The following is a 42,428-nucleotide window of genomic DNA, read 5'->3' as shown; positions in this document are numbered from 1 at the left end:
AGATGAGAGCCCAGGGAATTTGCCGTCCGTCCGAGTCCAGGATGTTTCCGTCGGTATCCTCTCGGCCGCTGGTCATCCACATGTCGAAGGGGCGTTGCGGTGTTGCGGCGTTCGAGAGGTCGCTGTGTTCGGCTGTGCAGCTTACGGTCTCCGGTCTTGCCTCTGGGTAGATGAGAGCCCAGGGAATTTGCCGTCCGTCCGAGTCCAGGATGTTTCCGTCGGTATCCTCTCGGCCGCTGGTCATCCACATGTCGAAGGGGCGTTCCGGTATTGCGGCGTTCGACAAGTCGCTGTGTTCGACGGTGCGAACTATCTCATCCAATCCGGCAGCGGACCCGTGCAGTGGCTGTCGCCCGGCGAGTGCGACTTTGCCGACGAATCTCTTTGTTGCCTGGATCATCTCGCCGAGCGCGTCAGACCATCCCGACAACCCACACCACCTACATCTCGGATGCTGGCACCATTCGCAACGCCGGAGATCCTCTCACTCTCGCGAAACGGCGCGATGATCGGCACTATCATGCGTTACCGCGAACGCCGGTCGGTGGCGTCACGTGTGGCCAGGCGGAATCCCGAGATCCGTTGCTGGACAGTTGATCACGGGGAGCTGATGCAGGTGGTCTCTCGCGAAACGCCAGCACCAGTTCCCGCTGATCGGTCGACCAACAACATTCGGTGTCGTACGGTGGTGGTCTCCTTGTTACCGCGGCCGTTGCCGGTGCGATTGTCGCCGAGGTGGCGCATTGCGCCGTCGGTGGAGATGAGGTTCGCGAGATAGACGGCGTCTAGCAGGGTGCGTTTCCGCCGCGACGTCGAGTTCGAATGCGCGGTGCCGGTAATGCGATGATTTCGGGCCGCGGTCTGCGCAATATGGCACGATCGGGCAGGTGACCAGCAGACCAACCGCGGCGCAGCACCTGAGCGACCTCGCACGGTTGCGCCGAGTCCGCGATCGCATCGACCGGGAATACGCCCAGCCGCTGGACGTGACGGCGCTCGCCCGCGATGCGCACATGTCCGCCGGGCACCTCAGCCGCCAGTTCCGGCTCGCCTACGGCGAATCGCCCTACGCCTACCTGATGACGCGCCGCATCGAGCGCGCGATGGCGCTGCTGCGCCGGGGCGACCTCAGCGTCACCGAGGTGTGTTTCGCCGTCGGCTGCTCGTCGCTCGGCACCTTCAGCACCCGCTTCACCGAGCTGGTCGGCGTGCCGCCGAGCACCTACAAACGCGAGGCGGAGCAGGCGACCGCCGGGATGCCCTCCTGCGTGGCGAAACAGGTCACCAGACCGATCAGGAATCGAGAAGCGCAGGTCACCGAGCAGAAATTATCGTGATCGCTATGAACATCACCATTGCTCAGGCTTACCTGCCGCAGGACGACCCGGACGCGGCCCTCGCCTTCTATCGCGACACCCTCGGCTTCGAGGTCCGCAGCGACGTCGGATACAACGGGTTGCGCTGGATCTCCGTCGGCCCCGCCGACCAGCCGGACGTCTCGATCGTGCTGCATCCGCCCGCCGTCGATCCCGGCATCACCGACGACGAGCGCCGCGTCATCACCGAGATGATGGCCAAGGGCACCTTCGCAGGCATCAACCTCGCCACCAAGGACCTGGACAGCGTCTTCGAACGACTGCAGGCCAGCGAAACGGCCGAGGTCGTGCAGGAGCCGACCGACCAGCCGTACGGGGTGCGCGACTGTGCCTTCCGCGATCCCGCGGGCAACATGATCCGCATCGCGGAAGTGCGCTGAATCCGCGCGTAGGCGTGCTGCCGGTTCGTTGCGCTGTGCGCAGACAACGCGCCGACGAATGACACCCGACGTCTCGCTCGATGCTGGTTGGATCGAGTGAGGCTTCGCCGACGGCGCCGCGCAGGCGGCCCGCGTGACAGATGGAGAGACGATCAGCATGGCCACGAGGACGAACAGGTCGCCTGCGCGACACGATGCCGACAGCCACGATCTGATCCGCGTGCACGGCGCGCGCGTGAACAACCTCAAAGACATCAGCGTCGAGCTGCCGAAGCGCAGGCTGACGGTGTTCACCGGGGTCTCCGGCTCCGGGAAGAGCTCGCTGGTGTTCAGCACGATCGCCGCCGAGTCGCAGCGGCTGATCAACGAGACCTACAGCGCGTTCGTGCAGGGGTTCATGCCCTCGCTGGCGCGCCCGGAGGTCGACGTGCTGGAGGGGCTGACGACGGCGATCATCGTCGATCAGGAACGGATGGGGTCCGATCCCCGCTCCACGGTCGGCACCGCCACCGACGCGAACGCGATGCTGCGCATCCTCTTCAGCAGGCTCGGCAAGCCGCATATCGGCTCGCCGCAGGCGTATTCGTTCAACGTCGCGTCGATCAGCGGGGCGGGCGCGGTCACGATCGAACGCGGCGGCACGCAGACGCGGGAGCGGCGCAGCTTCAGCATCACCGGCGGCATGTGCCCGCGCTGCGAGGGCAGGGGAGCGGTCAGCGATATCGACCTCACCCAGATCTACGACGAGAACAAGACCCTCAACGAGGGTGCGCTCACCGTTCCCGGCTACAGCATGGAGGGCTGGTTCGGCCGGATCTTCAGCGGCAGCGGCTATTTCAACATGGACAAGCCGATCAAGAAGTTCACCAAGCGCGAACTCAACGACCTGCTCTACAAGGAGCCGACCAAGATCAAGGTCGACGGCATCAACCTCACCTACGAGGGCGTGATCCCGAAGATCCGCAAGTCGATGCTGTCCAAGGACGTCGATTCGCTGCAATCGCATGTTCGCGCCTTCGTGGAGCGGGCGGTGACGTTCCAGACGTGCCCCGAGTGTGACGGCACCCGGCTCAGCGAGGCCGCGCGATCGTCGAAGATCGGCAAGGTCAATATCGCCGACGCCTGCGCGATGCAGATCAGCGATCTGGCGGAATGGGTTGGCGGGCTGAAGGAACCGTCGGTGGCGCCGTTGCTCGAGTCGCTGCGGCACACCCTCGACTCGTTCGTGGAGATCGGCCTCGGGTACCTCTCGCTCGACCGGCCGTCCGGCACGCTGTCCGGCGGTGAATCCCAGCGCGTCAAGATGATTCGGCACCTCGGGTCCTCTCTCACCGACGTCACCTACGTGTTCGACGAGCCGACCGCAGGCCTGCACCCGCACGATATCCAGCGGATGAACGAGCTGCTGCTTCGGTTGCGGGACAAGGGAAATACCGTCCTCGTTGTGGAGCACAAGCCGGAGACGATCGTCATCGCCGACCATGTCGTCGATCTCGGCCCCGGCGCCGGCTCGGGCGGCGGCACCGTCTGTTTCGAAGGAACGGTCGAGAAGCTGCGGACCAGCGGCACCATCACCGGCCGCCACTTCGACGACCGCACCGTCGTCAAGGATGCGGTGCGAAAGCCAAACGGCGCGTTGAAGATCCGTGGTGCGAAGGCGAACAATCTGCGCAACGTCAACGTCGACATCCCGCTCGGTGTGCTGGTCGTCGTCACCGGTGTCGCAGGCTCGGGCAAGAGTTCGCTCGTGCACGGCTCCGTCCCGGCGGGTGAGGGGGTCGTGTCGATCGACCAGAGCGCGATCCGCGGCTCCCGGCGCAGCAACCCCGCGACCTACACCGGCCTGCTCGAACCGATCCGCAAGGCGTTCGCCAAGGCCAACGGCGTCAAGCCCGCGCTGTTCAGCTCCAACTCCGAAGGGGCGTGCCCCACCTGCAACGGTGCGGGCGTCGTCTACACCGACCTCGGCATGATGGCGGGCGTCGCGAACCTCTGCGAGGAGTGCGAAGGTAAACGGTTCCAGGCCGCGGTCCTGGACTACAAGCTCGGCGGGCGCGATATCAGCGAAGTGCTCGCCATGCCGGTCGCCGAGGCCGAAGAGTTCTTCGGCGCAGGCGAAGCCGCCATCCCCGCCGCCCACGCCATCCTCCGTCGCCTCGCCGACGTCGGCCTCGGGTACCTCACCATCGGCCAGCCCCTCACTACGCTGTCGGGCGGTGAACGTCAACGCCTCAAGCTCGCCACCCACATGGCCGACAAGGGCGGCATCTACGTCCTCGACGAGCCGACAACCGGCCTGCACCTGGCCGACGTGGAACAGCTCCTCGCCCTGCTCGATCGCCTGGTCGACTCCGGCAAATCCGTCATCGTCGTCGAACACCACCAAGCGGTGATGGCGCACGCCGACTGGATCATCGACCTCGGCCCCGGCGCAGGGCACGACGGCGGCACCATCGTCTTCGAAGGAACCCCCGCCGACCTGATCGCCGCCCGCTCCACCCTCACCGGCCAACACCTCGCCACCTATGTCGGCGCCACCCCGAACGGCAAGCGCAAGACGAGCACTCGATCGAAATAGCTACCCATCCAACGCATTCCGCCGATGCGTGCAACCCGCGGGTACGGTCACGCCGGTTCGGGCAAGTAGCCGAGTCGATCGATCACGCGCTTGCGCAACAGCAGGTATTCGTCCCAGCGGAATCGCGTCGGACCCGGCGTGCGCTCGATGACACGTGTCGCGGTGATGGTCTGCCCGAGCTGGAATTGTTCGCGCGTGAGATCGAGCTCGATGCCGCTCGGCAATCGGTTCCACCAGTGAAAACCCTGCTGTTCCTCGTCGAGTCGCACCTCGCCGAGTATGAGCGCACCGCCGAAGATGTCGTTGACGATCAACGCCGTGATATCGCAATGACCCCACGCGGGGTTGCTCGGCTGCCAGCCTGCCCGCTCGATGTCGTCGGGCGAGCACGTGTCGGCAGCCCAACTCGCGCGCAGTGCCTGGTCGATGGTCAGCAGGTTCCACGGGATCATGTCGGCAGCATGCCACCGGGCACCGACAGTCCGTGCCGACCGGCGGGTGTGGGTTTCGGCGGGGACGGCCAAGTAGCCTCTGTTTCATCGCGATTGGAGGAGGGGCTGTGCATATTGTGATGCTGGGGCCGAACGGGTCGGGCAAGGGGACGCAGGCGAAGATGCTGCGGGACCGGCTCGGGATTCCGCACATCTCGACCGGTGATCTGTTGCGGGCTGCGGTGCAGGCGCGGACGGCGGCCGGTGTGCAGGCCGAGGCGATCATGGCGGCGGGCAAGCTGGTGCCCGATGAGCTCGTCCTTTCGGTGCTGGCCGAGCGGTTGGCGGACGCGGATGCGGCCAAAGGCTTTGTCTTGGATGGATATCCGCGCACGCTGTCACAGGCCACCGCCTTGGATGCGCTGCTCGCCGACAAGCAGCTGTCGCTGCGGCACGCCGTCGTGCTGCTGGTGCCCGACGAGGTGATCCTCGAACGGTGCCGCATCCGCTACGAGGCCGAACACCGCCCCGACGACGATCCCGACGTGGTTCGCGAGCGATTGGCGGTGTACCACAACCAGACTCAACCGGTGATCGACCGCTACGCCGCCCGCGGCATCGCCGCCATGGTCGAGGGCGTCGGCACGGTAGCCGAAGTCGCCGAACGCATCCTCGCGACCCTGCCCGGCTGAGGTCGTCTGACGCCCATCCTTGGGAAGGGCGCATGGCTCGACGCTGCGATAGGGTGCCAAGCCATGACGCATGACTGGTCAGATGTGCGGGAGCGGATTGCCCGCTTGGCCGCAGCTCCGGGGGCGGATCAGATCTTCGGCGCCAGCGGTCACGGGCACGGGTGGCGGCTCGAACCGCCGTTGCGCCCGGCCGAGTTGAGTGAGATCGAAGACCAGCTCGGGGTGGAATTGCCGGGGGAGTATCGGTCGTTTCTCTTGACGGTGGGTCGAGGCGGGGCGGGGCCTGCCTACGGAGTATTTCCCGTCCGTCAACTGGACGGGCGCTGGCAGTGGGACGGTGACGGCGCGGAAATCACTGCACTGGAGACACTTTCGCAACCCTTCCCGCACGTCGCCGCGTTCAACCCGGCTGACGGGCTCCCCGGTCCGCCGGTCAAGGAAGCCTTCGATTCGCCGGAGGCCTTCGGTGCGGCCGAGGACGCCTACTGGGACGACCGCTATCAGGTCATCGATCGACCCGAGCATTCGGTCGGGCTGGTCTACCTGTGCCATCTCGGCTGCGCCTATCGCGAGGCGCTCGTCGTCAGCGGCCAGGCGAGGGGGCAGATGTGGGCCGACGAGCGGGCCGGTGACGGCGGCTTTCTGCCGGTGATCGACGATGCGGGCACCCCGGTCGGCTTCGCCGCGTGGTACCGAAAGTGGTTGGATAACAGCGAAGCACAGCTCACGAAACGATAGTCGTTGGCCGCCAGTCTATTTCGTGAGCAGGCTGCTTGGCCTTTCAGCCGATCTCTTCGGCCAGCCCGACGATGATGCCCTCAGGGCCACGCACGTAGCAGAGCCGGAAGATCTGCTCGTACTGCTCGACCTCGCCGACGAGTTCGGCGCCGTGCGTGCGCAGGCGAGCGATGACATCGTCGATGTCGTCGACGGCGAACATGATGCGACGAATGCCGAGCGTGTTCACGGGCGCGACCTTCGGCTCGGGGGTGATTGCCTTCGGCGCGTGGAACATCGCCAGCTCGACCTTGCCGTGCCCGTCCGGGGTCCGCAGCATCGCGACCTCCTCTCGGACATCGTCGACGCCGATGATCCGTTCCACCCAACGTCCCTCGACGGGCCCCTTGTTCTCCAGCTCCATACCGAGCTCGACGAAGAACGCGATCACTCTGTCCAGGTCTTCGACAACGATCAGAACGTTGTCCATCCGCCGAATTGCCACAGTCCTACCTCCGTCGTCAGTGCGCCCGATGTGGGCTTCGACGAGGACGACCTTAGCGACTTACGCCTGCTATTCCCGCCCTCACCGGGGGCGGGTTCGGAAGACGAGATCCATCACTGCGGCGCCCACACCGCCCAAGAGGTACTCGGGTTGGTAGACCTCGTGCGATCGTGCTGCCAATTCGATTGCGCTGATGGAGATTTGGCCGATGCCGGAATTCCGGATCGTCTCGACCGAGCTGGCCCAGACCACGCGCGGGATGCCGGCCCAGGCGATCATGCCGGTACACATGGCGCAAGGCTCTCCGGTCGTGTACAGGGTCATGTGCTGCCAGCCGGAGTTGCCGTGCCGGCTGACGTAATCGTTGATGGCGACGACCTCACCGTGGAACCCCGGGTGCGCCGAGCCGTTGTTCACGCCCTCGGCGACAAGGGATCCGCTGCCGTCCACGATGACAGCGCCGAACGGGTACCGCGGGTTGGCTGCCGACTGCCGGATGGCGTGCGCCATCTGCAGCTCGTGGAATCGCCATTCCTCGGGGGTCGGTCGATAGTTGTTCAGCCGGTCCATGGCGATCCGGGTGGACTCGTCGATATCGGTCGGGTCGGTGGCCGAACTCGTCCCGGTAGCGGTTGTCGTCAGTGCTGCCACCGAGGCGGTCAGCGCCAGCGCGGCCGTGCGTCGGGAGATCGCGGAAGAGCGGGGGCTTGGCTCCATCGTCGTAGTGTGCCAGCTGTTCGACGTCGCTGTACCGGACCAAGACCATCGTTGCAAAGTCAGCGAACCCGATCTTCGCCTGCTGCGACGGTGGAAGAATTCGATGGGCGCGGTCCAGATCTGCTGGATGCGATTCGGAGGAGGCCGGTATGGCGAGAAAAGTGGCCGACTGCCGCAACTATCCCAGCGAAATGAACTGCAGCCTGGCGATCAGCGGCGAAGAGGACGAGGTGGTTCGGGCCGCCACCGAACATGCGGTGTCGGTGCATCAACATCAGGATTCGCCTGAGCTCCGCGACCAGATTCGCGGGATGCTCGAGGACGTCAAGGATTGAGTCAGCCGAAGATCACGAGCATCGCCGCCGAGGTCATACTCGGAGCATGAGTCAAAGCAATGCGGTGCCAATGGACTCCGTCATCAACGATCCGTTGCGGGTCCAGTTCGAGCACTTCATCGAGGAGCATCGCGCAAGCTTGCAGCGCTGCCTCGACGGGCTGACCGAGGAGCAGGCGCGCCGGTCCCTGGTCGCTTCGCGGACCACATTGCTCGGTCTGCTCAAGCACGTCACGTTCGTCGAGCGCGTGTGGTTCGACGAGGCGGTGACCGGTCGGCCGCGCAGCGAGATCGGCATCCCGGACACGCCCGACGAGTCGTTCGTGCTGACCGACGAGGACTCGATCGACACCGTGCGGCGTGCGCACCGCGAGGCGTGCGATGCGGCCCGTCGCGCGACCGCCGACCTGGACCTCGATGACCTGCTTCTCGGCAATCGGCGCGGACCGCTTCCGCTGCGCTGGATCTACCTGCATGTGCTGCGCGAAATGGCCCAGCACTGCGGGCACGCGGACATCCTGCGCGAGCAGATTCTCACGCCCCGGGATGCGTCGGTGGCTGGTTGATCATGGACTCGTAGTGGCGTCGGCGCGGGGTCCGAAAGCACCCCGCGCCGTCTGATCACACCGGTTGGCAGCGCGGGATGCGCTGCGGTGGAACGTCTTCAGCTCATGGTGTGGCGGGATTCGAGTAGATCCGGTTCGGCGTGACGAGGACTACGGTGCCGCGTTTGTCGTGCATCGCTTGGTCGTAGGCGTCCCAGTCTTGGGTGACACCAGCGCTGGCGAAGATTTCACGGATCAAGAGTCGTTGTCGCTCGCCGTCGATGTCGGGATGCGGGTCGTCGGGGCCGATCAGTTGGGCCGATCCTTCGACGGTGGTCCACTGCCATCCGCTTCGAACGGTAAGGGTGACCGTGGGGTTCGTGCGGAGGTTGGCGAGTTTCGCGGTGGCACTGGGGGATACGAATCCGATGGTGCTGATTCCGGTTTCCGGGTGTGGCAGCACACCTGCGTTCACCACGGTGGCTTGCGGTGTGCCGTTCGCGCGCAAGGTAACGGCGACGCACAGGCCGTAGTCGAGTGGCACCAGGTCGGCGAAGGGCTGCAGATCGGTCACGGACGCTCCTGTTCAGTGGTCGGTTTCGCAGAGCTCGAATGCCTTGCCAGGTAACGATTTACGAGGTTTCGGACGGAACAGCTGCGTCGATGATCAGTTTCGCGGCCACCGTCGCCCCGTCTGCACGGATCGTGCTCGCCACCTCCTTCGCGCGGCCTAGAGTCTGCGGAGTCAAAGCCGTTGCGAGCGCGACGGACAGCGAGTCGACGGTCGGGGCCGGACCGTCGTGCGCCGTGCCGATGCCGAGCTCGGCCACTCGCGCGGCCCACTGCGGCTGGTCCCCGATCTGCGGGACCACCACTTGGGGCGCGCCCGCCCGCGTCGCGGTCGTCGTGGTGCCCGCGCCGCCGTGGTGCACGACGGCCGCCACGCGCTGGAACAGCGCCTGCTGGTTGATCTCGCCGAGGACGAAGCAGTCGTCGGCGTCGTCGATCGGCACCAACCCCGCCCAGCCGCGGGCCAGCAGGATTCGACGGCCCTGCGCCCGCACCGCCTCGATGGCCACCCGGGCGATGTCCTTCGGCACGTAGGACGCCATGCTGCCGAAACCCACGTACACCGGCGGTTCGCCCGCGTTCAGGAACGCCTCCACCTCCGCGGGGAGCGGGCGGTCATCGGGCAGAATCCACGCCCCCGTCTGCAGCAGGTCGAACTCCGTCATGCCCTCCGCCGGACAGAGCACAGCGTCGGCCGCCAACCACGGCCGGTCGGTGTAGACGTGCTTGCGCACGTCGTCCACCGGCGGCAGGCCGAGCGCCGCCCGCCTGTTGTTGAGCGGCTCGCGGTACATGGTGTTGATCCGTTCGGCGTCTTTCGCCCACAACGCTGCAATCTCGGCCTCGCTCAGCTGAGAGGGCTTGCCCGGCACCGCCCCTGGCAGATAGTGCCGCGACGGCATTCCGTAGAGCTGGTAGGAGGCGAACACGTAGCGCAGGCCGAGCTGCTCGGCCACCTCACGCGCACCGGCGGGCATCAGGCCTGCCGCCACCAGCACGTCACATCCCTCGGCCGCCGCGGCGAGGGTCTCGAACCGCGCAGTCACCAGCTCGGCCGCGAACCGGAGCGCATCCTGCGCTGTCGGTGGCTTGGCGCCCGCGACAACCGAGTGCACCGTCGGGCCGAGCGGGATCAACGGCACGCCGACCCGCGCCAACAGCACCTCGAAATCCTCGTCGGGCGGCGCACAGATCCGCGCCTCCGCGCCGAGCGCCCGCAGCGCCACCGCGAGCCCGACCACCGGCTCCACATCCCCACGCGATCCAATCGACGTCAACAGCACACGCACTCCGCAACTCCTATCTCCGCAGGTCCTGGCGTTTCGAACGGCAAGTGTGCGGCATGCCCCCGGTCTTGCGGCAAGCCCCCATGTGCGCTATATGTTGTAGGGGGCGCAAGGGGGATCCATCGACATCACAGGATGTTCGTCATGTCCGGCGTCAACCGGGGGACCGGGGGCAAGGGTGAATGCGCCGGGGAGGCGCGAAATGCCTGGATGGCGAGCCTGGCGAAACGCCGTGAGGCGGCGCTGCGCGCGGGCATCGGTGCGGCGGCGATACCGCGGTGGGCCATGAGCACCAGGAACAGATCGTCGAGGACGAAGTCGGGGCGCAGGTCGCCGGATCTCTTTGCGCGACGGGCCAATTCGGCGACAGCCTGGAGCGCGTACTGACGCTCGGCCGCGAAATCGATGGCGTCGGGGAATGCCGACATGAAGGCTTCGGTGAAACCCCGGCAGCTGGCGTGCAGCTCGAAGGTCTTCTCGAGCATCAGGCAGAAGCCGCGCCACGGATCCGGTTCGGCCAGGCACTCGTCGACGATGGCGTGGCACTCGTGCGTCTGTTCCGCGAACGCCTCGGTGGCGAGGATCGTTTTGGTCGGGAAGCGGCGGTACAGGGTGGCGGGGCCGACCCCGGCGCGGCGCGCAATCTCCCGCATCGGCACGTTCACGCCCTCCTCGGCGAACAGGGTGCGTGCCGCGTCGAGGATGCGTTCGCGGTTGTCGCGGGCATCGGAGCGCAGCGAGTGAGGCAAATGGTTCGGCACCCCCGGTCGCGGTGAATTGCATGCCGTCGTGCACGAACTGCTGCCGCTGGAACACGCGGTGCTGGCACACCAGAAGATGGATAAGGGTGAGGTTTTCGGCAGAATCGTGTTGACACCGTAATCTCGCGATAAAGGCGTGATGGTGAGCCGGGATTACGGTTCGGCAACCGCACTTGGCGAGTTCGTGTCCCGCTCACCTGCGCGTTCACAAATATTCAATGCCGAAGGGCACCCGGACAGCCGACGGGCCCGTAGCGTTCAAATTGCCCGGTTACCGTTCAATGGGAGGGTGAACGGCGGAGGACTCCATGGTGAGCACGCGGCTTCGAGCAGTTTGGTTGGTCAACGTGACGATGGGAACCGCTGCGGTCGCAGCGGGAGCCCCGGTGCTAGCGCGTCCGACGGCGGCGCTGCGCCAATTCAACAGCGCTGGGGGGCAGCGTGATTCGATCGTTGCCTCGGATCTGGAAGTTGTCACCGTCACCGATCAGTCGGTGGTGCTGACCTGGACCACCCGGGCTCGGGACCGGGCCGGGCGCCTGCGAAATGCGCCCGCCGACACCGAAGTTCGGCTGACGCCTGCCGACAGTCGCGGCCCGACAAAAGTGCATTATCTCGACAGCAACCCAACGCCGTACCACTATGCGGAGATCGACGGGCTGGAGCCAGGGCGCACCTACCGGTTCGCGGCCTATTCCAACGGGCACCGCGCGGTACCAGCCAGGACTCTGGTCACCCGACGGCCCGGAACCCCGGAAAGCACAGGGGTTTTCACCACCTTGCGGCCACCGCCTGGACAACTGGTGTGCACCATCGCGCTCGCCAACGACGTGCACTACGGCGAACACACGAGCGGCCTGCTGGTGGCCGGACTACCCACCGGATTCCGCCACGACGCAGGCGTCTCGTACCCGGAGACCATGCTCGGCGCGATGCTCGACGAGCTGCGCCGACCGGACCGGGCCGTCGATCACCTGATCGTGTCCGGTGATCTCACCGACTCGGGCACGCTCGAACAGTCGCAGGGCATCCGGGCTCGCCTCGATGCCTGGGGCGAGCTCGGCCGCGACTATTTCGTCTGTCGCGGCAATCACGAAGCGCCACGTCGAAACGATTACTGGGGCAGTGTTTTCCATCCACACCAGCGGCTCACCGAGCAGGATCTCGGCGGTCTTCGGCTCATCGGGCTCGACACCACCCGGCGGTTCGGGTCGGGTGGCACGCTGGAAGGGCATCAGCTGCGTCATTTGCGGCATCTACTGATGGCCGAACCCGATCGCCCCACCCTGGTTTTCGGGCATCACCCGGTGACATCTGCTGCGGCCGTGAGCAATCCGGGTGGGCCCGGGTTCGTCCTCGACCGGATGAGTGCCGCTGCGCTGCAACACATCTATCGCGACGCGCCGGGGGTATTCCTGCATCATGCCGGGCACACCCACCGCACTCGCCGCACCATGGCCGACACCGAGATCGATGTCGAGTTCCTCGAAGTCGCTGCGGTCAAGGAGTATCCCGGCGGATATGTGCTGCTCCGCATCTATACCGGCGGCTACATGGCCAACTTCTACAAGACACGCTCAGAGCCTGCGCGGCAGTGGAGCACTCGCACTCGTCGCCAATACTTCGGACTGCAACCAGATCATGCGCTCGGATCGATCACTGATCGCAATCACGTTGTGCTGCGGGACTTTTCCGGAATGAAGCCGCTCCGATAGGTGGACGATCGGAACGGCTTCGATCTGTGCCGGACGTGCAGTCGCGCGTTGGTTACCTGGTGACGAGGGTGCCGGTGGCCTTGTTCATGGTGGGCAGGTAGCCGCGGGCCTGGCCTTCGATGGTGGGGTGGTAGGACTCGACGGGGTCGGCGACGTTGAGCTGGTTGATCCACGGGTCGCCGCCGCAGATGCCGTGTCCGGCGAAGGCTTGGCGCGGGTCGGCGAAGGTCAACCCGGCGTTCCGTGCGCGGGCGGCGGTGACCTTGGCGAGTTCATCGGCCGCGCGGTTGAGCGAGTCGCGTTTGTGCAGGCTGAAGCTGAGCGGACACACATCGCGCTCGAACAGGCGCGGGTAGCCCATGACGATGATCGTCGCCTTCGGCGCCTTGGCCTTGATGTCCTGGTAGAGCCCGTCGAGGCGGCCGGGCAACGTGTTGTTGGCATAGGTGATGGCAGTTGCTACCGCCCTGTCGCACTCGGCGTCACTGGCGGGGAACACGCACGAGCTCAAGGTGCGCGAGAAGCCAGCGTCGTTACCGCCCGCGGAAACGGAGACCAAGTCGGTGCGGTCGCTCAATGTGCCCAGCTGCTTGCTGCGCACATCCTGCGTGGTGGCGCCGCTGCAGGCGGTGAAGGAGAAGGACCCGACCGAGTGGGTGGCCGCCCATCGTGCCGGGTACGCGTAGTCACTGCGCAGGCAGTCGCCGCTGTCCGGCCGGTAGGTGCCGGTGCCGACACCCGAGGAGTAGGAATCGCCAAGCGCGACATAGTCGATCGGTGCTGGTGCGGGCGCGGCACCCGCGGCTGCGGTCGGCACCAGCACCGCCAGCAGACCGGTCATGAGCGCAGCAGAGGTCGCCAGTAGTGCACGGGCGCGAGTCATGGTTGCTCCAAGAAAGAGGACGACAGCCGCTAGAAAGTTAGCGAACCTCTCTCATTTTACCGTTACTCCGAGCAATATCTAAAGCGTAAAAACTCTGAAAGTTGTTGTCATACTTAGGTATTGGGCTGCCAACGAATGCCCGTGTCGCCAGCCTGCCGCAGGTTAACCAACGTCCTCGTGAGGCAACCCGAACAACTGATCACCGAGGTATCCGGCGAGCCAATCGCCGATGAACAATCCACCACCTTCCGTCGAGTCCCACTCGGCGAGATGCACTCTCACGAGCGGGACATGGTAGAGGCGTTTGCGGCGTGTCGCCTCCACCATGTCCCGCTCGCGACACCCGTCGTTTCAGGGTGGGCCATCTGGATCACCGAAATGGTGCGCTGCCAAGGCGAGTCGGGCGGTGCGACACGATCACTCGGCGAGGCGCAGCCAGGCGGCCGCTAGTGCGGCGTGGCCGGCCGGCGTTGGGTGCACGTCGACGGACTCCCGAACCATTGCTCTGCAACTCGCTCGAACGCCTCGCGATCGGCGTCACGATCGCCGACCCAAGCCACTACGCCGTCGGGCCGGACGAGCACGGCACCCACGCCGAGATCGTTTCTCGGCGCCCCTGCCGCGTACCGAATCTGGTTCTCCCACTTCATCGTCGCATCGTGCAGGTATCGGTCGGCGCTGAAATCGAGTGCGACGCCGCGTCCGTCGTGCATCAGGTCGCCGAGGCGGGTGCCGTCCTCGAGCCGGAAGTCGGGGGCGCTGCGGCCGACCAGCGGGTGCTCGCTGCCGAGGTCGTAGCGGATCCACAAGCCTGAGATCCGTCCGAACACATAGGTGGTTCCATCGCCGGTCGTGACCAGGTCCCGAATCACGCCTTGGATCGCTTGGGAGTGCGGGTCCGGCCGCATGACCGCAACCTGAGCGCGCGACCAGTCGAGCACCTTGGCGGCGATCGGATGACGCTCGCCGGTGTAGGTGTCGAGCAGCCCGTCCGGCGCGGTGCCGTGCACGGTCGCCGCGAGCTTCCAGCCCAGATTCGCGGCGTCGCCGAGGCCGGAGTTGAGTCCCTGCCCGCCGAGCGGGGAATGGATGTGCGCGGCGTCGCCTGCGAGCAGGACGCGTCCCTGTCGGTAGGTCGTCGTCTGCATCGCGCGATCAGTGAAGGTCGAGGCGAGATGGACCTCTTCCAGCGTCACATCGGTGCCGGACACCCGGCGCAGCACCGCCTGCAGATGTTCCAGTGACGGCTGCTGCGAGCGATCGAACGCGCCGCCGTCGAAATCCATCATGGCGACGTGTCCGTCCGTCTGCATCCGGATGTACAGCCCTGCCGGCGTCAGCGTGAACCCGTGGCTCAACTTGTCCGGATCGGCGATGGTGGCCAGCATGGTGTAGCCGGTGAATTGCGGTTCGGTGCCGACGAATTCGAAGTCGGCGAGTTTGCGCACCGTGCTGCGCCCGCCGTCGCAACCCACGACCCAGCGAGCCAGGTATTCCTGCTGGTCGGCCTGCACGACCACGCTCTCGTCGTGCTGTGTGACGGCAGCGACCGTTGCGCCGTATCTGATTTCGACGCCGAGCTTGGCTGCCCGCTCGGACAACACCGTCTCGATCGTGTCGAGGGTTGTCATCATCATTTCCGGTGCCGGGCTCGGCAGTCGGACCGGCAAGGCGGCCGGGTCGATATCGGCCGCATCGAGCATTATTCCCGCGAAGTGGCCTCCGAAACGCGGCGGTGCCGGTTCATCCGTGTCGGGAACGTCGTCGACGCCGGCCGCCGTCAACAGCGCGTTCAGCATCCCGCGGCGGTAAAACGCCTGCATGGACATGGCGGTCATGCCCCGGGCTCCGAGCGGTTCTGCCCGCCACGGGGAATGCGGCGCCGACTCCCGCTCGAGTACCAAGACGGAGCAGTCAGCAAGCGCGAGCTCACACGCAAGAAAAAGACCCACAGGCCCCGCACCCACGATCACTACATCGAATTCATCCATGCCCCCATCCTTTTCAACGACTCTTGCACCACCCTGACGCGATACTTGCGGCATACATGCGCGGTCACGCACGGGGCGCGGCGTGTGCAGGTGATCAGGCTGTTTCGGGCCTATCGTCAGAGATGGCAAGCCGGTCCGCGCCCAGGTCGGCGTACAGTCCGGGCTGAGCTCGTTACCGCGGGGCAATGGTGATGACGGTGATGGTCGGACTCTATGCCGGGTGGAGTGCACTGACAGGACCTAAAGACGTTGATATTCAGTAGAGCAGCGATCGACGCATGGGGGAGGTTCCTCGCACACCTGTCGGAAAGAATCGAAGCAGGTGGTACCGCTGCCTCCGGTCTACCTCGGAATTTCGGCAGCCACGCAGAACATAATGTGCACGCGGTCCGTGCGACTGACGAAAACTTCGATGTAGCCGCGACCGGGACAGGCGGGCATACTCCGACCGGCGCGTTCGGGACGCCGAGTAGAGCCGTATATGACGTGGCGGAACCTCGCCGGTCGGACAGGTCGACGGGAATTGACCTGTCGAAGTGGCGGGACAAGGTTATCCGCCCCCATTTCGACGGTTCGGGGCGGATGTTCGATCAGCACAATCAGCCCGTCAACTTCGAACCGGGCGGCTGGGGCGACTTCCTGATGGAAGGAGATGGTGAATTCATTACCGGAAAAAGTTGGCACGGCATTTTGTATGAACTACAGAAACGACCGGGATCTGCCGCCTTTGGTGTTTGGCGAGTTCAGGACGGCTGGCTGGACCGTGCCACCCCGCTCAGCGCTACGTTCCTCGAGCAGAGCTACGATCCTCGGTTCGCTGCGCAATTACGCTATCAGCTGAGCAATAACGGCGTCGATCTCACAAAAGTCGTTTTCGACAGCGAGACACAAGGGAAGCTGTGGAAGGGTGAAGCGCCCGTATTGAGCGTCGAACGAATGCGCAACGACGCTGAACCCATCTTCAAAGGCTATGGCGATGATTTCTGGGTGGACGTCACCAACGTAGCCCGTCGGACCGACCAAGTAGATGTGTCATTGTCGCTCAACCCAGTTCGTGGCGAGCCCGGACAAGTCACCGTGGCCGTGCAGCGAGTCGATGGCCTGACAACCGTGCGCTTCACGGATTTCGACATGGGCCCGGAACGAACACGAACCATGGCTGTACTGCACGAGCTCCGCGAAACGATGACGCCCTGGATAGCCGAGTCGGGCGCAATCTGGCACCACGCCGCCTAGCCATGAGCTCCCTTGGTATCGAAGGTCAGAAGACGAAACCGCGCAGTGCGAAGAAGCGCATGCCGCCGATTGCCGCCATGATGGCGAGCACGGCAAGCGCCTGCGCGGTTGCGCTGAGGCCGGGTGCCCAGAAATCGAGGGCGGCCAGGGCAACCGTGCTGATCAGCAGGCCGATCAGTGCGAGCCCGCCGCCTTCCCATTGTGCGGTGAACCAGCTGACCCGGCCGGCGGCCTGGAAGGTGAGTTGTCGGTGTAGTTCGTTGGCGATCACTGTGCTGACGATCGAGCCTGCGATGTTGGCGACCAGCGGGCCTGCGCTGCTCATTGCCATGAAAAGCAGGACGTAGGCGATGTTGCTGGTGCCGCCGACGAGGGTGAATCGGATCAGCTGGGCGAAGGTGTGTGCACCGCGCAGATACCGCAGCACGCGAGCAGTTCGATCGGCCCATTCCGTGCGCAGCATCGGGTAGGTGCCTGCGCCGATCGTCAGATCGGTGCTATGGCGGATCGCCCAGTGGGCGTGCCGCGGGGCGGACACGGGAATTGCTGTGCTGTTCACGTGAACACCGTCGCCAATCGGGCTGACACCGACCTGCCACCGTCCTGACACGTCTACTGACGCGAGATCCAGACTGGCCGCTGACGCGACGCGGTCACGGAAGCACGGTGCAGTCCGATGCGGTGCCTCGGATTACCGCGAGCTGGTCAGAGTTTGTCGAAATCGACCTGGACGGTCGCGCCCCCGCGCAGTTCAGCGACCTTCTCAGCGTCGGCGCGCACCTGTTTGCGGAGGTCGGCGCTCAGCGCCCCGAACGTGCTGACCGTCAATGTCACTGTGCGCCCGCTCTTTCGGGGCCGCCAGATTCCGACGATCTTACCGTCGGCCAATACGGTGCCCGGCTCGCCGACCGTCTTCCACACCGCACGGTGGTATTTCTTGTCGAGCCTCACGGAGTCGGATACGTGTATATACACTTATTGGATGGAACCGGTGGAGACAGCCTGCGTGTGCACCTCGCTGCGGATGGCCACACGATCGGTGGTGCGCCTGTACGACCGCGCCTTGAGCCAGGCGGGTCTGCGGCACGCGGGGTACTCGATCCTGGCGCGCATCGACGCCGAGGGCCCGCTGATGATCAGCGAGTTGGCCGACCGATTGGTGCTGGAGCGCACGACGTGTTCGCGGGAGGTGGACGCGCTCGCCAAAGCGGGCCTGCTGACCGTCGAAGCAGGCAGCGACCGCCGACAGCGCGTGGTGCGGTTGTCGCAAGCGGGCGCGGCCAAACTGGGTGCGGCACGGCAGCACTGGCACGCGGTGCAGCAGGGGCTGACGGACTCCTTCGGTGCCGAGGACGCCGATGCGCTGCTCGACCGATTGCGCGGTCTGCTTCGCGCCTCGCAGCAACTCATCGATGAATGAGGAGAAGGACGTGCCATTTGTTCGGATATCGCTGAATCGTCGCGCCGGGGACTTCGCGCGACGGGTCGGGGACGGTGTGCACTCGGCGATGGTCGAGACGCTCGGTATCCCGGAAGGGGATCGATTCCAGATCATCACCCAGCACGACCCTGGCGAGATCGTCTATGACCCAACGTTTCTCGACATCGCACGCACCGATGACATCGTCATCGTCCAAATCACCCTCGTCGCAGGACGTGACCGCGACGTCAAATCGGCGCTGTACGCGAGCATCGCCGAACACTTGTCCGCCGACCTCGGCATTCGGCGGGAAGACGTCTTCATCAGCCTGGTGGAGGCGGCACCGGCGGACTTCTCCTTCGGTAACGGCGAAGCCCAGTTCGCGCACCGCCTTCCGCCGCACCTGCAGTCATCGTGAAAGTCGCCAATTCCCTTCGCCGACAAGGCAATAACCACCACAGAGGAGCACACCAATGACCCGACAGACCGTGACGACCGACAAGATCGCCTCTGCGGCCGGCCCCTTTTCCGCCGCAGTGCTCGGCGAGTTCACCTTCCTCAGTGGGCAAGTCGCGCAAGACCCAGCCACCGGCGCACTGATCGACGGCGATGCCGCCACGCAGGCCGAGCAGGTGCTGCAAAACCTGACCGCTGTTGTCGAAGCCGCGGGCAAGACCCTCGTCGACGTCGTCCGAGTCGGTGTCTATCTCACCGACATGGCCGATTTCGCGGCGGTGAACAGCGTCTACGCCAAGCATTTCCACGCGCCGTACCCGGCGCGCACCGCCATCGCCGTTGCGGCCCTGCCGCTGGGTGCGGCCGTCGAAATGGACGCGATCGTCCGCTGAATCGAGGACGCATGCTCGCCTGAGCCTGTCCGGCAGATCGTGCCGGACAGGCCCATTGGTCCACCGACGGCTCAGCGCTTGAGCATGAAACAGAAGTCGCTGGAGATCTTGCCGTTGAGCCGGACCACCGAAATGAGCTTCCCGTCGGCGATCAATCTGTCGACCTCGGCCCGCGAGAGACCGAAGCCGGTGGCGATCAATCGCACCGGCCGGACCGGGATCGGTGCGGCGAAGTGCACCGAGACGTCGATCACCTCGCTGTCCCGGTGATCGGATCCGCCGGTGTCGAGCCGCCAGGCGTTGTCCCAGTCGAGTGCGATGCGGTTGCGGCGCAGCACAACTGGGTCCTGGAGCAGCTCAGCCGCCAGGGCGGGGTCGTTGTCGTGCAACCGGTCCAGTAGCTCGGATCGGATGGCGCGCACGTTCATTCGCTCCATGACCGTGAGTTTGGTGGTCGCCCCGCACGCGGTACACAGTGCGAGAAGCCAGACATCGATGAGCTTGTGATGCGCGTTGACGCGAAACTTGCCGCTTGTCCGGAAGCTTTCGGATGCGCACACGTGGCATCGACGGCGAACGAGCGGGCGACAGACGGGTTCGACTACCCAGTTTTCGAGCACAGAAAATACACCTGTTTCCAGTGAGAAATCCGCAGCAAAAGGCAGCGCGGCGTTTGTGCGCGGCGCGCGAAGAACTAACGCTCGGGAGGTCTCACTGGATGTACAACGGCATGTCCTCGACTAGACGATCTGGCCCGCCGAGATCGTACTGATCGACGGCGGCACTGCTCCACCGGTTTTCCGGCATAGCGCTGCCGCCGCCCGAGGCAGGGGAATGCCGGGCGAATTCGAGGCGCTCTAAGCCAGGCCGTTGATCATCAGGGTGAGGGTGAAATCGAAACGGTCGTGGGCTTCGCCCGCGGTGAGCTCGGCCGCGTAACGGGTGGTGTACGGGAACGTTTGCGCGGGCAGCGCGGTGAACCGCCGGATCAGTTCGTCGCGGTCGTGGATCCATGCGTCGTCCTGTGTCGATCGCTGTCGCGCCATGGCTTGCTCGAGGCAGTACGCGGCCACGTACAGCAGCAGTGCGTCGATGGCCCAGGCGGCGGCCTGCGGGGCGACGCCGCCGGCGAGCACGATCGCGAGCATCCCCTCATTGATGCGCGCGATCTCGAGGTCGGTGGGCGCCGTGGCGAGCGAAGCATGGGAAATGCCAGGGTATTTCAAGTACTGATCGCGAATCCGGGTGCACACGTCGCGGAGCTGCTCGCGCCAGATCGCTGGGTTCGGTTCGGGGAGTACGAGTTCGGCGCAGAGCCGCCCGATGAGCAACTCGTCGAGGTCGGCCTTGTTGACTACGTGGGCGTAGAGCGAGGCGGGTCCGGTGTCGAGCTCGCCTGCCAGCCTGCGCATGGTCAGTGCCTCGTAGCCCTCCGCCGCGATGACGCCGAGCGCGGTGTCGATGACTTGCTCCACCGTGATCGGGGTCTTGCGCCTGCGCGGTGCGGGATCGGCGTCGGGGTTGGGCGGCTGGTGCCGTGCCGCGCGTCGCTCCTTGGGGTTCACCCGATCACTATAGCTTGACTGGAACGCTGTTCGTGTATAGAACGGTGTTCGTGAGCAATTATGGAGATCAGGACGTGACCGTCGTGGGAGCAGGGCCCGTGGGCCTGGCGCTCGCCGCCGAGCTGGCGCTTGCCGGGGCAACCGTGCAGGTGCTCGAGCGGGAGACCGAACCGAGTGAGGCGATGAAGGCGCAGTCGATCAACGTGCCGACCGCCGAGGCGCTCGACCGCCGCGGTCTGCTGCCTGCCGCCGAACAGGTGCATCGAGCGACGCTCGAGCGAATCGGGCCGTTCGCCCGCACACAACGAGCCGACTGCCCCGTATCCGAGCAGCGATTCACCGGACATTTCGCGGGCATGATCCTCGACGCCGACCTCGTCGACTGGTCCGATCCCGACTTCACCGCGCACACCGCGGCCGCGGGGGCACGCATGGTGCCCCAGCCCGAGCTGGTCGCGCTGCTGACCGACTACGTCACGGGACTCGGCGTACCGATTCGTCGCGGGGTGGAGGTCACCACGCTCGAGGACACCGGCGACGGTGTGCTCGTCGGGACCGCGTCGGGTCAGACGATGCGCACCGAGTGGCTGGTCGGATGCGACGGCGGGCACAGTGCGGTTCGCCGCCTCGCAGGCATCGAATTTCCCGGCACCGAACCGGAATTCGTCGGATACCAGGCCGTCGCCGATATCGCCGATCCGGAGCAGCTCGTGAACGCGTGGGTGTATTCGACCAAGGGTGTCTACCGCTATGGACCGCAGCCTGGGCGGATAGCGATCGTGGAGTTCCGCGCGCCGCGCGCCGATCGCTCGGCGCCGGTCACCCTCGACGAGGTGCAGTCGAGTCTGCGCCGAGTGTCGGGTCTCGATGTCACGCTGACCGGTTTGCGCGCAACTCCGACCCGTTGGTCCGACAATGCCCGGCAGGCCGCGAGCTACCGGTCGGGGCGGGTGCTCCTGGCCGGCGATGCCGCGCACGTGCACCCGCCCTTCGGTGGTCAGGGGCTCAATCTCGGGGTCGGCGACGCGATGAACCTCGGCTGGAAGCTCGGTGCGGTAGTCGCCGGATGGGCGCCGGAAGGGCTGCTCGACACCTACGACGTCGAGCGCCGTCCCCTCGGCGCATGGGTGCTGGACTGGACTCGGGCCCAGGTCGGGGTGCTGCGTGGTGATGCCAAGTCGGCGGCGCTGCGTGCGATCGTCGCCGATCTGCTGAGCACCCGCGACGGAACCACCTACGCGGTCAAGCAGATCTCCGGCGTCGCGCAGCGCATCGAGCTGCCCGGCGATCATCCCTTGGTCGGCGAGTTCGTTCCTGATCTCTGGCTCACGGACGGGTCCCGCCTGGTCGACCACGGTCACCGTGGCGGATTCCTGCTGCTCGATCGCACGCCGGACGGTGCCTTCGCCCACCTCGCCGCGGCCTGGTCCGGACGGGTCACCAGCGTGACCGACGACAACGCGACACCGGTCGGCGTCTTGGTGCGCCCGGACGGTGTGGTCGCGTGGGCCAGCGACACCGCCGACGGCGCTGGTCTCGAAGCGGCTTTGCGTCAGTGGACCGGCGCACCGTCGTCCGCGACCGAGCCGGTGGGCTGAACCCGCAGTCCCGCCTGGTGCGAGCGTGATGGTCGCGCCGAGCACCCTTGGCGACGGTGCCGTCGACGCGAGTTCGGTGGGCGCGAGGATCTTCGGTTGTTTGCTATTTAGCTAATGTGCTAAATTGTCGGCATGGTTGACGTAGGAAGTGACGAGGAAGCGAGTGTCTTTCGGGCGCTGGCCGATTCGACACGTCGGCAGATCCTGGAGGATCTGCGTGCCGGTGATCTCACCGCGGGGGAGATCACCGACAGGTTTCCGATCAGCGGTCCGTCGATCTCGCGGCATCTCGGCGTGCTCAAGGCGGCCGGGCTGGTCCGGGAACGGCGGGAAGCCAATCGGATCTACTACTCATTGGTCGAGGAACGGCTCGCGTTGTGCGTCGGCAGGTTCTTGAGCGTGGTCTGTCCCGATCAGGCCGTGCTGCGGCGGCGGGAACGGCGAGCCTCGGGGGAGCAGTCATGAAGACATTTCAACTGGCCAGCGTGATCGAACGGCGGCTGCTGGTGAACTATCGGGTCGACCCGGACGTGGTTGCCCGCCTGCTGCCTGTCCCACTGCGCCCCCAGCAAGTCGGCGACTGGGCCGTCGCAGGCATCTGCCTCATCCGCCTCGGGCAGGCGCGTCCCTCCTGGCTGCCCGGTCGATTCGGTGTCCGCAGCGAGAACGCCGCGCATCGGATCGCCGTCGAATGGGATGGGCCGCAAGGCCGTTCGACCGGGGTCTACATTCCGCGCCGCGACAGCGGTTCAGCACTCAACGTCCTCGCGGGCGGCCGCGTGTTTCCCGGCGAGCACCACCGCGCGACCTTCACTGTCCGCGAAACCACCACGGACCTCCACGTCGCCTTCACCAGCCGAGACGACACCCTGTCGGTGCGCGTCGACGTCCGAACCGCGGCCCAATTCCACGGCAGCACCCTGTTCGCCAGCCTGGAACAGGCCTCGGACTTCTTCCGCCACGGCTCGACCGGATTCTCCGCCACCCACACCGAGAACCACCTCGAGGGCCTCGAACTCGACACGGACGCATGGCATGTCGAGCCACTAGACATCCGCGACGTCCACTCCACCTTCTTCGAAGACCAAGCCCAATTCCCACCCGGCAGCGCCGAACTGGACTGCGCCCTCCTCATGCGCAACGTCCCCGCCACCTGGAACGCCGTCGCACCCCCACAACTCCACAGCCGCGCCTGAAACACCGCAGGTCCGAGCATCCGGGGCAGAGCCTGAGTCCAAAGGGGGCTGACTCGAGGGGTGTCAGCCTGGGGCGGTAGGGGGACTCCGTCAGGAGGAGGACGCGGGTGGGGGGAGGTCCTTGCGATCATGATGGGAGTTGTCCGCCGGTATTGAGGAGGGGCTGTAGGTGTTCAGGCTGCGCGGTCGTGCGATGGGGGTGGTTGCGGGGTTGGCTGCGGCCGGCTTGGTTGCTGGGTGTTCGTCGGGTGCGCCTGCGGCCACTGATAGTCGGGCCAAGGTGACGTTGCCGTCGTTGACGGGGCAATATCCGGTTGGCACAACCGATTTGCATTTGGTGGATACGCGTCAGGATCCGTTTCATCTTGGCGACAAGCGCGAGATCATGGTTACCGTCAGCTATCCGGCGTTGCCGGGTGGGGAGCGGGCGGCGTGGATGTCGCCGCGGGTGGCCGAGGATATCGATAAGAGCACTTCGGATCCGAAGTTCTTGGATTTGCCTGCGGGCAAGGTGAATTGGGGTGGGGTGCAGCGGCAGGCGCGTACTGCGGCGGCCGTTGACCGGACGCGGGGTGCGTGGCCGGTGGTGTTGTTCTCGCCGGGGTTCGGCGCGCCGAGGGAGTTCTATGCGGGGCTCACCGACGATCTGACCAGTCGCGGATATGTTGTCGTGTCGATCTCGCACAACTACGACTCCGGGGTCGTCGAGTTCCCCGGCGGTCGCGTGGTGGTCGGGAACACCGAGCCGGACGACAAGTACTTCGCGACCGACATCGACGCCAGGGTCGCCGACAGCAGGTTCGTGCTCGACCAGTTGGCCCGGCTCGACGACGGCACCAACCCGGATGCCGAAAACCGGCAACTACCAGAGGGTTTGGTCGGCGCACTCGACTTGTCGAAGGTGGGCATGTTCGGCCATTCGTTCGGCGGTTACGCCGCAGGCGAGACGATGTATCAGGATCGCCGTGTCGCCGCGGGGATCAACTTCGACGGCGGCATGAGCATCGGACGGGTCGGTGCGATCACCGAGCACGGGGTGGATCGGCCGTTCATGCTGGTCGGCGCGGATTTCGCGGACCGGGAGAAGGGCAGGACGCTGGAGCATTCGCACATGCAGACCGAGCTGGATCCGTCGTGGCAGCAGTTCTGGGCCAACCAGCAGGCCTGGAAGCGTGACCTGCACTTCGATCATGCGGGCCACAACAGTTTCACCGACCTCCAGATCGTGCTGCCGCAGATCGCGGACCTGCTGAAACCGGAGCCGAGGCAGCAGCAGATCGGTGACATCGATCCGGCACGGTCGCTGACCGCGCAGCGCGACTACCTCAGCGCGTTCTTCGACCTGCACCTGAAGGGAGGCGACGGCAAGCTGTTCGAGGTGAACAGTCCGCCCCTTCCCGGCACGCGATTCATCCCGTGATGTCGATCATCACCGACGGCGGAGGTCGGTCGTTGAGGTGACGAACATGCATTTCGGCCAGTTGGCTGTCTCGCCGGAGATCGTACGGAAATTGGTGGAGGCGCAGTTTCCTGAATGGCGGGACCTGCCGATACGCGAGGTGTCGGGTGTGGGGACCGTCAACGCCATCTTTCGGATCGGCGACCGGCTTGCAGCGCGGTTTCCGCTGCAGGCAGGGGACGTCGAGGCGGCCTGGCGGAACTTGCGGGCCGAGGCAGCCGCCGCCCGGGAATTGTTCGGCCGCACTAGGTTTCCAACGCCTGAGGTGGTCGCGCTCGGTGAACCCGGTGCGGGTTACCCGCTCCCGTGGTCGGTGCAGACCTGGTTGACGGGGACGGTCGCCACCGAAGAAGATCCCGGCGAGTCCATCGAGTTCGCACAGGATCTCGCCGAGTTCATCCGATCCGTGCGGGAAATCGACACCCGAGGAAGGACTTTCGCCGGGCAAGGTCGAGGGGGTGAATTGCGGACCCACGACGAATGGATGCAGACCTGCTTCCAGCGCAGTAAAGAACTACTGGATGTTCCAGCGCTACAGCAGATGTGGGGTTCCATGCGAGAACTGCCGCGAGGAACCACCTGCGATGTGATGGCCCACGGCGACCTGATCCCAGGAAACGTGCTGGTGTCCGACGGACGTCTGGCGGGAGTGATCGATGTCGGCGGGTTCGGGCCTGCCGACCCCGCCCTGGATTTCGTCGGCGCCTGGCACCTGCTCGACGCAGGTCCGCGGCGTGCACTGCGCGAGGACCTCGACTGCGCTGACCCGGAGTGGGATCGCGGCAGGGCCTGGGCTTTTCAACAAGCGATGGGTCTGGTCTGGTACTACGTCGACAGCAACCCGGGCATGAGTGCCCTGGGCCGCCGCACCCTCGCCCGCATCACGGCGGACCTGAACTGAGGGCCGTGTTTCCGTGGCCGACACGATGGCCCTGAGTGTGCAAAGACCGCACGAATGAATTGACATGCTGTACCCGGCAATTCCTTCGGCAGTAGCCGCGCGAGGAGGCTGCACGGCATAATTGTTGCTCTCCAGTTGAACGCATTCACGGGAGCAATTCCCTGTGATTCCATGTGCAAGTGTGAATCTCATACGCAGAGCTAAGGCTCACCACTTTGTTGCAGTCGTAATCGCGGTATTAGCAACAGGTTTCGTTGCTCTACCGAATTCCTCCGCGGAGCCGCCCTCGCCGCCTCCGTCGTTCGCACCGAAAACCCAACCCGAACCAGTCGAGCCGGATCAACAGTCGCGGGTGTATTTCAAGATTCCAGCCGCTAACGAGATGGTCCGGCTACAGACACATTTCACGGTGCCGCCCAAGCCGCCCAGGGTAGGAACCATGTTTTTGTGGCCAGGTCTCGAGCCGCGCGAAGGCGGCCGAAACTACTATCCGATCGGCCTCGGCGTCCTGCAGCCGGTGCTCACCTGGGGTGATGCCTGCGCCCCCGTCCAGCAGCCGCCGACCTACTCGACCTGGTGGATTTCCGGCCAGTACGTCAACGTGTACTCCAGAGACCCGCGCTACGCCGACTGTCACTCCGGACCGGCGATGTCGGTGAAGGTGGGTGAGGCCCTTGACATGGACATCGCCCTGGACCAGGCCACCGGCGTGTGGACGCAAACCATCAAGGGCCAATCGGGCACGGTGCGCTACTCGATCAACATGCGCAAGCAAGCCCAGAACATGGCCTTGTTCGCGATCGAGCCGTGGGACAACGCGCGGCTGGCCAACCGACTCGTCTTCTCCGACACCACCATCACCTTCCGTGACGAAGCCACGCAAAGTTGCCTCACTCCCGAACTCACCTACACCGGAACAGGCGGAACCATCACCAAGCCGACAACCGTCGACGGCCGCCGCTGCCACATCGACACCGTCACCGTGAACACACCGCGGAGCGCCGCGCAGTCCGCCATCGGTCGCGAAGCCCCGCGCTGAGGACCTGGACTAAGCGAGGGCCCCGTGTAGCGCCTCGGTCCACGGCAGCCAACGCGGATCGGGGCCGACGATGTTGTCCGCGCCCATGTTCGTACACGTGTAGGCGACCGCGACACCGGACTCGGGATGGGCGTAGGTGATTCGCCCTCCGGTACCGACACTCCCGAACGAACCCGCGCCGAGCATGGGGTTGGTCGGTTGCGGGAGACCGTAGCCGTGCGCGAACCGGTGCGTCACCGGCAGGACGTCCATCGGTGCCGGGTGGCGCAGTCCGTCGGTCTGCGGTTGCCGTGCCCGGTCGATGGTCTGTTGCGTCAACAGCCGGACGCCGTCGACCTCGCCGATCGTCGCCGCGAACAGCCGCGCCAGGGAGCGGGCATTGCCGATCCCGTTGCCCGAGGGAACCTCCGCCGCATGCCCTTCCCTGGTGTTCAGCAGGGCGATCCCGTCCTCCCTGGTCGCGAGCGTCGCCAAGGTCGCGCGCACCAAACGCGCCCCGACATCGATCCCCAACCCGACAAGCAGTTTCTCCACCTCCGCCGGACCGGCCCACTTCTCCCGAGTGAATTGCGGGACGACGCGGTGCTCTTCCTGCTCCGGAAGGCCGATCCACACACTCAGATCGAGTGGCTCAGCGATCTCGGCGGCGAGAAATTCACCGACGGTCTTCCCGGTGATCCGCCGGATCAACTCGCCGGCGAGGTACCCCAGCGTGAGGGAGTGATAGTAGAGCGCGGTGCCGGGTTCCCACAGCGGAGCCATCGTCTCCAGCGCCCCCACGCACGCCGCCCAGTTCGTCATACCCGTTGCGCCGATGCCGGATTCGGGATCGAAGCTCGACAACCCGGCCCGATGCGACAGCACGTCGGCGACGGTGATGCCGGCCTTCCCGTTGCTCGCGAACTCCGGCCAATACTCGCGCACCGGCGCCTCGAGATCGAGTTGCCCACGCTCGACGAGCATGTGCACGCACGTCGCCGTCAGCCCCTTCGACACCGACATCAACACCACGAGTGACTCTGCGTCCCACCGTTTCCCCGACACCGGATCCTGTCCCGCCCACAAATCCACCACAACGCGTCCTTGCCGATAGACGCAAAGTTGTGCTCCACCCTCATCCCCACTCTGACTCCGCCCGAACGCATCCCGGACCCCCTCGAACCCGCGCTCGACAAACCCCTCGACAACCACCACGACCTCCTACCCGGGCGAAACCCCTTCGCCACCAAGGCATTATCCAACCACGGCGGCGAGTGCGGTGTCGGAGGTCGGCTGACCGTCAGCGGAAGTTCAGAATGAAGTCGTAAGTCCCTTCTTTGCCCTTGGGTACGGTTCGCACGGTCATCAGCAGCCGTCGGTCGAAGATCGAATCGGTGTTGTTTCGCGGCTCATTGGGGAAATACAGCTGGGTGGTCAGCACTCGCTGGTTGGGCGCCTGCACCTTGACATGGATATGCCGGGTACGACCCGGGTACAGACCTGGCACGATCGTCGACAGGCTGAATCGGCCGGTCGCGTCGGTGAACTGGTGTCCCCGCCACTTGTAGCCCGAATTGTCGTAGGCGCCCGCGTCGTCGGCCTGCCAGAAATCCAGCAGCGCCTTGTCGACCGGGCGGCACGACCGACTGAACACATAGCCGCTCACCGTCAGCAGCGTGCCCGGCGCGCCTGGTATCACCAGATCGCTCCGCAGCGGTGAATTCGGTTTGAAATAGGGGCCTTCGGTCTGCGCGATCGTGGGTGCGTCCCCGTCATGGCAGGCCGGGGTCGGTTCGAGGTCGTCCGGAACGGGCTGCGGACCCGCACTGGCGCTACCGCTGCTCGACGCGACACCGGCGGTCAGTGCCGCCGCGGCGGGAACAGTCAATAGACCTAGTTGCAGCAGGCGTTTGCGGGTAATCGCCTGGGGGAGTTCGACATCGTCGTCCGCGGGGTATTTAGACATGATTTGACATCCTCAAAGGAACTGGAGTTGGGAGTGTGCCCGGATTCCATCCGACGTTCGCGGAGCCTGCCTGTAGGCAGCAAACGAACGCTTTCGCAGGTGACTGCACTGTCGACCTGACGCCGCCGACTACCCATTCCTCGGCACCGAGCGGCCTTGTGATCACCCAACCGGAGCAGTATCGCCGGGCCCACCGGTCAGCAATCAAACATCATGCCAGCGAATATATTTCGAATTTGAACTGACAATTCACGATATGACGATCCCCGCACCCGAGCAATCACCCCAACGACTCCCAGTTGAACGGGAATCCCCGCAACTAGCCAGGACGGGTCATGTTGGTCGGTTGATCAGTGGGAACTGTGGGCGGCATCGGCGAGAGGGCTACGCCACCAGTTCCCGGTGATCAGCTGTCCAGCAACGGATGTGGCTCAGAGACGGCGTGTGGTGCAGTGACATTGCGTTTCTGGTCGGCCATCGGCTTCCTCCCTGTCGGGAGAATATGCGAACTAGACATCGCTCCAGCAGGAACGGGCGGGTGCGTCCGATCGCACCGCCCCTGTCGGCATGTCCAGGGGCATGCTCTCCTGATCGCTTGATCAGGAGGCACTGGTGGCGGCATCGTTCGAGAGGGCAACGCCACCAGTGCCTCGTGATCAGTTGTCCAGCAACGGATGTGACTTGGGGGTGGGGGTCAGCTTTGCCAGGGGGCGCGGTTGAGGCTTTGGGTTGTTCGCCAGAGGAGGCCGAGGACTCGTTGTTCGGGTGGGTGGCCGCAGCCGAGGAGGCGGTTGCAGTGCATGTGGACGTAGCTGCGGATGAGGTCGAGGGGGGAGCGGGTGAGTTCGGTGGTGAGTTCGGTTAGGCGAGATGCGGTGGTGTGCAGGTGGGTTCGGCGTTGGGCGAGGATGGCGGCGATCGCGTCGCCGCCTGGTTGGTCGGTCAACCATTGGGGGTTCGCGAGCATTGCGCGGAGGGCGGGTTTTTGGCGGCGGAACTCGTCGGAGGTCGCGCGGCGGTCGAGGACACCTTGGCGGTAGAAGTCTTCTTGTGCTGCTGGATTCAGGCCGAGGGTGGTGACCAGATCGTGGACGGTGTAGACCCCGAGCATGGTCCGGTCCAGTTCGACTGTTCGCTGGTCGATGAGGTGCAGCAGATCCAGTACGGCCGCACTGTCGGCGGCGAACAGGTCTTCGGCCACCGAGGTGCCTGCGGCGCCACCGTAGCGTTCGACTTCCTGGTCGTAGGTGTCGATGCACAGCCGGCGGCAGAAACCGTCCGACACCAGGGTGGCTCCCCAGCGCAGCAGGGCGGGGGCCAGGTTGTCGGCGAGTTGGTCGGGCGTGCCGTGCCAGCGGATGCGCAGGTGCGGGTCCGGATCGGCGTAGCGCAGGAAGAACCAGCTGTCGGCGGATCCGTCGGCGACGGTGTGCGCGCAGAACGCGCGGATTCGATCGGCGAGCAGATCTTCCTCGAAGGTGGGGACATGGTAGAGCTTGGCGAACAGCCAATCGCTTCCTGGCGGGCGCAGTCGGTCGGTGGATGGTGTTCGGGCGGTGCGGGTTTGCGCTTCGGTCAGTGCGGGCTCGACGGTGTCGCGCACGACCGGCACCACGATCTCGCTGAGGTAGTTGCCATCGGGCCCCGGCAGCCACGCCTGGTCCGGCGCAGGCAATGCCTCCTCCAGATACAATCTCCCGCCGGGCATTCGACGAGCCTCTGCCCGGATCTGTGCGATCTGAGAGGGTGCGTCGAGGTCGAGCAGCAGCCGGTGATCGGCCATGGCGAGGTAGACGTGGCGCGGCGGCTGCCAGCGCTCGCGCCATTGGGCGAAGGCCGCAGTGAACGAAGACGGTGACGTTGCGGCCAGATCGTCGGTGTTCACGCGCCAGCGCGCCGGGGCGAGCACAATCCGGCCGACCTGAACCCTTGGGACGAAGGGGAATCCGGCTGCCGGACCCCAGTCGAACGTGGTCGGCATCGCTCGGCCGTACCGGTTGATCTCGTCGAGGAACCGCAGCACGTCCGGGGCCGACTGCGGATTGAGCATGTGCCCGGCGCAGGCGACGACTTCCTGTCCGGTGCGCGGCCAACGCACCACGAACCGCCCGTCGCGAACGCCGACCACCAACTCGGACAACGGGATAACGCGGTCCGGTGGCGCGCCGGGGGTGGTGTCGAATGCCAACTCCCAGTCTCTGGCCAGCGGACGGATGGCGACGTTGGCGAGCCGTCCTGGTCGCGGGACGTAGGTGACCTCGGCCCACAGTCGGCCTGGTCGCCCTTCGGCTTCCGCGGCGGCGGCGGCGCGCAGCGCGGTTTCCGCGTCCGGTCCGAGTAGATCGGCGAATCGGCCGAGGACCCGGCCTGCCACCGAGGCGCCCATATTCGGGCCGACGACGATCTGGAAGTCGCCCGCATCAACGGCTTTCGTCGATTCGGCAACGACGAACAGCGAAATATCCAGTGATGACGGCGCTTTCGTTGCATCGACCGGCTGGACTTCCAGCATGTCGAGCGTCGCCGCGTCGAGTTCGATCACCAGGCTGCGGTCTCGGACCGCGGTGAGCGCAAGGTCGACGAGCGTGCGGTGCCGCAGCTGCAGACGGCTGCTGTCCTGGCTACTGCTGTCGAAATGGCTTGGCGCACCGAGCCCGATCTCCGGATCGAGCAGTTCCAGCAGCCGCACCTCGCGGTCGGCGCCGTAGCGATCGAGGAAGGTTTCCCGATAGCTGTCGAGGTGGACGACACCGGTGGGCCACGACGTCAGCCGCACCATGAGGTCGGCGGCGCGCGCCGCCTCGTCGGCGACGGCCCGGCTGACCAGCCGCCCGGCGAGCGGCAGGCCCATATCGGTTTGGAACGGCCCCTTCGGCGTCGGGGCCGAGTGCACCGACTGTGCCTGGACCATCAACTTCGGATAGCCGGCCGCCGCCTGATCATGGTCGAGGCGGTCCCAGTCGCCCAGCTGGTCGAGTAGTTCACTGAGCGCCGCCGCGTCGTCGGCGGCCGCGGGCACGGCGGCGAGGCGTTGTGCCACATAGCGTGCCGGGTCGGCGGCGGTGAGCGGCGGCCGCAGATCGGTGAGCAGCAGGGTCTGTTCGCACAGCTGGTCGAGTAGCCGTTCCGCCTGCGCGGCGGTCGCGCCGAGCGATCGCGTCAACTCGTCGACGAGATCGCGGTAAGGCACCGGAGTGCGCGCAGATTCCAGGGCCCGCCGCACCGGGTTGGTTGCCCGCAGCGAGACCGCGCGGCCCGGCTCGGCATCACTGCCGATCGGCGTGCGCTCACTCAGGAAGACACGGTCGGCCTGGATGAACGCGGCCGGGTTCGTGCACACGCTCAGCTGTGCGCGGACGTCGTCGCGTCCCTCCATGGTGTGCACGAAGTCGAGCAGCCAACCCATGTCCGGCCTGGTGCGCACGGTCGGCGGCGCGTCGGCGAGCGCGAGGTCGGTGTGCGTATCCCAGCCAGCGAGGCCGACTCCGGCGAACATCCCGAACGGTGTCGGCCTGCTCGACATCCTGATCAGATACCGCTGCAACTTCCCGGCGAGCCGCCGCCGGGCAGCGGCATCGGTGGTCGGTCGTTCCAGTGCCCGCAGCAACTCGCCGCCGCCGACCGCGAGCGCTCGCTGCACTCGAGGGTCGGCGGGGACCAGCGTGCCCGGCGCCACCTCGGTGGGCCAGTCCGACCCGACACCGAGCGCAAGGTATTCCTCGATCGGCAGCAGCGGGGCGCGCACCACCAACCAATCCAGTGCGCGGTACAGGTTCGTCGCCATCTCATCTCCTCAGGCCAGCAACAACATTCGGTCCCACTGCGGCGGCACGTCGGTGGCGGCGGCGAGCAGGGCAAGCGCGGGTCCCGCAGCGCCGTCGAGCAGGCCGGGGCGGTCCTGCGGCGCGGTGTCGGTGCAGCGGAAGCCGAATCGGTATCCGGGGTGGTAGAGGTCGAGCAGTCGGTGGGTCAGGTCGGCCGCCGCCATGACGAACCGCGGGTCCGAGGTGTCCTGCGCGAATCGCACCGTGATTTGCAGCAGGCCCGCGACGCCGTGGCACAGGTCGGGGGAGGCCTCGGTGTCGGAAATACGGCGCAACGCGGCGAACATTGCGCCGAGCGCGAGGTCGCGCAGCCCCGCATCGTCGATCGCTGTTCCGGCGAGCCACAGCGTTCTGGCGACCCCGGGACCGCCATAGCACCACGCGTTTCGCGAGCCCGCGGCTGAGCCGGAAAGGTCGACCGCCTTGGGCCAATTCGGTCCGTGCTCGTCGTCGACGCGTTGCTGCACGAGCCACCGCGCGACAGTTTCGATCGATTCCCGTTGTCCGGCAACGGAAATGCCAGCGAGTTCGGCGAGCGCAAGCAGTGCCAACGGTCCAGGTATGCCGTGGGCGAGACCGCAGTTGAGCAGACCGTCGGGAAGCGATTGTGCCAGGGGTGATCCCGGCTCGAGGTACGACGACGGGGTGTGCCAGTTGGGTGTCTCGCCGTCCCAATGGCACAGTGCCACCAAACCGGTCAGCACTGTGCGAAGCGCCGTGGGATTCGTATTGCGCCGCAACAGATAAGCCCCGATGCCCGTGAGCCCGGAGATGATGTCGAACGTCTCGAAGGGCAGCCCCTGCGGCTGTTGTGTCATTGCTTGGGCGCGGGCAAGCGCTTCCCGGTTGACGAGATGGTCGAGATGGGCGAGGAGGCGTTGGTAGCGGATACCGCCGCGGGACAGTGTCCACGTAGCGAAGGCCAGGCCTGCCAGCCCGTCGAACAGCCCTGGATGGTGCGCCTCGTCCTGCTCGATATCGTGCACCGCCGTCGCCAAGCACCGCTGAGCGGCCAATTCCCAAGTATCACCGGGAAATTGGCCGAGCAGCACCGCGCAGCCGACTGCACCCGACGCCCCGTCACGTAGCCGAGTCGGCCGGTGCGGCATCGGCGGAAGGCTGTCGGGCGCGGCGAGTCGACCGCCGACCGCCCGCGCGACCTCGGCGGCCTGTGCCGCGGTGGCGGCCGGTAACACGCGCGTCCACGTCATCCGCAACCCCTTTCAGGCCAAGAGCAGTGTGCGGTCCCAGGACGGTGGGACGTCGGTTGCGGCGGCGAGCAGTGCAAGGGCCACCCCTGCCGCGCCGTCCAGCAGTCCGGGATCGTCGGTAGCCGGGCCTGTTTCGGCTATGGCGGCATATCCGTACCGTCGCTGCGTCTGGAACATCTGCACCAGCTGGCCGGTCAGTGCGGTCGCGGCGTCGGTGAACACTGCGGCACCGGTGTCGTGCGCGAACCGCAGCGTGATCTGCAGCAGCCCGGCCACCCCGTGGCACAGCCCCGGCGAGGCATCGATGCGCCGCTCGTCGGCCGGACGGCGGTAGACCGCGGTCATGGTGTCCACCGCGATATCGCAGAGCTGCTTGTCCGACAACACGGTTCCGGCCAACCACAGCGCCCGCGCCACGCCGGGGCTGCCGTAGCACCAGGCGTTGTGGGTCGGTCCGTAGGCAGCGATGACGCCGGTGGCGTCCGGTATCCCCACCCCGGTCGGCCAATTCGGTCCCCACTCGTCGTCGGCTCGATGGTCGACCAACCAGCGCGCCACCCGTTCGATTGCCTCCTGCTGTCCCGCGACGCAGACACCGATGCTCTCGGCGAGCGACAGCACCGCGAGCGGACCCGGTATGCCATGTGCCAAACCGCAATTGAGCACCCCGTTGGGATAGGAGCGCGACATCGGAGTGTCCGGGACCATGGCGGTGAACGGGGTGTGCCAGTTGGGCAACCCGTCCTTCTCGCCGCACAGCGCCACCAGACCGGTCAGCACGGCACGCAGCGCGGTGTCCACCCGCGGTTCGCCCCTGCGGCACAACAGATATGCGCCCATGCCCGCCATGCCGGAGATCACGTCGAACGCAGCGAACGGCAAACCGGCCGGCGTGCGGGTGACCGCGTCGCCGAGTCCACCCGCCGACGCGCAGATGGGTCCGTCCACACTGTCGAGCAGCCGCCGGTATCGAGTCCCGTTCCTGGACAACGCATCCGCCGCGAAGGCCACCTCACACAGCCCGCCGAACAAACCGAAGAACCCGCGCTTGGCCTGCTCGACCGCCTGCGCGGCGGCCGCCAGGCTGTCATGCGAACGCGCGGCCCACTCCCGGCCTGGCTGATATCGGTCGAGTTGACCGAAGAGCACCGCACGTCCCGACGCGTCTTGTCCCGCGGACCCGGTATCGCACAGCCGCTCGCCGACCTCGACGGAGACGCCGACCGCTGTCGCAGCCAGATCTGCGGGAAGCGCGCTCCGCCAAGGCCGTTCGGCTGCTGTCAGCAGAACTTCGTGCATCGCGGCGGATGCTCGGTGTTGCAGGCCGACCCGCAGGTCGCACAGTGCGAGTCGATACAGGTCTCGAAGTCGGAGGTCCTCATGGCCATCGCCGGATCGAGAATCCTGGTTGCGTCGCCGATCCGGATATCGAGATCGAAATCATCAACTGGTGCAGACATCATTCAGCCCTTTCTGGGAATTTCAGCAAGTCCGTTCGGTGGTCTTGCACATCGGGTAGCTACTGCAGTCGTCGGTGGGGCAGACGGATTCGTTGGTCCGCATGACCGGTGTGGTGAACCGGTCCTGCTCCGGTATGTCGCCGAGGCGGATATCCAGATCGAATTCGTCTACAGGAGCAGACATGTGGTTTTCCTTTCCCTTCGCGGCACGGTCGCCGCAGCGCGGATTACGCGACTTCCACCGTGCGGCACGGCCGTTCCTCATCGACAGGGAACGGGGCCCGGTATGCCAGGGACGTTTTCCCGAATCTTCCCGGCTCGTGCCCCTGCCGATCGGGAGCGCGGCCGCGCGAGCCTGTAGGACAGGCACAGGACGGAGACCTGCATGACGACAGCCGATTCCGCCGATGCGCCCCTCGTCGGTGTGGACGAGATGAGCACGCCGTCCTGGATGGCGGTGGACCAGCAGGTCGCCGACGCCGGGTTGTGGCGGACGCTGCGCGCGTTACCCGCGGGCGCCAGGGTGGTCGTCGCGCTGGCATGGCAGGCCTCACGGCGGTTGACCCTGCTCACTGCCGTGCTCGCGGTGGCGGGCGGCGCCGCCACCGCGTTCGGCCTGCTGGCCACCGCCGACGTGCTGACCGTGTTGCTCGCGCAGGGGCCGACACCGGAACGCGTGGTCTCTGCGCTGCCATCGGTGGGGCTGGTGGTGGCCGCGTTGGCGACCCGGGCGCTGATCGAAAGCGCTACCACCACTGCGGAAGCCGTGCTGAAACCCCGGGTCGAGCGGATGGCGCGAGACAAGGCGCACACGGCGATCGCCGGGGTCGACCTGGTCGCCTTCGAGGACAGCGAGTACGCCGATCTGATCCGGCAGGGGCTGCAGCGGGGCATGGGCAGCATCGCGCGCTGCGTCGAGGCGATCACGAGCGTGTCCGGCGCCGTCATCCACGTCGCCGCCGCGGTGGGCACGGCGGCGGTGCTGCACCCGGTGCTCGCGCCGCTGGTGCTGTTGGCGGTCATCCCGGATATGTGGGCGTCCGCGCGGGCGGCGCGGCTGGCCTATCAGTCCTATGTCCGGATGGTGACCCGCCATCTGCGCACCGCGATCGCCAGCGAGCTGCTCTCCGACCGGGAGACCGCGGCCGAGTTGCGCGCCTGCACGGCGGGCCCGGCCCTGCTCACCGAGTACCGGCGGATCAGCGAGCAGCTCACCGTCGAGGCGACCACGGTCGAATTGGCAAGGGCGCGGGTGCGCTTGCTCGGTCGCACCATCGCGGGGGTTGGCACCGGGATGGCATTCGGTGTGCTCGGCCTGCTGCTCTACCTCGGTGCGCTGCCCCTGGCCATGGCGGGCGCCGCCGTGGTGGCGATGCGCATGGCGGCGGCCGCGCTGTCGCAAACCATGGCCGGTGTCAACAACCTCTACGAGAACCTGCTCTATCTCGAGTTCTACGCCAACCTGCTCGAGCAGACCGAGCGGCGTACCCGGCCACCCGCCGTCACACTGGCACCAGCCGATCCACGGGAGATCACGCTCCATGCGGCCTCGTTCACCTACCCGGGGCAGGACGAACCTGCGGTCTGCGGTGTCGATCTCACGCTGCGCCGCGGCGATGTGGTCGCGCTGGTCGGTGAGAACGGTTCGGGCAAGAGCACATTGGCCAAACTGATCACCGGCCTCTACCTGCCGACACAGGGCACGGTGTGCTGGGACGGCGTCGATCTCGCCACGGTCGACGAGCAGTCGATCTATCAGCACATCGCGATGGTCATGCAGGATCCGGCGCGCTGGCCGATGACCGCGCGGGACAACATCCGCATCGGCCGGTTCGAGCGTCCCGATCAGGACGGCAGGATGATCGCCACGGCGGCAAGGGAATCCGGTGCCGATGCGGTGCTCGACGAGCTGCCTCATGGTGACCGGACCGTGCTGTCGCGCCGCTTCGCCCAAGGTCGGGATCTCTCCGGCGGGCAGTGGCAGCGCATCAGCGTGGCCCGCGGGCTCTATCGTGACGCGCCGATTCTGGTGGCCGACGAGCCGACCGCCGCGATGGACGCGCGCGCCGAGCACGCGGTGTTCCGCTCGCTGCAACACCTCAGCCGCCAGCACGGTCGCGGCACCGGCAATCGCACCACCATCCTGATCACCCACCGGCTGGCCAACATTCGGCACGCGGACAAGATCGTGGTGCTCGAGCACGGTCGGATCGTGGAGATCGGCACCCACGCCGAACTGATGGCGCTGGCGGGGAGCTACGCGCAGCTGTTCGACCTCCAGGCTGCCGCGTATCAGTTCGAGCGTCTGAGCGCCGCTTTCCGCGAACGGCATTAATTTGCATTTCTGGTACGGCGCGCGAAACATACTTTGGTGGAACAGAACTCGTTATCAAAAGCGTCTCGCTCCGTTACGATAACGACGTATTTGATCTGTAACCACTTGTCCGACAATGCAATTCGTTGACATCGACCCCTCCTGAATTGTCATTAATTGACACACCTCGATTCCGGAGTTGCCGCGTCGTCGAATGGATCGGACGAGCTCGGCAATTGCGTGGAATTGGAGCTTCGCCATGCCCTTGTTACGAAGCCTGTCGATCATCGCGGCAGGCACCTTGATTTTCGCCGGACTGGCTTCGGCCACCGGGTCGGCCGCGCCGACCGAGGAACGGGAAGTGTTCGCGCCGGACGGCACCATCAGCCGCGTTGTCGTGCCCGTCCCGCAGCAGCCGCCTGCCCAGCGGTCGGCCGTGCAGGCCGACGTCGTGACAATCCAGCAGACGGGGCCGTCCAGTGAGCGGTTCGATCTCGTCTTCGTCGGTGACGGGTACACGTCGAGTGAGCTGGGCACCTACAAGCAACACGCGATCAACCGGTGGAACGAGATCGCCCAGCTCGAGCCGTTCAAGTCGCACAAGAACTCATTCAACGTCTGGGCGGTCAACGTCGTTTCGCAGCAGTCCGGCGTGGACAACGATCCGCGCGGGACGATGCGAAACACGGCCCTGGACATGACGTTCTGGTGTGGCGGCACCGAGCGGCTGCTGTGCGTCAACGAGACGAAGGCGCTGCAATATGCGCGCCTGGCGCCGCAGGTCGATCAGGTGATCGCGCTGGGCAACACCACCAAGTACGGCGGTGCGGGCGGCAAGGTCGCGACGTCCTCCGGCGGCAACGCGCAGGCGGGACAGATCGTGATGCACGAACTCGGGCACTCGATGGCCGGACTGGCCGACGAATACGACTACCCCGACGACCGCTACACCGGCAGTGAGCCACGCGAGGTCAACGCTTCGAAGTACACCGAGGCGCAGATGCGGGCCAACCGCACCAAGTGGTACCAGTACCTGGGCAAACAGTCTCCCGACGGCGGCGTCGTCGGTACCTATGAAGGCGCGGTCTATCACAAGCGCGGCGTCTACCGGCCGACGGAGAACTCGCTGATGCGTGCGCTCGGCCGGGAATTCAACTTGATCGGCCTCGACGCGATGAAGGCAGCGATCAAGCGCAAGAGCCCGGGGGTCGACGCCGTGGCTTCGGATCAGAGCACTGGGGCAGCACGATGAGAACCTTCCGACATGTCCAGCGCGCTGCCCTCGCGGCCGCTGCCACGGCACTGCTGCTGACCGGTGTGCCCGCCGCAATGGCGGAACCGACTGCAGGGCAGGTCATTTCCGGCGGCGAGGCCCAGCCGACGTTCAGCGCCGCCGCGCCGGTCCGGCAGGACCTCTGGGTGCGTGCGCCGATCGACAGCGACCGCGACGGCAAGGATGACGAGGTCCACGTTCAGGTGGTCCGTCCGGCAGGCGCCACCGGCAAGCTTCCGGTGGTGTACCAGGCGAGCCCGTACTTCTCCGGCGGCAACGACGTCACCAATCACGGTGTGGACGTTGAGCTTTACGTGCCCGGCGGCGGCGCCGACACGCGAATGGCCCAGCCGCTCGGTATCACTCGCGGACGCGCGGCCGAGGAACTCGCCGCGGCGGGCATCACCCTGAACGCGGGCCAGATCAGTTGGGCCTACGAGGAATACTTCCTGGCTCGCGGCTACGCCGTGATGTACGGGGAGTCGCTCGGCACCGGCAGCTCGACCGGCTGCCCGACCTCGGGTGCCCGCAACGAGACGATCGGCGCGCGCGCCCCGATCGACTGGCTCAACGGCCGCACCAAGGCCAGGGATGCACAGGGCAAAGACGTTGCGGCGCAATGGGCCAGCGGCAAGGTCGGCATGATGGGGGTGTCCTACAACGGAACGCTGCCCACCGCCGTCGCCACCACCGGCGTGCGCGGTCTGGAAGCCATCGTGCCGATCGCCGCGATCAGCAACTGGTACGACTACTACCGCGCGGCGGGCGCGGTGGTCGCGCCGGGCACCTACCAGGGTGAAGACACCGACGTGCTCGCCAAGTACGTCTACACCCGCTCCGATCGGGCGATCTGCCAGAAGGTGATCGACAAGCTCGAGCAGGATCAGGACCGGGTCACCGGCGAGTACAGCGCGTTCTGGAACGAGCGCAACTACCTCAACGACGCAGGCAAGATCAAGGCTGCGGTGCTGGCCGTGCACGGGCTCAACGACTTCAACGTCAAGACCAAGAACGTTGACCAGTTGTACAGCGCGCTCAAGAAGTCCGGTGTGCCGCATAAGATCTGGCTGCACCAGTCCGGTCACGCCGATCCGATCGGGCTGCGCAAGGACGAATGGTTGCGCACGGTGAACCGGTGGTTCAGCAAGTACCTGCTCGGCCAGAACAACGGGATCGATCGGGAGCCGAAGCTCACCATCCAGCGCGAGGACAAGTCGTGGGTGAACGAGCCGGACTGGCCGACACCCGCCGCGTCCAACGCGACCGCGGTGTTCCAAGCGGGCGGCAACAAGATCGGTGGTTTCGTCCCTGGCGGTAACCGTCCGGGCCCTGCGGTCAACGAGTCCGTGCAGGACGACGCGACCAAACTGGCCGCCGACCTGGTCGCCGCGCCCAGCTCACCGAACCGGCTTGCCTACCTCTCCAAGCCGGCCGCGACCTCGCTCCGCGTCAGCGGCACCGTCGATGTCGACTTCCGGATGTCCTTCCAGCGCCCCGCCGCCAACGTCACCGCGTTGCTCGTTTCGGTGGGTCCCGATGGCAAGTCCCGCATCGTCACCAGGGGCTGGGTGGATCCGCAGAACCGTGATTCGCTGAGCAAGCCGACCCCGATCACCCCGGGTACGGAATACGCGATCAAGGTGTCCATGCAGCCGCACGACTACGTGGTGCCGAAGGGACATCGGCTCGGCGTGGTGGTGCTGTCCAGCGACAACGAGTACACCTTGCGGCCCAAGCCGGGTCCGGGCTTCGCGGTGAACCTGGGTAGCACCCGCGTCACCCTCCCGGTGGTGGGTGGCCAGGCGGCGCTGAACGCCGCGATCTCGCCCAACCCCCGCTAGTTCCACGGGTAGCACTCGGCACCTGACCACCTCGGTGGTCAGGTGCCGAGGTGCGTCAGCCAGGCGCGAACGGCGTCGGCCAAGGCGACGGGCGCGTCGTATTGCATGAGATGGCCCGCATTTTCGACCAGCGACAGGGTGGCGTCCGGGATGAGCTCGTGCAGGCGGCGGCCGATGTCCGCCGGGATCCACGCGTCGTCGGTGCCCCAGAGGATCCGGACCGGGATCTCGATCGTGCCGAGGCGCTTCTCGTTGTCCACGAGATAGGTCTCGTCGTAGTCGGCGATCTGCCGGTAGAACGCGGGCTGGCCCTCGTCGCCGAGCCACGGTGCGACGAGCTCGTCCAGCTCGTCCGCGCGCAGGCCGCGGTGACTCGCGCCCTGAATATAGGTCCGCACGATGGCGGCGTGGATGTACTCGGGAAGCTCGGCGAGCACATCGGGATGCGCCTGCACGAACTTGAAGAACGGTGAGCCGCTCGGCGGAATCGCCACCACGTCGACCAGCAGCAGCGACGCGTAATCCACCTCGCCGAACAACAGCGCGTGCAGACTGACCGCCCCGCCGAAATCATGGGCGACGACGTGCGGGCGCTCCAGCCCCCAATGCGTCAGCAGCGCCTCGAAAGTTCGTGCCTGCGTGCCGAAATCGGTTGTCTGCCCTGGATTCTTACTGGACCGGCCGTACCCGGGCATGTCCCACAGATACACAGTGAAGTCCGCTGCCAGCGCCTCGGCGAACGGTCGCCACACCGCCGACGAGAACGGTGTCCCATGACAGAACACCACCGCAGGCCCCGCCCCGGCCTTCCCCCAGGAGATCCGCCGCCCTTGCCATTCGAAAGTCTCAGTCAGCTCCATGATTTCGACGGTAGTCGCAAACGTGAAGTGTCGAATGTTGGTTGCGGCCGTGGTCTAACCCGTAGGGACGTAAGCGGTTTGGATGGTTTCCTCGGTGTTTCGGTTCACGAGAGTTCCGCGGCCGGGCGGCATTGCCTGCGGGCGCACCGCACCCCACAGCATGCCCTCGTCGCGGCTGCCGCTCATGATCAGCGCGGTGGACCCGAGTTCGCGCATCCGTCCGATGATCGGATCGTAGAGTGCACGGCTGGCGCCGCCCGAGCGACGGGTGAGGATGACATGGAAGCCGAGATCGCGGGCATGCGGAAGGTGATCCAACAGTGGATGCATCGGATTACCACTGGACGTCGCCACCAAGTCGTAGTCATCGACGATGAGGAACATCTCGGGGCCCTGCCACCAGGACCGGTCTCGCAGTTGCTGAGTCGTGACATCGGGACCGGGCTGCCGTAGTTCGAGCCACTTCGCCAACTCGGCGGCGGATTGGGTGAATGTTGTTGTGGAACTGGCATATCCGGCTATGTAGTCGTCCGGAAGATGGTCGAGCAAGGTGCGACGATAGTCCGCGACAAAGATCCTGGCTTGGTCCCGGGTATTCGACGCGCAGATACTCTCGATCACCGATCGCAGCAGGGTTGTCTTGCCGGACTCGACGTCGCCGAAGGCGATGAAATGCGGGCTCGCCGTGAAATCGAGATAGACCGGCGCCAGCTCGGATTCATTGATGCCGATCGGGAACCGCAGACAAGGCCGGTCGGGATCCGGTACCGGCGGCCAGGTTTCGACATCCTGCAACAGTGCTGCGCGGTGCAACCGCTCGGGCAGCATGCGCACGTTCGGCGCGCGGTGTCCGGCGGCAAACCGTTGCGCGAGTGAAACCGCATCGGCCACACCGTCGCTGAGTGTTGCCGGATCGGACCGGCCGTCGATCCGCGGTAGCGCCGTCAGCATATGCAG

General features: G+C 66.0%; 42 protein-coding genes (1 of these 42 running past the window's edge). 21 read left to right on the top strand and 21 right to left on the bottom strand.

Features of this window, described 5'->3' with window-relative positions; genetic code table 11:
- On the bottom strand, positions 1 to 430 hold a 430-nt coding region (locus ACGFNJ_RS33040; RefSeq protein WP_393457251.1), incomplete at its 3' end, for a hypothetical protein.
- Positions 431 to 887: 457 nt separating this feature from the next.
- Here ACGFNJ_RS33040 and ACGFNJ_RS33035 point away from each other — a divergent pair.
- The 3 genes from ACGFNJ_RS33035 to ACGFNJ_RS33025 all read left to right on the top strand — a co-directional run bounded on the left by ACGFNJ_RS33035 (position 888) and on the right by ACGFNJ_RS33025 (position 4,334).
- On the top strand, positions 888 to 1,337 hold the full coding sequence (locus tag ACGFNJ_RS33035; protein WP_069160328.1) for a helix-turn-helix transcriptional regulator: 450 nt from the start codon (positions 888 to 890) through the stop codon (positions 1,335 to 1,337).
- Between the two features lie 5 nt (positions 1,338 to 1,342).
- The gene (locus tag ACGFNJ_RS33030; RefSeq protein ID WP_069160430.1) at positions 1,343 to 1,756 is read left to right on the top strand and encodes a VOC family protein; all 414 of its coding nucleotides are present in this window, start codon (positions 1,343 to 1,345) and stop codon (positions 1,754 to 1,756) included.
- Between the two features lie 157 nt (positions 1,757 to 1,913).
- Positions 1,914 to 4,334, top strand: coding sequence for an ATP-binding cassette domain-containing protein (locus ACGFNJ_RS33025; protein WP_393457247.1), 2,421 nt, complete (start codon positions 1,914 to 1,916; stop codon positions 4,332 to 4,334).
- Positions 4,335 to 4,381: 47 nt separating this feature from the next.
- On the opposite strand, the gene ACGFNJ_RS33020 is transcribed toward ACGFNJ_RS33025, so the two are convergent.
- A complete protein-coding gene (locus tag ACGFNJ_RS33020) occupies positions 4,382 to 4,786 on the bottom strand; it encodes a hypothetical protein (protein ID WP_393457244.1) in 405 nt (134 codons plus the stop codon).
- A 107-nt stretch (positions 4,787 to 4,893) separates the two neighbouring features.
- Between ACGFNJ_RS33020 and ACGFNJ_RS33015 the strand changes: the two genes are divergently transcribed.
- Together ACGFNJ_RS33015 and ACGFNJ_RS33010 are read left to right on the top strand one after the other, a co-directional pair.
- A complete protein-coding gene (locus ACGFNJ_RS33015) occupies positions 4,894 to 5,457 on the top strand; it encodes an adenylate kinase (protein WP_393457241.1) in 564 nt (187 codons plus the stop codon).
- A gap of 63 nt (positions 5,458 to 5,520) precedes the next feature.
- Positions 5,521 to 6,195, top strand: a complete 675-nt coding sequence (locus tag ACGFNJ_RS33010) for an SMI1/KNR4 family protein (RefSeq protein ID WP_393457238.1) — start codon at positions 5,521 to 5,523, stop codon at positions 6,193 to 6,195.
- A gap of 43 nt (positions 6,196 to 6,238) precedes the next feature.
- On the opposite strand, the gene ACGFNJ_RS33005 is transcribed toward ACGFNJ_RS33010, so the two are convergent.
- Both ACGFNJ_RS33005 and ACGFNJ_RS33000 read right to left on the bottom strand, forming a co-directional pair.
- Positions 6,239 to 6,664, bottom strand: a complete 426-nt coding sequence (locus tag ACGFNJ_RS33005; RefSeq protein WP_393457235.1) for a VOC family protein — start codon at positions 6,662 to 6,664, stop codon at positions 6,239 to 6,241.
- Between the two features lie 96 nt (positions 6,665 to 6,760).
- The gene (locus tag ACGFNJ_RS33000) at positions 6,761 to 7,396 is read right to left on the bottom strand and encodes a nucleoside deaminase (protein ID WP_393457232.1); all 636 of its coding nucleotides are present in this window, start codon (positions 7,394 to 7,396) and stop codon (positions 6,761 to 6,763) included.
- A 149-nt stretch (positions 7,397 to 7,545) separates the two neighbouring features.
- On the opposite strand from ACGFNJ_RS33000, the gene ACGFNJ_RS32995 reads away from it, so the two are divergent.
- Both ACGFNJ_RS32995 and ACGFNJ_RS32990 read left to right on the top strand, forming a co-directional pair.
- Complete coding sequence (locus ACGFNJ_RS32995; RefSeq protein ID WP_393457229.1) at positions 7,546 to 7,731, top strand: DUF1059 domain-containing protein; 186 nt, start codon at positions 7,546 to 7,548, stop codon at positions 7,729 to 7,731.
- A gap of 46 nt (positions 7,732 to 7,777) precedes the next feature.
- A complete protein-coding gene (locus ACGFNJ_RS32990; RefSeq protein ID WP_393457226.1) occupies positions 7,778 to 8,296 on the top strand; it encodes a DinB family protein in 519 nt (172 codons plus the stop codon).
- A 103-nt stretch (positions 8,297 to 8,399) separates the two neighbouring features.
- Here the strand turns inward: ACGFNJ_RS32990 and ACGFNJ_RS32985 are convergent, their stop codons facing one another.
- The 3 genes from ACGFNJ_RS32985 to ACGFNJ_RS32975 form a co-directional block, all read right to left on the bottom strand.
- Entirely contained in the window at positions 8,400 to 8,849 is a 450-nt protein-coding gene (locus ACGFNJ_RS32985) for a pyridoxamine 5'-phosphate oxidase family protein (protein ID WP_393457223.1), read from the bottom strand.
- A gap of 58 nt (positions 8,850 to 8,907) precedes the next feature.
- Positions 8,908 to 10,134, bottom strand: coding sequence for a glycosyltransferase (locus ACGFNJ_RS32980; protein ID WP_393457220.1), 1,227 nt, complete (start codon positions 10,132 to 10,134; stop codon positions 8,908 to 8,910).
- Between the two features lie 125 nt (positions 10,135 to 10,259).
- A complete protein-coding gene (locus ACGFNJ_RS32975) occupies positions 10,260 to 10,880 on the bottom strand; it encodes a TetR/AcrR family transcriptional regulator (RefSeq protein ID WP_393457217.1) in 621 nt (206 codons plus the stop codon).
- A gap of 398 nt (positions 10,881 to 11,278) precedes the next feature.
- Between ACGFNJ_RS32975 and ACGFNJ_RS32970 the strand changes: the two genes are divergently transcribed.
- Positions 11,279 to 12,607: a metallophosphoesterase gene (locus ACGFNJ_RS32970; protein WP_393457214.1), complete on the top strand. Its 1,329-nt coding sequence runs from the start codon at positions 11,279 to 11,281 to the stop codon at positions 12,605 to 12,607.
- A gap of 52 nt (positions 12,608 to 12,659) precedes the next feature.
- Here the strand turns inward: ACGFNJ_RS32970 and ACGFNJ_RS32965 are convergent, their stop codons facing one another.
- Positions 12,660 to 13,490, bottom strand: a complete 831-nt coding sequence (locus ACGFNJ_RS32965) for an SGNH/GDSL hydrolase family protein (RefSeq protein ID WP_393457211.1) — start codon at positions 13,488 to 13,490, stop codon at positions 12,660 to 12,662.
- 446 nt (positions 13,491 to 13,936) lie between these two features.
- The gene (locus ACGFNJ_RS32960; protein WP_393457208.1) at positions 13,937 to 15,481 is read right to left on the bottom strand and encodes an FAD-dependent monooxygenase; all 1,545 of its coding nucleotides are present in this window, start codon (positions 15,479 to 15,481) and stop codon (positions 13,937 to 13,939) included.
- Positions 15,482 to 16,063: 582 nt separating this feature from the next.
- On the opposite strand from ACGFNJ_RS32960, the gene ACGFNJ_RS32955 reads away from it, so the two are divergent.
- Entirely contained in the window at positions 16,064 to 16,717 is a 654-nt protein-coding gene (locus ACGFNJ_RS32955; RefSeq protein WP_393457205.1) for a hypothetical protein, read from the top strand.
- A 25-nt stretch (positions 16,718 to 16,742) separates the two neighbouring features.
- Here the strand turns inward: ACGFNJ_RS32955 and ACGFNJ_RS32950 are convergent, their stop codons facing one another.
- A complete protein-coding gene (locus ACGFNJ_RS32950; protein ID WP_393457469.1) occupies positions 16,743 to 17,180 on the bottom strand; it encodes a GtrA family protein in 438 nt (145 codons plus the stop codon).
- 242 nt (positions 17,181 to 17,422) lie between these two features.
- Positions 17,423 to 17,668, bottom strand: coding sequence for a DNA glycosylase AlkZ-like family protein (locus ACGFNJ_RS32945; protein ID WP_393457202.1), 246 nt, complete (start codon positions 17,666 to 17,668; stop codon positions 17,423 to 17,425).
- 31 nt (positions 17,669 to 17,699) lie between these two features.
- Here ACGFNJ_RS32945 and ACGFNJ_RS32940 point away from each other — a divergent pair, with 31 nt between their 5' ends.
- Genes ACGFNJ_RS32940 through ACGFNJ_RS32930 form a run of 3 tightly spaced genes read left to right on the top strand, consistent with a single transcriptional unit; the run spans position 17,700 to position 18,985 of the window.
- Positions 17,700 to 18,137 carry a MarR family winged helix-turn-helix transcriptional regulator gene (locus ACGFNJ_RS32940; protein ID WP_393457199.1) on the top strand — a complete coding sequence of 146 codons (438 nt, stop codon included), beginning with the start codon at positions 17,700 to 17,702 and terminating at the stop codon, positions 18,135 to 18,137.
- 10 nt (positions 18,138 to 18,147) lie between these two features.
- Positions 18,148 to 18,555 carry a tautomerase family protein gene (locus ACGFNJ_RS32935; RefSeq protein ID WP_393457196.1) on the top strand — a complete coding sequence of 136 codons (408 nt, stop codon included), beginning with the start codon at positions 18,148 to 18,150 and terminating at the stop codon, positions 18,553 to 18,555.
- Between the two features lie 55 nt (positions 18,556 to 18,610).
- The gene (locus ACGFNJ_RS32930; RefSeq protein WP_393457192.1) at positions 18,611 to 18,985 is read left to right on the top strand and encodes a Rid family detoxifying hydrolase; all 375 of its coding nucleotides are present in this window, start codon (positions 18,611 to 18,613) and stop codon (positions 18,983 to 18,985) included.
- A gap of 71 nt (positions 18,986 to 19,056) precedes the next feature.
- Here the strand turns inward: ACGFNJ_RS32930 and ACGFNJ_RS32925 are convergent, their stop codons facing one another.
- Both ACGFNJ_RS32925 and ACGFNJ_RS32920 read right to left on the bottom strand, forming a co-directional pair.
- On the bottom strand, positions 19,057 to 19,545 hold the full coding sequence (locus ACGFNJ_RS32925; protein ID WP_393457189.1) for a DUF1062 domain-containing protein: 489 nt from the start codon (positions 19,543 to 19,545) through the stop codon (positions 19,057 to 19,059).
- 297 nt (positions 19,546 to 19,842) lie between these two features.
- On the bottom strand, positions 19,843 to 20,550 hold the full coding sequence (locus tag ACGFNJ_RS32920; protein WP_393457186.1) for a TetR/AcrR family transcriptional regulator C-terminal domain-containing protein: 708 nt from the start codon (positions 20,548 to 20,550) through the stop codon (positions 19,843 to 19,845).
- 50 nt (positions 20,551 to 20,600) lie between these two features.
- On the opposite strand from ACGFNJ_RS32920, the gene ACGFNJ_RS32915 reads away from it, so the two are divergent.
- From ACGFNJ_RS32915 to ACGFNJ_RS32890, 6 genes are all read left to right on the top strand, one after another.
- Positions 20,601 to 22,148: an FAD-dependent oxidoreductase gene (locus tag ACGFNJ_RS32915; RefSeq protein WP_393457184.1), complete on the top strand. Its 1,548-nt coding sequence runs from the start codon at positions 20,601 to 20,603 to the stop codon at positions 22,146 to 22,148.
- Between the two features lie 132 nt (positions 22,149 to 22,280).
- Complete coding sequence (locus ACGFNJ_RS32910) at positions 22,281 to 22,613, top strand: metalloregulator ArsR/SmtB family transcription factor (protein WP_393457181.1); 333 nt, start codon at positions 22,281 to 22,283, stop codon at positions 22,611 to 22,613.
- Complete coding sequence (locus ACGFNJ_RS32905; RefSeq protein WP_393457178.1) at positions 22,610 to 23,344, top strand: DUF2071 domain-containing protein; 735 nt, start codon at positions 22,610 to 22,612, stop codon at positions 23,342 to 23,344. Before ACGFNJ_RS32910 ends, ACGFNJ_RS32905 begins: the two co-directional genes overlap by 4 nt.
- A 193-nt stretch (positions 23,345 to 23,537) precedes the next feature.
- On the top strand, positions 23,538 to 24,764 hold the full coding sequence (locus ACGFNJ_RS32900) for an alpha/beta hydrolase family protein (protein ID WP_393457466.1): 1,227 nt from the start codon (positions 23,538 to 23,540) through the stop codon (positions 24,762 to 24,764).
- Between the two features lie 46 nt (positions 24,765 to 24,810).
- Positions 24,811 to 25,704: an aminoglycoside phosphotransferase family protein gene (locus ACGFNJ_RS32895; protein ID WP_393457175.1), complete on the top strand. Its 894-nt coding sequence runs from the start codon at positions 24,811 to 24,813 to the stop codon at positions 25,702 to 25,704.
- Between the two features lie 439 nt (positions 25,705 to 26,143).
- A complete protein-coding gene (locus tag ACGFNJ_RS32890; RefSeq protein WP_393457172.1) occupies positions 26,144 to 26,743 on the top strand; it encodes a hypothetical protein in 600 nt (199 codons plus the stop codon).
- A gap of 9 nt (positions 26,744 to 26,752) precedes the next feature.
- Here the strand turns inward: ACGFNJ_RS32890 and ACGFNJ_RS32885 are convergent, their stop codons facing one another.
- From ACGFNJ_RS32885 to ACGFNJ_RS32860, 6 genes are all read right to left on the bottom strand, one after another.
- Positions 26,753 to 27,934: a serine hydrolase domain-containing protein gene (locus ACGFNJ_RS32885; RefSeq protein WP_393457169.1), complete on the bottom strand. Its 1,182-nt coding sequence runs from the start codon at positions 27,932 to 27,934 to the stop codon at positions 26,753 to 26,755.
- An 88-nt stretch (positions 27,935 to 28,022) separates the two neighbouring features.
- A complete protein-coding gene (locus tag ACGFNJ_RS32880) occupies positions 28,023 to 28,688 on the bottom strand; it encodes a dioxygenase (protein ID WP_393457166.1) in 666 nt (221 codons plus the stop codon).
- Positions 28,689 to 29,382: 694 nt separating this feature from the next.
- Positions 29,383 to 32,472: a lantibiotic dehydratase gene (locus tag ACGFNJ_RS32875; RefSeq protein ID WP_393457163.1), complete on the bottom strand. Its 3,090-nt coding sequence runs from the start codon at positions 32,470 to 32,472 to the stop codon at positions 29,383 to 29,385.
- Between the two features lie 9 nt (positions 32,473 to 32,481).
- On the bottom strand, positions 32,482 to 33,723 hold the full coding sequence (locus ACGFNJ_RS32870; RefSeq protein WP_393457160.1) for a lanthionine synthetase C family protein: 1,242 nt from the start codon (positions 33,721 to 33,723) through the stop codon (positions 32,482 to 32,484).
- Between the two features lie 12 nt (positions 33,724 to 33,735).
- A complete protein-coding gene (locus tag ACGFNJ_RS32865; protein WP_393457157.1) occupies positions 33,736 to 35,022 on the bottom strand; it encodes a lanthionine synthetase C family protein in 1,287 nt (428 codons plus the stop codon).
- A gap of 183 nt (positions 35,023 to 35,205) precedes the next feature.
- Entirely contained in the window at positions 35,206 to 35,367 is a 162-nt protein-coding gene (locus ACGFNJ_RS32860; protein ID WP_393457154.1) for a hypothetical protein, read from the bottom strand.
- A 201-nt stretch (positions 35,368 to 35,568) separates the two neighbouring features.
- On the opposite strand from ACGFNJ_RS32860, the gene ACGFNJ_RS32855 reads away from it, so the two are divergent.
- The 3 genes from ACGFNJ_RS32855 to ACGFNJ_RS32845 all read left to right on the top strand — a co-directional run bounded on the left by ACGFNJ_RS32855 (position 35,569) and on the right by ACGFNJ_RS32845 (position 40,611).
- The gene (locus ACGFNJ_RS32855) at positions 35,569 to 37,518 is read left to right on the top strand and encodes an ABC transporter ATP-binding protein (RefSeq protein ID WP_393457151.1); all 1,950 of its coding nucleotides are present in this window, start codon (positions 35,569 to 35,571) and stop codon (positions 37,516 to 37,518) included.
- Between the two features lie 238 nt (positions 37,519 to 37,756).
- Positions 37,757 to 38,749 carry a M64 family metallopeptidase gene (locus ACGFNJ_RS32850; RefSeq protein WP_393457148.1) on the top strand — a complete coding sequence of 331 codons (993 nt, stop codon included), beginning with the start codon at positions 37,757 to 37,759 and terminating at the stop codon, positions 38,747 to 38,749.
- The gene (locus tag ACGFNJ_RS32845; protein WP_393457145.1) at positions 38,746 to 40,611 is read left to right on the top strand and encodes a Xaa-Pro dipeptidyl-peptidase; all 1,866 of its coding nucleotides are present in this window, start codon (positions 38,746 to 38,748) and stop codon (positions 40,609 to 40,611) included. The genes ACGFNJ_RS32850 and ACGFNJ_RS32845 overlap by 4 nt, the downstream gene beginning before the upstream one ends.
- A 38-nt stretch (positions 40,612 to 40,649) precedes the next feature.
- Here ACGFNJ_RS32845 and ACGFNJ_RS32840 read toward each other — a convergent pair whose 3' ends face one another.
- Positions 40,650 to 41,471 (bottom strand): alpha/beta fold hydrolase, encoded by an 822-nt coding sequence (locus ACGFNJ_RS32840; RefSeq protein WP_393457142.1) that lies wholly within the window; start codon positions 41,469 to 41,471, stop codon positions 40,650 to 40,652.
- 54 nt (positions 41,472 to 41,525) lie between these two features.
- On the bottom strand, positions 41,526 to 42,428 hold the final stretch of the coding sequence (gene eccCb / locus ACGFNJ_RS32835; protein WP_393457139.1) for a type VII secretion protein EccCb. 3,447 nt of this gene lie beyond the right edge of the window; only the last 903 of its 4,350 coding nucleotides appear in the window; its start codon lies beyond the right edge, outside the window; it ends in the stop codon at positions 41,526 to 41,528.

The sequence above is a fragment of the Nocardia sp. NPDC049149 genome, assembly GCF_043197455.1.
In the GTDB taxonomy this organism is placed as follows: domain Bacteria; phylum Actinomycetota; class Actinomycetes; order Mycobacteriales; family Mycobacteriaceae; genus Nocardia.
This window is presented reverse-complemented; position numbering and strand designations above follow the sequence as displayed.

Excerpts from the sequence above, each read along its gene's own strand:
- ACGFNJ_RS33030 (WP_069160430.1), top strand. The coding sequence starts at position 1,343 with ATGAACATCACCATTGCTCAGGCTTACCTGCCGCAGGACGACCCGGAC.
- ACGFNJ_RS33025 (WP_393457247.1), top strand. The coding sequence starts at position 1,914 with ATGGCCACGAGGACGAACAGGTCGCCTGCGCGACACGATGCCGACAGC.
- ACGFNJ_RS33020 (WP_393457244.1), bottom strand. The coding sequence starts at position 4,786 with ATGATCCCGTGGAACCTGCTGACCATCGACCAGGCACTGCGCGCGAGT.
- ACGFNJ_RS33010 (WP_393457238.1), top strand. The coding sequence starts at position 5,521 with ATGACGCATGACTGGTCAGATGTGCGGGAGCGGATTGCCCGCTTGGCC.
- ACGFNJ_RS33005 (WP_393457235.1), bottom strand. The coding sequence starts at position 6,664 with ATGGACAACGTTCTGATCGTTGTCGAAGACCTGGACAGAGTGATCGCG.
- ACGFNJ_RS33000 (WP_393457232.1), bottom strand. The coding sequence starts at position 7,396 with ATGGAGCCAAGCCCCCGCTCTTCCGCGATCTCCCGACGCACGGCCGCG.
- ACGFNJ_RS32995 (WP_393457229.1), top strand. The coding sequence starts at position 7,546 with ATGGCGAGAAAAGTGGCCGACTGCCGCAACTATCCCAGCGAAATGAAC.
- ACGFNJ_RS32990 (WP_393457226.1), top strand. The coding sequence starts at position 7,778 with ATGAGTCAAAGCAATGCGGTGCCAATGGACTCCGTCATCAACGATCCG.
- ACGFNJ_RS32965 (WP_393457211.1), bottom strand. The coding sequence starts at position 13,490 with ATGACTCGCGCCCGTGCACTACTGGCGACCTCTGCTGCGCTCATGACC.
- ACGFNJ_RS32960 (WP_393457208.1), bottom strand. The coding sequence starts at position 15,481 with ATGGATGAATTCGATGTAGTGATCGTGGGTGCGGGGCCTGTGGGTCTT.
- ACGFNJ_RS32955 (WP_393457205.1), top strand. The coding sequence starts at position 16,064 with ATGTTCGATCAGCACAATCAGCCCGTCAACTTCGAACCGGGCGGCTGG.
- ACGFNJ_RS32950 (WP_393457469.1), bottom strand. The coding sequence starts at position 17,180 with ATGCTGCGCACGGAATGGGCCGATCGAACTGCTCGCGTGCTGCGGTAT.
- ACGFNJ_RS32940 (WP_393457199.1), top strand. The coding sequence starts at position 17,700 with ATGGAACCGGTGGAGACAGCCTGCGTGTGCACCTCGCTGCGGATGGCC.
- ACGFNJ_RS32930 (WP_393457192.1), top strand. The coding sequence starts at position 18,611 with ATGACCCGACAGACCGTGACGACCGACAAGATCGCCTCTGCGGCCGGC.
- ACGFNJ_RS32910 (WP_393457181.1), top strand. The coding sequence starts at position 22,281 with ATGGTTGACGTAGGAAGTGACGAGGAAGCGAGTGTCTTTCGGGCGCTG.
- ACGFNJ_RS32905 (WP_393457178.1), top strand. The coding sequence starts at position 22,610 with ATGAAGACATTTCAACTGGCCAGCGTGATCGAACGGCGGCTGCTGGTG.
- ACGFNJ_RS32900 (WP_393457466.1), top strand. The coding sequence starts at position 23,538 with ATGGGGGTGGTTGCGGGGTTGGCTGCGGCCGGCTTGGTTGCTGGGTGT.
- ACGFNJ_RS32895 (WP_393457175.1), top strand. The coding sequence starts at position 24,811 with ATGCATTTCGGCCAGTTGGCTGTCTCGCCGGAGATCGTACGGAAATTG.
- ACGFNJ_RS32890 (WP_393457172.1), top strand. The coding sequence starts at position 26,144 with ATGTTTTTGTGGCCAGGTCTCGAGCCGCGCGAAGGCGGCCGAAACTAC.
- ACGFNJ_RS32880 (WP_393457166.1), bottom strand. The coding sequence starts at position 28,688 with ATGTCTAAATACCCCGCGGACGACGATGTCGAACTCCCCCAGGCGATT.
- ACGFNJ_RS32875 (WP_393457163.1), bottom strand. The coding sequence starts at position 32,472 with ATGGCGACGAACCTGTACCGCGCACTGGATTGGTTGGTGGTGCGCGCC.
- ACGFNJ_RS32870 (WP_393457160.1), bottom strand. The coding sequence starts at position 33,723 with ATGACGTGGACGCGCGTGTTACCGGCCGCCACCGCGGCACAGGCCGCC.
- ACGFNJ_RS32865 (WP_393457157.1), bottom strand. The coding sequence starts at position 35,022 with ATGCACGAAGTTCTGCTGACAGCAGCCGAACGGCCTTGGCGGAGCGCG.
- ACGFNJ_RS32860 (WP_393457154.1), bottom strand. The coding sequence starts at position 35,367 with ATGTCTGCTCCTGTAGACGAATTCGATCTGGATATCCGCCTCGGCGAC.
- ACGFNJ_RS32855 (WP_393457151.1), top strand. The coding sequence starts at position 35,569 with ATGACGACAGCCGATTCCGCCGATGCGCCCCTCGTCGGTGTGGACGAG.
- ACGFNJ_RS32850 (WP_393457148.1), top strand. The coding sequence starts at position 37,757 with ATGCCCTTGTTACGAAGCCTGTCGATCATCGCGGCAGGCACCTTGATT.
- ACGFNJ_RS32845 (WP_393457145.1), top strand. The coding sequence starts at position 38,746 with ATGAGAACCTTCCGACATGTCCAGCGCGCTGCCCTCGCGGCCGCTGCC.
- ACGFNJ_RS32840 (WP_393457142.1), bottom strand. The coding sequence starts at position 41,471 with ATGGAGCTGACTGAGACTTTCGAATGGCAAGGGCGGCGGATCTCCTGG.